Origin of the sequence: Olsenella sp. DNF00959, from assembly GCF_001553055.1 — a bacterium.
GTDB lineage: Bacteria > Actinomycetota > Coriobacteriia > Coriobacteriales > Atopobiaceae > Olsenella_I > Olsenella_I phocaeensis.
This window is the reverse complement of sequence record NZ_KQ960123.1, coordinates 507026-564167: the sequence shown is the minus strand read 5'-3', so window position 1 is coordinate 564167 and position 57142 is coordinate 507026. Positions and strand designations below refer to the sequence as shown.

The 57142-nt window shown below is 68.7% G+C and carries 46 protein-coding genes and 2 tRNA genes (2 of these 48 cut by a window edge); 15 read left to right on the top strand and 33 right to left on the bottom strand.

Going from position 1 to position 57142, the window contains the following annotated elements; translation table 11 throughout:
- The 4 genes from HMPREF1868_RS02410 to HMPREF1868_RS02400 all read right to left on the bottom strand — a co-directional run.
- Nucleotides 1-254: the 5' end (the start) of a radical SAM protein gene (locus tag HMPREF1868_RS02410; protein WP_062530023.1), read on the bottom strand. It extends 685 nt beyond the left edge of the window; the window shows 254 of its 939 coding nt (coding positions 1-254); the start codon lies at nucleotides 252-254; its stop codon lies beyond the left edge, outside the window.
- A 209-nt stretch (nucleotides 255-463) separates the two neighbouring features.
- Complete coding sequence (locus HMPREF1868_RS10115; protein ID WP_255353929.1) at nucleotides 464-592, bottom strand: hypothetical protein; 129 nt, start codon at nucleotides 590-592, stop codon at nucleotides 464-466.
- Between the two features lie 132 nt (nucleotides 593-724).
- A complete protein-coding gene (locus tag HMPREF1868_RS02405) occupies nucleotides 725-1693 on the bottom strand; it encodes a hypothetical protein (protein WP_062530021.1) in 969 nt (322 codons plus the stop codon).
- 408 nt (nucleotides 1694-2101) lie between these two features.
- A tRNA-Ala gene (locus HMPREF1868_RS02400) sits at nucleotides 2102-2177 on the bottom strand.
- 457 nt (nucleotides 2178-2634) lie between these two features.
- Here HMPREF1868_RS02400 and HMPREF1868_RS02395 point away from each other — a divergent pair.
- On the top strand, nucleotides 2635-3834 hold the full coding sequence (locus tag HMPREF1868_RS02395; RefSeq protein WP_062530018.1) for a glycosyltransferase family 4 protein: 1200 nt from the start codon (nucleotides 2635-2637) through the stop codon (nucleotides 3832-3834).
- Nucleotides 3835-4026: 192 nt separating this feature from the next.
- On the opposite strand, the gene rplT is transcribed toward HMPREF1868_RS02395, so the two are convergent.
- The 12 genes from rplT to HMPREF1868_RS02335 all read right to left on the bottom strand — a co-directional run bounded on the left by rplT (nucleotide 4027) and on the right by HMPREF1868_RS02335 (nucleotide 18210).
- Nucleotides 4027-4392 carry a 50S ribosomal protein L20 gene (gene rplT / locus HMPREF1868_RS02390; RefSeq protein ID WP_062530016.1) on the bottom strand — a complete coding sequence of 122 codons (366 nt, stop codon included), beginning with the start codon at nucleotides 4390-4392 and terminating at the stop codon, nucleotides 4027-4029.
- Nucleotides 4393-4439: 47 nt separating this feature from the next.
- On the bottom strand, nucleotides 4440-4640 hold the full coding sequence (rpmI, locus tag HMPREF1868_RS02385) for a 50S ribosomal protein L35 (RefSeq protein ID WP_009279506.1): 201 nt from the start codon (nucleotides 4638-4640) through the stop codon (nucleotides 4440-4442).
- Between the two features lies 1 nt (nucleotide 4641).
- Nucleotides 4642-5211, bottom strand: coding sequence for a translation initiation factor IF-3 (gene infC / locus HMPREF1868_RS02380; RefSeq protein ID WP_072499664.1), 570 nt, complete (start codon nucleotides 5209-5211; stop codon nucleotides 4642-4644).
- Between the two features lie 270 nt (nucleotides 5212-5481).
- Nucleotides 5482-6438, bottom strand: coding sequence for a 2-keto-3-deoxygluconate permease (locus tag HMPREF1868_RS02375; RefSeq protein ID WP_009279508.1), 957 nt, complete (start codon nucleotides 6436-6438; stop codon nucleotides 5482-5484).
- A gap of 141 nt (nucleotides 6439-6579) precedes the next feature.
- Nucleotides 6580-6666 (bottom strand) — tRNA-Leu (locus HMPREF1868_RS02370).
- Nucleotides 6667-6957: 291 nt separating this feature from the next.
- On the bottom strand, nucleotides 6958-7839 hold the full coding sequence (locus tag HMPREF1868_RS02365) for an MBL fold metallo-hydrolase (RefSeq protein ID WP_062530014.1): 882 nt from the start codon (nucleotides 7837-7839) through the stop codon (nucleotides 6958-6960).
- A gap of 1 nt (nucleotide 7840) precedes the next feature.
- Nucleotides 7841-10174 (bottom strand): RelA/SpoT family protein, encoded by a 2334-nt coding sequence (locus HMPREF1868_RS02360; RefSeq protein WP_062530012.1) that lies wholly within the window; start codon nucleotides 10172-10174, stop codon nucleotides 7841-7843.
- 9 nt (nucleotides 10175-10183) lie between these two features.
- Complete coding sequence (gene recJ / locus HMPREF1868_RS02355; protein WP_369817508.1) at nucleotides 10184-13846, bottom strand: single-stranded-DNA-specific exonuclease RecJ; 3663 nt, start codon at nucleotides 13844-13846, stop codon at nucleotides 10184-10186.
- Between the two features lies 1 nt (nucleotide 13847).
- Entirely contained in the window at nucleotides 13848-14804 is a 957-nt protein-coding gene (secF, locus tag HMPREF1868_RS02350; protein WP_062530428.1) for a protein translocase subunit SecF, read from the bottom strand.
- Nucleotides 14797-16299: a protein translocase subunit SecD gene (gene secD, locus HMPREF1868_RS02345; protein ID WP_062530009.1), complete on the bottom strand. Its 1503-nt coding sequence runs from the start codon at nucleotides 16297-16299 to the stop codon at nucleotides 14797-14799. The genes secF and secD overlap by 8 nt, the downstream gene beginning before the upstream one ends.
- Nucleotides 16300-16568: 269 nt before the next feature.
- A complete protein-coding gene (gene tgt / locus HMPREF1868_RS02340) occupies nucleotides 16569-17726 on the bottom strand; it encodes a tRNA guanosine(34) transglycosylase Tgt (protein WP_062530007.1) in 1158 nt (385 codons plus the stop codon).
- Between the two features lie 202 nt (nucleotides 17727-17928).
- Nucleotides 17929-18210: an HPr family phosphocarrier protein gene (locus tag HMPREF1868_RS02335; protein ID WP_009279515.1), complete on the bottom strand. Its 282-nt coding sequence runs from the start codon at nucleotides 18208-18210 to the stop codon at nucleotides 17929-17931.
- 321 nt (nucleotides 18211-18531) lie between these two features.
- Between HMPREF1868_RS02335 and HMPREF1868_RS02330 the strand changes: the two genes are divergently transcribed.
- Entirely contained in the window at nucleotides 18532-19812 is a 1281-nt protein-coding gene (locus tag HMPREF1868_RS02330) for a coiled-coil domain-containing protein (RefSeq protein WP_062530005.1), read from the top strand.
- 255 nt (nucleotides 19813-20067) lie between these two features.
- Here the strand turns inward: HMPREF1868_RS02330 and queA are convergent, their stop codons facing one another.
- The 4 genes from queA to HMPREF1868_RS02310 form a co-directional block, all read right to left on the bottom strand.
- Nucleotides 20068-21231 (bottom strand): tRNA preQ1(34) S-adenosylmethionine ribosyltransferase-isomerase QueA, encoded by a 1164-nt coding sequence (queA, locus tag HMPREF1868_RS02325; RefSeq protein WP_062530426.1) that lies wholly within the window; start codon nucleotides 21229-21231, stop codon nucleotides 20068-20070.
- A 603-nt stretch (nucleotides 21232-21834) separates the two neighbouring features.
- Entirely contained in the window at nucleotides 21835-22482 is a 648-nt protein-coding gene (locus tag HMPREF1868_RS02320) for an epoxyqueuosine reductase QueH (protein ID WP_062530003.1), read from the bottom strand.
- Between the two features lie 7 nt (nucleotides 22483-22489).
- Complete coding sequence (locus HMPREF1868_RS02315; RefSeq protein WP_062530001.1) at nucleotides 22490-23323, bottom strand: histidinol-phosphatase; 834 nt, start codon at nucleotides 23321-23323, stop codon at nucleotides 22490-22492.
- Nucleotides 23324-23392: 69 nt separating this feature from the next.
- Nucleotides 23393-24052 carry a DUF1287 domain-containing protein gene (locus HMPREF1868_RS02310; protein ID WP_062529999.1) on the bottom strand — a complete coding sequence of 220 codons (660 nt, stop codon included), beginning with the start codon at nucleotides 24050-24052 and terminating at the stop codon, nucleotides 23393-23395.
- A gap of 491 nt (nucleotides 24053-24543) precedes the next feature.
- Here HMPREF1868_RS02310 and HMPREF1868_RS02305 point away from each other — a divergent pair, with 491 nt between their 5' ends.
- From HMPREF1868_RS02305 to HMPREF1868_RS02275, 7 genes are all read left to right on the top strand, one after another.
- A complete protein-coding gene (locus HMPREF1868_RS02305; protein ID WP_062529997.1) occupies nucleotides 24544-26577 on the top strand; it encodes a class I tRNA ligase family protein in 2034 nt (677 codons plus the stop codon).
- Nucleotides 26578-26717: 140 nt separating this feature from the next.
- A complete protein-coding gene (locus HMPREF1868_RS02300) occupies nucleotides 26718-27635 on the top strand; it encodes an alpha/beta fold hydrolase (protein ID WP_062529995.1) in 918 nt (305 codons plus the stop codon).
- 462 nt (nucleotides 27636-28097) lie between these two features.
- Nucleotides 28098-28580: a MarR family winged helix-turn-helix transcriptional regulator gene (locus HMPREF1868_RS02295; protein WP_062529993.1), complete on the top strand. Its 483-nt coding sequence runs from the start codon at nucleotides 28098-28100 to the stop codon at nucleotides 28578-28580.
- Entirely contained in the window at nucleotides 28573-30417 is a 1845-nt protein-coding gene (locus HMPREF1868_RS02290; protein WP_197414924.1) for an ABC transporter ATP-binding protein, read from the top strand. Before HMPREF1868_RS02295 ends, HMPREF1868_RS02290 begins: the two co-directional genes overlap by 8 nt.
- Before the next feature lie 112 nt (nucleotides 30418-30529).
- Nucleotides 30530-32401 carry an ABC transporter ATP-binding protein gene (locus tag HMPREF1868_RS02285; protein WP_062530422.1) on the top strand — a complete coding sequence of 624 codons (1872 nt, stop codon included), beginning with the start codon at nucleotides 30530-30532 and terminating at the stop codon, nucleotides 32399-32401.
- A 210-nt stretch (nucleotides 32402-32611) separates the two neighbouring features.
- On the top strand, nucleotides 32612-33352 hold the full coding sequence (locus tag HMPREF1868_RS02280) for a peptidylprolyl isomerase (RefSeq protein WP_062529992.1): 741 nt from the start codon (nucleotides 32612-32614) through the stop codon (nucleotides 33350-33352).
- A gap of 479 nt (nucleotides 33353-33831) precedes the next feature.
- Nucleotides 33832-34893: a septal ring lytic transglycosylase RlpA family protein gene (locus HMPREF1868_RS02275; RefSeq protein ID WP_062529990.1), complete on the top strand. Its 1062-nt coding sequence runs from the start codon at nucleotides 33832-33834 to the stop codon at nucleotides 34891-34893.
- 94 nt (nucleotides 34894-34987) lie between these two features.
- Here HMPREF1868_RS02275 and HMPREF1868_RS02270 read toward each other — a convergent pair whose 3' ends face one another.
- Together HMPREF1868_RS02270 and HMPREF1868_RS02265 are read right to left on the bottom strand one after the other, a co-directional pair.
- Nucleotides 34988-36016, bottom strand: a complete 1029-nt coding sequence (locus tag HMPREF1868_RS02270) for a 3-deoxy-7-phosphoheptulonate synthase (protein ID WP_062529988.1) — start codon at nucleotides 36014-36016, stop codon at nucleotides 34988-34990.
- Nucleotides 36017-36207: 191 nt separating this feature from the next.
- The gene (locus HMPREF1868_RS02265; RefSeq protein ID WP_062529986.1) at nucleotides 36208-38007 is read right to left on the bottom strand and encodes a glycerophosphodiester phosphodiesterase family protein; all 1800 of its coding nucleotides are present in this window, start codon (nucleotides 38005-38007) and stop codon (nucleotides 36208-36210) included.
- A 135-nt stretch (nucleotides 38008-38142) separates the two neighbouring features.
- On the opposite strand from HMPREF1868_RS02265, the gene HMPREF1868_RS02260 reads away from it, so the two are divergent.
- Nucleotides 38143-39651, top strand: a complete 1509-nt coding sequence (locus HMPREF1868_RS02260) for a C69 family dipeptidase (protein WP_062529985.1) — start codon at nucleotides 38143-38145, stop codon at nucleotides 39649-39651.
- 28 nt (nucleotides 39652-39679) lie between these two features.
- Nucleotides 39680-40159: a hypothetical protein gene (locus tag HMPREF1868_RS02255; protein ID WP_156439383.1), complete on the top strand. Its 480-nt coding sequence runs from the start codon at nucleotides 39680-39682 to the stop codon at nucleotides 40157-40159.
- 166 nt (nucleotides 40160-40325) lie between these two features.
- Here HMPREF1868_RS02255 and HMPREF1868_RS02250 read toward each other — a convergent pair whose 3' ends face one another.
- Entirely contained in the window at nucleotides 40326-40901 is a 576-nt protein-coding gene (locus tag HMPREF1868_RS02250; protein ID WP_009279532.1) for a cysteine hydrolase family protein, read from the bottom strand.
- A 211-nt stretch (nucleotides 40902-41112) separates the two neighbouring features.
- On the opposite strand from HMPREF1868_RS02250, the gene HMPREF1868_RS02245 reads away from it, so the two are divergent.
- A complete protein-coding gene (locus tag HMPREF1868_RS02245) occupies nucleotides 41113-42306 on the top strand; it encodes a coiled-coil domain-containing protein (RefSeq protein WP_231782230.1) in 1194 nt (397 codons plus the stop codon).
- Nucleotides 42307-42320: 14 nt separating this feature from the next.
- Here HMPREF1868_RS02245 and HMPREF1868_RS02240 read toward each other — a convergent pair whose 3' ends face one another.
- From HMPREF1868_RS02240 to HMPREF1868_RS02225, 4 genes are all read right to left on the bottom strand, one after another.
- The gene (locus HMPREF1868_RS02240) at nucleotides 42321-43178 is read right to left on the bottom strand and encodes a LysR family transcriptional regulator (protein ID WP_062529979.1); all 858 of its coding nucleotides are present in this window, start codon (nucleotides 43176-43178) and stop codon (nucleotides 42321-42323) included.
- 227 nt (nucleotides 43179-43405) lie between these two features.
- Nucleotides 43406-44653 carry a metal-dependent hydrolase family protein gene (locus HMPREF1868_RS02235; RefSeq protein WP_009279535.1) on the bottom strand — a complete coding sequence of 416 codons (1248 nt, stop codon included), beginning with the start codon at nucleotides 44651-44653 and terminating at the stop codon, nucleotides 43406-43408.
- Nucleotides 44654-44740: 87 nt separating this feature from the next.
- Nucleotides 44741-46219: an APC family permease gene (locus HMPREF1868_RS02230; protein WP_062529977.1), complete on the bottom strand. Its 1479-nt coding sequence runs from the start codon at nucleotides 46217-46219 to the stop codon at nucleotides 44741-44743.
- A gap of 297 nt (nucleotides 46220-46516) precedes the next feature.
- On the bottom strand, nucleotides 46517-47011 hold the full coding sequence (locus HMPREF1868_RS02225) for a prepilin peptidase (RefSeq protein ID WP_062529975.1): 495 nt from the start codon (nucleotides 47009-47011) through the stop codon (nucleotides 46517-46519).
- Between the two features lie 149 nt (nucleotides 47012-47160).
- On the opposite strand from HMPREF1868_RS02225, the gene HMPREF1868_RS02220 reads away from it, so the two are divergent.
- A complete protein-coding gene (locus HMPREF1868_RS02220) occupies nucleotides 47161-47934 on the top strand; it encodes a YaaA family protein (protein ID WP_062529973.1) in 774 nt (257 codons plus the stop codon).
- A gap of 90 nt (nucleotides 47935-48024) precedes the next feature.
- On the opposite strand, the gene HMPREF1868_RS02215 is transcribed toward HMPREF1868_RS02220, so the two are convergent.
- The 4 genes from HMPREF1868_RS02215 to HMPREF1868_RS02200 form a co-directional block, all read right to left on the bottom strand.
- Complete coding sequence (locus HMPREF1868_RS02215) at nucleotides 48025-49125, bottom strand: nucleoid-associated protein (RefSeq protein ID WP_062529971.1); 1101 nt, start codon at nucleotides 49123-49125, stop codon at nucleotides 48025-48027.
- 141 nt (nucleotides 49126-49266) lie between these two features.
- Nucleotides 49267-49830, bottom strand: coding sequence for a PTS sugar transporter subunit IIA (locus tag HMPREF1868_RS02210; RefSeq protein ID WP_062529969.1), 564 nt, complete (start codon nucleotides 49828-49830; stop codon nucleotides 49267-49269).
- Between the two features lie 137 nt (nucleotides 49831-49967).
- Nucleotides 49968-50627, bottom strand: a complete 660-nt coding sequence (locus HMPREF1868_RS02205; RefSeq protein ID WP_062529968.1) for a GNAT family N-acetyltransferase — start codon at nucleotides 50625-50627, stop codon at nucleotides 49968-49970.
- A gap of 262 nt (nucleotides 50628-50889) precedes the next feature.
- On the bottom strand, nucleotides 50890-51981 hold the full coding sequence (locus HMPREF1868_RS02200) for a glycerol dehydrogenase (protein WP_062529966.1): 1092 nt from the start codon (nucleotides 51979-51981) through the stop codon (nucleotides 50890-50892).
- A gap of 208 nt (nucleotides 51982-52189) precedes the next feature.
- Between HMPREF1868_RS02200 and HMPREF1868_RS02195 the strand changes: the two genes are divergently transcribed.
- Nucleotides 52190-53671, top strand: coding sequence for a DUF1846 domain-containing protein (locus HMPREF1868_RS02195; protein ID WP_062529964.1), 1482 nt, complete (start codon nucleotides 52190-52192; stop codon nucleotides 53669-53671).
- A gap of 671 nt (nucleotides 53672-54342) precedes the next feature.
- Nucleotides 54343-55224 (top strand): hypothetical protein, encoded by an 882-nt coding sequence (locus HMPREF1868_RS02190; protein WP_156439382.1) that lies wholly within the window; start codon nucleotides 54343-54345, stop codon nucleotides 55222-55224.
- Nucleotides 55225-55587: 363 nt separating this feature from the next.
- Here the strand turns inward: HMPREF1868_RS02190 and HMPREF1868_RS02185 are convergent, their stop codons facing one another.
- Both HMPREF1868_RS02185 and HMPREF1868_RS02180 read right to left on the bottom strand, forming a co-directional pair.
- Nucleotides 55588-56664: an ABC transporter ATP-binding protein gene (locus tag HMPREF1868_RS02185; RefSeq protein WP_062529958.1), complete on the bottom strand. Its 1077-nt coding sequence runs from the start codon at nucleotides 56662-56664 to the stop codon at nucleotides 55588-55590.
- Between the two features lie 3 nt (nucleotides 56665-56667).
- On the bottom strand, nucleotides 56668-57142 hold the 3' end of the coding sequence (locus tag HMPREF1868_RS02180; RefSeq protein WP_062529956.1) for an ABC transporter permease. 1244 nt of this gene lie beyond the right edge of the window; the window shows 475 of its 1719 coding nt (coding positions 1245-1719); the start codon falls outside the window, past its right edge — the gene reads right to left on this strand; its stop codon occupies nucleotides 56668-56670.

Sequence of the window (57142 nt, the reverse complement as noted above, 5' to 3'; positions counted from 1 at the left end):
TCGAGGCCGAAGCCCTCCTGGGATATCTGGTGGTTCTGGCAGAAGACGCAGCGGAGGGGGCAGCCGGTGAAGAAGATGGCGCCGGAGCCCGCCTCACCTGATATGGGGGGCTCCTCCCAAAAGTGGAGCGCCGAACGGGCGACGCGCAGGGTGGAACTAGCGCCGCAGAAGCCCGGCCTGCCTGCCGCGCGGGAGGCGTGGCAGCGACGGGGGCAGAGCTCGCAGCTCGCATATGCTTCGGACGAGAGTTCCATGGGCGTCCTTCCTGGCGACGCTCCTGTTGGACGGGGCCGTTGCCGGTTGCGGCACGGGAGCGACGACGGCACGGCGACGCCAGAGACTCTATCACTGCCGGACGGACGCCACGGAGCCGCCACGCGCCCATCCGCGCGCTTGTGAGCCTCGCCGGGCGGCCGAGAACGCACGCCACTCTCGCCCGCCACGCGCGAACGCACGACCAGCATCATTCCGCACGTCGTTGATTTCGCACGTCGTTGCGCACAGTGATTTCATCGAGCACGTCGTTGCGCACAGCGATTTCAGCGAGCACGCTGTTGCGCACAGCGATTTCATCGAGCACGTCGTTGCGCACATCCGCCGCCGCGTTTGCCCAGTTGGTGCGACGTCCAGTTGTGCGTTGGAGCGTGGAGGATGCCTGACGTGTGCGAAACGGCGTGGAGGAGGCAGCCGACCGCCGCGCAGACGCCCGGCCGCGCAGACGACGTTACGCCCGCGGCACACCAAAGGAGTCGAGCAGCCGTGCGAAGCGCCCTCGGTCGCAGACGTCCGCGAACGAGAAGCGCACGACCCGGGCCACGCGGGTGAGACGGGACTCCCTGAGGCGCTCGTCGGCGAGCAGGTCGACCGTCGCCCTCCCCCGCGTCATCGTCGGGTCGACGTACTTCTGGCGCCCGTCGAGCTCGCCCGCCACGAGGGTCCCATCGGGAAGGCGCCAGAGAAAGTCCACCCTGCTCACCTGGCCCGACAGGGGGTCGACGAACTCCGCCTGGAGCTCGGGGGCCGCAAAACCGAGCTCGATCATCGCCGCACGGGCGATCGACTCCCCGCCGCTCTCCGCACGCCGGTCGGCACGGGCCGCCGTCGCCAGTGCCCGTCTCACCCCAGGCCGCCGCCTGCCAAGGTCCCGCACGAGGCCCTCGAGCCATCGCGCGTCCCTGCCCGTCCGGGCGAGCGCGGCGTCCGCCACGACGAGCCCGTCGGAGAAGCTCATCATGAGGAGGCAGTCGACCACGCTGCGCTCGAAGGTCGTGACGAGGATGCCGGAGGCATGTGCTCGTTCCAACCCGTCCTCGCGGGCAAGCTGGTGAAACGCCACGAGCCTCGTGCCGTGCCGTCCGCCCGGCCCATGCGCGACGTGTATGCGGGCCAGCTGCCCGAACGAGACGGGAAGGCCATGCGCCACGGCGGCCGTGGGACCGCAGAACGTCCAGTCCGGATGTGCCCTCGACAGTGACCTTGCGAGATGCAGGTGGCGAGAAGGCACGTCGAGCGCCTCCCAGTAGCCCCGGCGGGCAAAGTGCCCGCGCGCCAGGCGGACGAGCTCCCCCGAGCCGACCATGCGTCCCATCGCCATCCCGTCGGCATGGCTGGATGGCGCGACGCATGCCCCGCGCGCCTCTCCCTCGCCCAGCATGCAGCCGATGTGCTCCCGCCTTGAGCCACCTGCGTCCAAGTCCCCTCCCGTCCTCGCCGTCCTACCTGGGCCCGACCATATCGGAGCGGAGGCCAAAGTCGTGGCTGACATCCAAAAATGTCAGCTCAATTTCTGGCGGACCGTTCGCCGAACTTTCTGGCGGACCGTTCGTCGAACACGCAATCGCGCACATCACAGGAGTCTTCCACGCGTGAACGCACATTGGAGCGGCACATCAACTGGGCAAACGTGAAGGTGACCGTGCGTTCGCGCGTGCTTACTGGATGTGTTGTGCGCAACGGCGTGCGGGATGCCGCAGGACGTGCGCAACGGCGTGCGGGACGCCGTAGGACGTGCGTCGGAGCGTGCGCGACGCCACCAGTCGCCGGCGTGCCTTGGCGCGCCACAAAAAAGCCCGGGCCACGACGGCCCGGGCGACGACGCCTATGGTGGAGATGAAGGGATTCGAACCCTCGGCCTCTGCCTTGCGAAGGCAGCGCTCTCCCAGCTGAGCTACATCCCCAAAAAACGTGCAAGGGAGAGTATCGCCATTCCCCGGCCCCCTGTCAAGCCCGAGTCAAGGCAATGTCGCCCCCTGCGGCTGCGAAATGAACCCACCTTTCTAAGGTGGGTGCCCTCGTCGCCTGTTCCAGCTTCCTCAACAACGGAGGATTCCTGTAATGGGGACGATATGCGGGCTCCCTCAAGACGCGTGTCGGTTCACCCAGTTGTGACCGCAGGGGGACGACAGCTCAAATATAGATGAGCCCCCCGCGATTACCAGTCTTGACATGGCGCGGGTTATGGCCAAAAGTGAGAGGAGCTGGCGTCTGCGCCCGCCCCCGCGGCGAGGACGCGTCGTCCCTCTCCCCCGCCAGGCCGATTCGCCCGCTCGATACCTGCGCGTTTTCCGCTTGGCCCTGCTTTTCGCTATGATTGTCCGGTCAGTGTGAGAAGAGGCGACGCAACGGGAGGCGAGCATGCACCAGCCGTGGCTTCCCTACCTGTGCGTCTTCCTCGCCGCCGGGCTCACGACGCTCCTCATGACACCCCTCGCGCGCAAGGTCGCCTGGAAGCTGGGGGCCGTCGACTACCCCAACGCACGCCGCATCAACCGCGAGCCCATCCCCCGCATGGGCGGCATCGCCGTCTTCCTGGGCATCACCGCCGCCTTCGTCGTGCAGTACCTGGGCACGACCTACCTGCGCTGGCCCATGGTGCTCGCCCCCTCGCCCCACCTCAAGAACATCCGGTACTGGTCGCTCGTGGGGGGCTTCGTCTGCATCTTCCTGGTGGGTGCCATCGACGACGTCTTCCAGCTCAAGCCCCTCCACAAGCTGCTGGGCCAGGTCGTCGCCGCCTCCGTCGCCGTGGGCGGCGGGCTGGTCATCGGCGTCATCGTGAACCCCTTCACCGAGGGTCCCCTCTGCATGGGCTGGCTCAGCTACCCCGTCACCGTGACCTACCTGGTCGCCTACGTGAACATCTTCAACCTGATCGACGGCCTGGACGGGCTGGCCTCGGGCCTCACCTGCATCGCCGGCTTCACCATGTTCGTCCTCGCCGTGATGGCGGGGCGGGCCGACGCCGCCACCCTCGCGATCGCGACGGCCGGAGCCTGCCTGGCCTTCCTGCGCTACAACTTCCACCCCGCCTCGGTCTTCCTGGGAGACTCCGGCTCGCTCCTCCTGGGCTTCTCCATGGGCGTGGTCTCGCTGCTCTCCGTCGCGCGCATCGCGGGCCTCACCGCCATCATCGTACCCCTGGTCATCGCGGGCATCCCCATCATCGACACGCTCTCGGCCATCGTGAGGCGCAGCCGCGCGCACGTGAGCATCGGACACGCCGACCGCGGCCACATCCACCACCGCCTCATCGCCGAGGGCTTCGACCAGCGCCAGGCCGTGCTGATCATCTATGCCTGGACAGCCCTGCTCTGCCTGGGCACGCTGGTCATGACCCAGGTCTCGGTCGTGCCGCGCATCGCTATCTTCTTCGCCCTCCTCCTGGCCTCCGGCGCCGTCGCGCGCAAGCTCCACCTCTTCCGTCCCGTCCTGCTGCACCACACCAACCCGAAGACCGGCGACGACGAGCTCGTCTGCCCGCAGGACCCGGAGTTCCCGGACGAGGAGGAGCGCTTCAGGGAGCAGGAGTCCCAGCGCCACCACGGCCTGCGCTAGCCTCCGCCGCCCACGCGCCGGGGGCAGGCGAGAGGACCTTGCCGCCTCGATTGTCACCGCACCCACGTGGGGCTCGAACCACGCCGGCACTGCCTCGAACCACCTCGACACTGCCTCGACCCACACGGCGCAAAGAGACCCACCCCCTTGGAAGGGAGCGGGCCTCGACGGCTGCGAGATGCGCGACGCGAGCTACTCGGCGTCGGCGAGGGCCTTCTTGGCCACGTTGGCCAGGTCGGCGAAGGCGGCCTCGTCCTCGTAGGCGACCTGCGCGAGGACCTTGCGGTCCAGCTCGACGCCGGCGAGCTTCAGGCCGTGCATGAACTTGCTGTAGGAGAGGTCGTTCATGCGGGCGGCGGCGTTGATGCGCTGGATCCACAGGCCGCGGATGTCGCGCTTCTTGTTGCGACGGTCACGATAGGCGTACTGGCCCGAGTGCTGGACCTGCTCCTTCATGCCGCGGAAGGTGCGGGAGCGGACTCCGTAGTAGCCCTTGGAACGCTCGACGAGGGTCTGGCGCTTCTTGCGACCAGCGACTGCGCGCTTGACACGTGCCATATCTAATCAACTCCTAAAGAATGCCATCGAAGGGGCGACGTGCCCGCTTAGTTCTTGGAACCCATGCGCTGGGAGACGACCTTGACGTCACCGGCGGTGAGCTCGGCCTCCTTGCGGAATCCGCGGATGCGCTTCTGGGACTTCTTGGTCAGGATGTGGCTCTTGAAGGCCTTGGCGCGCATGATCTTGCCGGTGCCGGTGCGGCGGAAGCGCTTTGCCGAACCCTTGTGCGTCTTCATCTTGGGCATGCTAGTTCTCCTTCTCCGTCTCTGCGTCGTCCTCGACTGCCTTCTCATCGAAGGCGCCCTTGATCGGGGCGACCAGCATGTGCATGTTGCGGCCCTCCATCTTGGGGGCCGACTCGACCGTGGCGTAGGGCCTGAGCTCGTCAGCCAGACGGTCGAGCACCATCCTCCCCTGCTCGGGGTGGGCCATCTCGCGACCGCGGAACATGATCGTGATCTTGACGCGTGCGCCCTTCTTCAGGAAGCGCATCACATGGTTCTTCTTGGTGGTGAAGTCGCCCACGTCGATCTTGGGGCGGAACTTCATCTCCTTGACCTCGACCTTGGCCTGGTTCTTGCGGGCGGCCTTGGCCTTGCGGTCCTGCTCGTACTTGAACTTGCGGTAGTCCATGACCTTGCAGACGGGAGGCTCCGCGTTGGGAGCAATCTCCACCAGGTCGAGATTCTGCTCGTCGGCGATGCGCTGCGCGTCGCGGACTCCGAACAGGCCGAGCTGTGAACCGTCAACGCCGATTAGGCGGCAGGTGCGCGCCGTGATCTCGCCGTTGATCCGAGGACCCTCGTTCTTCGCTATCTCTTACACCTTCCTTCGCTCGTGCGGCTCGCGCCGCATGAAAAAACTCCCAGAACTATGGCAGCATCCAGGAGACAGAGGACCCACTCGCAATGGGCCGGCTATTTGTCTGACCGGACGGCTGCCCTTGGCGCCGTGCAGGTGGGGACCACGTGCGTCCCTCTTTGCGATAAGCACTTTGTCGATGTTAGCCGCTCGGCGACGAGTTGGCAAGCCCGTTCGCCCGCACATGCCTTTTGCACAAGCGGACGAACGGGCCCGGGACGCCCCCTAGCGCCCCTCGCGCGCGGCGATGCGCTCGTCCAGCCAACCGGTGAGCAGGGGCGCCACGAGGGCGGTGATGATGACCGCGGCCGCGATCTGGGCGGTGGCCACGGGCACCAGCGCCGCGTAGGAGGCATCGGAGGCCGCGACCGCGGGAGGGGTGGTCATGGCCGTGCCCGCGATGGTGGAGCAGGCCATGCCAGCCTTGCCCGTGCCTCCCGTGAGGCGGTCGAAGCCAGCCGTCGCAAAGCCGATGGCAAGGCAGATCACAGCCAGCACGATGCCCGAGATGCCGCCTGCGACCAGGCTCTCGAGGCTCATGCCGCAGCCCAGGGCGAATCCCAGGACGGCGATGCAGGGGTTGACGCCCGGCGCCATGAGCTGCTTCACGAAGGGGAAGAGGTTGCCCAGGACGATGCCCAGGACGATGGGCAGCAGCGAACCCACGAGCTGTCCCACCGAGATGTCCGCGATGCCGGCGGCGCCCAGGGCGATCATGGTGATGGTGGGGCCGGCGGTGAAGCAGAGGATGCCCGCCGCGCCGCGCTCCGCCTCGTCGCCGTACTCGGCCATGATGCCGGTGTAGAGCGCGATGTTGCAGAAGCTCACGCCGCCGATGATGGCCAGCGAGCTCAGCCCCAGCAGGTCGTCGCCCATGAAGAAGGCGACGCAGAGCCCAAGCGCGATGGAGAGCACGAGCTTGGGGATGATGATCATGATGCCGGTCTTCACGGCCTTTGGGGTGGACCTGAAGTTGATGCCCACGCCGATGCCGAAGAGGATCACGAAGACGAGGGCGTTGCCGCCGTGCACCACGGCCGTGGTGAAGCCGCCGATCTCGAGCAGGCCCGGGACGAAGGAGTGCAGGAGCAGCCCCAGGAGCATGGGATAGATCATGATGTCCCCGGGAAGGCGCGGTATCCTGAAACGTCCCTGGGTCTTCTCCGCCTCTGCCTCGGCCATGGGTGCCCCTCGCTCTCGTCGCGAATTTTTGTTGGGCGAATGTACCAGAGGAGAGGGCCACCGCGCCACGCGCGACGGCACGGCGACACGAACGCGTAACGAAAGGGGCCGCCCCGAGGGACGGCCGCCTGCGCATTCGCATGGTGCCCGAGGTGGGACTCGAACCCACACTCTGTTGCCAGAAGCGGATTTTGAGTCCGCCGCGTCTGCCAATTCCGCCACTCGGGCAAAGTCGCAGGACCACTATATCAGAGAGCGGCGGCTACGAATCGGCCATCGCCCACGCCAGAGACATGACCGTGGCCGAAGGTGCGGCGCTGAGTGCGCATTCTATTTTTCAAATGTACACCCCTCTCCGCTGACCTGCGGTTTTGCGGAGAGGCGCGCATTTCACGCCTGGAATGTTCGTCTCGAACCGCGCGCCACGCCCAATCGCCCCCAGGCCGCGCGCTGCGTCCCAATCGCACCTCGAGCTGCGCGCCACGCCTCGATCGCGCCCCAGCCGCTCCCGCGCCGCGTCTAGTGCATGCCGTCCGAGACCGCGTCCGGCTGCAGCCAGGGGTTGCCCTCCAGCTCCTCCATCATGGTGGTGGAGTCGCCATGGCCGCAGAAGAGCGTGGTGCGGGCGGGTATCTCCTCCCGCAGGCGCGCGAGAGTGGCCATGAGGGCGTCGTGGTCGCCGCCGGCGAGGTCGGTGCGTCCGCAGGAGCCCTTGAAGAGGGTGTCGCCCACGAAGGCGACGCCATCGGCCGTCCCCTGGCCCAGGAGCACGATGCCGCCCGGCGTGTGGCCGGGGGCCCCGATGACGCGGAAGCTCGCCGTGCCCAGCTCGATCACGTCGCCGTCGGCGATGGTCTGGTCGGGCTCGGGGGCATCGTCGTCGTAGGAGCGGCCCAGCTCGCTCGCCTCGCCCGCGCGACCTGCAAGCTCGACGTCCGCCTCGTGCATGAGGAAGCGGGCGCCCGTGGCGTCCCTCAGCGCCTTTACGCCGCCCACGTGGTCCCCATGCCCGTGCGTGGCCACGATGGTCGTCACGCGGACGTCCTCGAGGTGACGAGCGATGGCGGCGCCGGAGTTGCCCGGGTCGACCACCAGGCACTCCCCCTCCGAGACGTAGGCGTAGCAGTCGGTCTCGATGGGCCCCACGATGAACATGCGGATCTGGTCGTCGCTGGCGTTGTGGCCGCAGCCTCCCCCGCAGCAGCCGCCTCCATGGTGCCCGCAGCAGCCGCCCTCGTGGGAGTGGCCCCCCTCATGCCCATGGCCACCGCAGCCATCGCCATGGCCCTCGTGGTCGCCGCAGCAGCCGCCCTCGTGGCTGCCGCAGCCGCAGTCCTCGCTGGCGTCATGCTCGTGACCGCCGCAGCAGCAGCCCTCGTCCTCGTCCCTGCCCTGGATCATGCTAGACCCTCCTCTTCATCTGGTTGGCGCCCTCGCCCGGCATGATGCGACGGGCATCATACACGCTGGGCACGCGGTTGACGGCGGCGAGCAGCGGCCCCAGCCGGCTCACGTCGGAGATGGCGATCAGGAAGCGCAGCCGGGCGGCGCCGGAGCTCGAGGTCTGGGTGGCGGCACTCAGGATGTTGCCACCACCATCCCCCAGGGCGATGGTGACGTCCTTGAGCAGGCCCATCCTGTCCGTCGCCTCGACCACGATCTCGACCTGGAACTCGGTGGCACCGGTGGCGTCCCACTCCACCTCGATCATGCGCTCGGGATGTGACATGAGGCTCTTCACGTTGGGGCAGTTCGCGCGGTGCACCGACACGCCGCGCCCACGGGTCACGAAGCCCACGATCTCGTCGCCGGCGACGGGGCTGCAGCAGTGGGCCAGGTGCACCAGGAGGTCCGAGTCGCCCTTTGCCACGACGCCGCAGTTGCTGCGCCGCCTCTTGTCCGAGGCGGCGCGCGCCGCGGCGTTGACCAGCGGCCTGTCCTCCGCCATCGCGCGCTCACGCTCGTCGCGGCGCGCCGCCTGGCGCTCCGCCTCCACCGTCTTGGTGGAGGCCTCGCCCAGCGCCTCCTCGATGCGGTTCGCGATCTGGCGTGGGCTCAGCTTGCCCGTGCCCACGGCGGCGAAGAGGTCGTCGCTGCGCACGAGGTCGAGCTGGCGCACCACCTTGTCGATGGCCCTCTGCACCCGCTGGGTCGAGATGCCGTACCCGCGCTTGCGCAGCTCGTGGGCGAGGTCGCTTCTCCCCTGCTCCGCGTCGTCGGTCTTGGAGAGGGTCGTGAAGTACTTCCTGATCTTGGCCTTGGCGGAGGGCGTCGCCACCAGGTGCAGCCAGTCGCGGCTTGGCTTGGAGTTCTTGTTGGTCAGGATCTCGACCCTGTCGCCGCTCTGGAGGCGGTAGGTGAGAGGAACGACCGAGCCGTTGACCTTGGCCCCCACGCAGTGGTTGCCCACCTCGGTGTGGACGGTGTAGGCGAAGTCGAGGGGGGTGGAATCGCGCCTCAGGCTCATGACCTCGCCCTTGGGGGTGAAGACGAATATCTCGTCCTCGAAGAGGTCGACGCGCAGGTTGTTGAGGAACTCGTGGGCGTCGCCCATGTCGTCGTCCACGGCCCAGTCCAGGCTGCGGCGAATCCAGTTGATCTGGTTGTCTATCTCGCGCTCGCCCTGGGACATCTGGCCGCGCGACCCGCCCGACTTCTTGTAGAGCCAGTGGGCGGCGATGCCGTACTCCGCCTGGTCGTGCATCTCGTAGGTGCGGATCTGTATCTCGATGGGGCGCGCGTCAGAGCCGATGACCGTGGTGTGCAGCGAGCGGTAGCCGTTGGGCTTGGGCATGGCCACGTAGTCCTTGAAGCGACCGGGCAGCGGGTGCCAGAGCGAGTGGACGGCGCCCAGCACGCTGTAGCAGTCCCCCACGGAGGGCGTGAGGACGCGCAGGGCGATGAGGTCGTAGATGTCGCTGAACTCCTTGCCCTTGCGCGTCATCTTCTGGTAGATGGACCAGAGGTGCTTGGGGCGGCCGGTGATCTGGTAGCCCGCGAGCCCCACCCGCGCGAGCTCGCCGTCCAGGATGCGGATGGCCTCGGCGGTGTCCTGCTCGCGCTGGGCGCGGGAGTCCTGCACCATGCGCGCCACGCGCTCGTACTCGGTGGGCTCGAGGTAGAAGAAGGCCAGGTCCTCGAGCTCCCACTTCACCGACGAGATGCCCAGGCGGTCCGCGAGGGGAGCGTAGACGTCCATGGTCTCGCGGGCCTTGAAGGCGCGGCGGTCGGGCTTGAGGGCCGCCAGGGTGCGCATGTTGTGCAGGCGGTCGGCCAGCTTGATGATGACCACGCGGATGTCCTTGGACATGGCGAGGAACATCTTGCGCAGGTTGAGGGCCTGCTTCTCGTCCATGGAGGCGACCTGGATCGAGGTGAGCTTGGTGACGCCGTCGACGAGCTCTGCCACGGTCTCGCCGAAGCGCACCGAGATGTCCGCCAGGGTCGCGGGGGTGTCCTCGACCGTGTCGTGCAAGAGGGCGGCGCAGATGGAGTCGCCGTCCATCCTGAGGTCCTTGGCCAGGATCAGTGCCACCTCGACGGGATGGTTGATGTAGGGCTCGCCCGAGCGCCTGCGCTGGTCGGCGTGAAACTCGGCCGCGAAGGAATAGGCCTCCTTGACGCGGGTGAGCTCGCCGCCGTCGAGGTAGCCGGAGCAGGTGTTGCACAGGACCCGCCAGTTGTCGGCCTGCGGGGTCTCCCTTCGTCGGGCGGGAGCCGAGTCTGCGTTGGCCATCAGGACCTCCTAGCCGTCCACCACGTCACCGAAGCCGGGCGTGATGGGCCTGTTGATGCGATCGAGAAGCTCCTGCGGGCTGCTCGAGAGCGCCCAGTCGCGAAACGCCTGGAACTCGTCGCGAAGGCGTAGCCCCTCAAGATAGCGAATGGAGCGGTCGAGCTGGACGTGCGAGGGGCTCTGGGCCATGGTAATTCGGCGGGCGGAGCCGTAGCCGTCCGTGGAGAGGAAGCCCAGCTCTCGGAAGACCGAGATGCCGCACGACACGGCGCGCTCGTCCAACTGCGAGGCGGGATGGCGCAGGAGCGCCTCCTGGGCGAGGTCGGCGTTGGTGAGCCTCAGGCCCGTGGCCGCCGCCTGCCCGTCCGCGAGCTCGCGGAGCACCCGGTAGAGCGTCACGAGCTCCGAGCGCTCCGGGGCCGAGGCGGCGAGGATCCTCTCGTTGATGCGCGCGTCCCTGCCGCCGAAGAGCAGCCAGACGCAGGCGTCCTGGCCGTCCCTGCCCGCCCGGCCGCTCATCTGGTTGAACTCGATGGAGCCGAAGGGCATGTGGTAGAGCATCACGTTGCGGATGTCGGGCAGGTTGACGCCCTCGCCGAAGGCGCTCGTGGACACGATGCACTTGAGCTCGCCCGCACGGAAGGCGTCCTCGACCCTGCCGCGGTCGGCGCGGGTGAGGCCGGCGTTGTAGAAGGCGATGCGCCGCGCGAGCTCGGGGACGGCCTTGCGCAGCATCCGCGCGAGCGAGACGGACTGCTCGCGCGAGTTGACGTAGACCACGGTCTTCATGCCCGTCGCGACGACCGAGACCAGGGCGCTGTCACGGTCGCGGAGCTCGCGGCAGTCGCGCACACGCAGGTTGTCGCGGACGCTCGCATCCACCACGACGTCGCGCTCGTCGATGGAGAGGAGCCGGCAGAGCTCGCGCGCGACCCCCGCCTGGGCCGTGGCGGTCACAGCCAGCGCGACGGGGTTCCCGAGCCGCTCCAACACCCGTGGGAGCTGGGCGTAGGCGCTGCGCCCGCCCGTCTCGCCCGCATGGTGGGCCTCGTCCACCACCACGAAGCCGACGCGCCCGGAGGAGGCGAAGCGGTCCGCGTGGATGGCCAGGAACTCGGGCGTGGTGAGGAGGACGTCCACCGCGCCGGATGCCAGGCCGCAGAAGACGTCGTCACGCTCGCCGCGGGAGCTCTCGCCCGTGAGGACGCGCACGCTCATGCCGAGCTTGGCGAAGGCGGCGGCGAGGTGGAAGGACTGGTCGCTCACCAGCGCGCGCAGCGGGTACACGAAGACGCTCGCCTTCCCGGCGCGGAGCGCCGAGATCGCGGCGTGCACGTGGAAGACGAGGGACTTGCCGCGGCCCGTCGCCATGACGCAGAGCGTGGAACGGCCGGCGGCGAGCCGGTCGAGAGCCGCGACCTGGGCCGGAAGGAGCTCGTGGTCGCCGATGAGGGAGCGCACCAGGCGCGCCCTCAGCTCGCCCGCGCCCAGCGAGGCGAGCTCGGCGCGCACGGACGAGGGGGCGCAGGCCGCGTCCCCTCCCGTCGGCTCGGTTCCGGCCACGCGCTCGAGGCGCAGGTTGACGCCCAGCGTGGGTCGGAGCTCGTCTCCCCCGGTGACGTCGAGCACGCGCGCCTCGTAGCGTCGTCCCGCGTCCACATGGGGCGCGAGGGCGGCCGCTATCTGGCGGCGCAGGTAGCCGAGGCGCCTGCCCGAGCCGTCGAACACCGCGATCGCGTTGGGGTCGTCGGGGTTCTGGGGCTCGCGCCCGAGCCGGAGGTCGTCGCCTGCGGAGAGGCCGCGCACAAGCTCCTGGCGCCCGGCAAAGCTCACGCCCATGAGCTTGGTCACGAAGCCCTGCGCCTCGGCGATGCCCGCGAACTCGTCGCGCGAGAGTACCTCGGACGCATGCGAGAAGAGCTCCTCGGCCACGCCGGCCTCCCCCTCACGGGCAGGCTCGGGCTCGTCGCGATAGAGGATGTCCTTCACCATGAGCTTGGGCTTCGTGCGGCCCTGCCAGGTCTCTGCCACGGGCTCGAAGACCAGGTCGACCGCGGCGTCGCAGTCGTTCGCGCGCTCGATGTCGGGCGCGCGGAACATGATCGCGGGAACCGAGGACATGCCGTCGGTGGCCACGAAGCGCAGGTGGCTGCCGTCGGAGCCCACGCGGGCGCGGTTGCGCATGCTCACGCCGCGCACGCCCAGGAGCGGCTTCTTGTTGCCCTGGCCGAAGGGCTGCAGCGTCTCGAGCGCCTCGATGTTGGGAACGGTCATCTCGGCCAGGTCCACCAGGGCGCAGACCTCCCCCCTGTCCTCGAACTGGGAGTCGGGGAGCTCCGCCATGACCTCCCCCAGGCGCACCCTGAAGGCGTCCAGGTTGGCGACGTCGCAGGTGACGCCCACGGCACCGGCATGCCCGCCGAAGCGGACGAGGAGGTCGGAGCACTGCTCCACGGCGCGGAAGAGGTCCACGGAGCCCACCGAGCGGCCAGAGCCGCGCGCGATGCCGTCCGAGATGGAGAAGACGATGGCGGGGACGTGGTAGCGGTTGGTCATGCGGCTCGCCACGATGCCCTTCACGCCCTCGTGCCAGCCCTCGCCCGAGACCACGACCACGCGGCCCCCGTCGAAGGAGGAGTCGACCTTGGCCATGGCCTCCTCAGTGAGCTGCGCCTCTATCTCGCGCCGCTCGGAGTTGACCTGCTCGAGGCGGGCGGCGAGCTGCTGGGCGCGCTCCAGGTCGTCGGTGAGCAGGAGCTCGAAGGCCACGTCGGTGGTGCCCATGCGTCCCGCCGCGTTGAGGCGGGGCACAAGGGAGAAGGGCAGCTGGTCGGAGGTGATCGTCGTCACGTCCACGCGGGCGGTGGCCGCCAGGGCGACGATGCCCGGGCGGGCCGCCTCGCGCATGCGGGAGATCCCGTCGGCCACGAGGGCGCGGTTCTCTCCCGAGAGGAGCATCATGTCTGACACCGTGCCCAGGGTCGCGACCTCGGTGTAGGAACGCCAGAGGTCGGGGGCGCCCAGCCGCCGGCCCAGCTCCTGGAGGAGCTTGAGCGCGACGCCGGCCCCCGCAAGCTCGCGGCTCGGGCAGTCGTCGGCGAGCTTGGGGTCAGTCACGGGTACGCCCTCGGGCACAAGCTCGGCGGGCTCGTGGTGGTCCGTCACCACGACGTCGACGCCCTGTCCCACGAGCCAGGCGACCTCCTCGCGGGCGGCGATGCCGTTGTCCACCGTGACCACGAGGTCGGGGTCGCAGCCCTCGATCACGCGGCCCAGGGCCTCGCGGCTGAGCCCGTAGCCCTCGCCGAAGCGATGGGGTATGTAGGGGTGCACCTCCGCCCCAAGCTCGCGCAGGCCCAGGGTGAGGAGGGCCGTGGCGGACATGCCGTCCACGTCGAAGTCGCCGAATATCGCGACGGTCTGGCCCGTGCGGACGGCCCTCTCGATGCGACCCGCGGCGTCGGCCATGCCGGGGACGAGCAGAGGGTCGCACCAGTCGCGCGCGAGGGAGGGAGTGAGGAACGTCCGCGCCTCGTCGACGGAGGCGACGCCGCGCGCGGCCATGACGCGCGCCACCAGGGGCACAAGCCCCAGCTGCGACGAGAGCTCGCGCTCGAGGGCGGGGTTCGGGGCGCAGAGCTCCCAGCGCCGGCTGCCCATGAGCCCGGCCACGCTACTCGGCTTCCTTCGGGGCCGCCTGGGCGGCGGCCTCTCCGTACCTCTCCTCGAGCTTCCTCCACTTGGGCTCGCGCGTCTTCCAGATGGCCAGGAGCGGCGAGGCGACGGCGAAGCTGGAGTAGGTCCCCAAAAGCTCGCCCACCAGCATGGCGAAGGCGAAGTCCTTGAGGGTCGCGCCGCCCAGGGCGAGCATGGCCACGACGGGCACGAGCGAGGTGATAGTGGTGTTGATGGTGCGGACGATGACCTCGTTGATCGAGAAGTTGCAGATCTGGTAGTAGGTGCGGTGGCGCGGGTCGCGCGGGCCCTTGGCGTTCTCGTTCATGCGGTTGAACTCGACCACCGTGTCATAGAGCGAGTAGCCCATGATCGTGAGGAGCGCCGCGACGACGTTGGGCGTGATTGCAATCTGGGTCCAGGCGTAGACGCCCACGATGATGAGCAGGTCGTGGACCAGCGCGACGACGGCCGTGATGGACATCTTGAACTCGTAGCGGATCGACACGAAGGCGATGATGGCCAGGATCGCCAGGCCGAAGGCCAGGGCGGAGGTGCGCGTCACGTCGGCGCCCCAGTCGGGCCCGATGGTGGTGACGGTGTAGTTCTGGTCGGTGAGCCCCAGGGCCTTGGCCGCCTCGGCGGCATGCTGGTTGGCGACGCTTGGGTCAACGGTGTCCGAACGCACCAGGAAGCCCGCGCTGCCGTCGCTCACGGTGGTCTGGACGGTGGGGTCCACCTCGCCCGCGGCGGTGAGGGCGTCCCTCATCTGCTCTATCGTGAGCTCGCCGGTGCCGGTGAAGTCGACCTCGGTGCCCCCGCGGAACTCGATGCCGAAGACGAGGCCGCGCAGGGCGATGCCCAGCACGGCGAGGACGACCAGGGCGCAGGAGAGGCCCAGGAGCTGGCGGCGGTGCTGGATGAAGGGAATCTCGCGCTCGAAGTGGCTACGCACGGGCCACACCCCCCCTCTGGCGCTCCGCGTCCCCCTGGCCGGAGGCTGCCTCCTCGAGGTCCTGGGCTATGCCCCAGAAGCCGGGATGGCGCTGGATGGGGCCGAGGGCGAGGAGCCTGAGCGCCGGCGCCTTGAAGCAGAGCATGGTCACGACGTCGCAGGCGATGCCCAAGGCCAGGGTGAGGCCGAAGCCCTTGACGGGGCCCACGGCCACGAGGAAGAGGGCGAGGGCCGTGACCAGGGTGACGGCGTCGGCGTCGAGCGAGGTCAGGATGCCGTGCCGCGCGCCCGAGACGGCGGCGTTCTTGATGCTGCGGCCCATGCGGACCTCCTCCCTGAAGCGCTCGAGCACCAGTATCGAGGAGTCCGCGGCCGAGCCCGTGGTGAGCACCATGCCGGCAAGGCCGGGAAGCGTGAGCGCGAAGGAGCCGAAGTGCGAGAGCAGTGCGAGGAGCCCCAGGTAGAGCAGGGCGAAGACGGCGAGCGAGCCCATGGTGAGGATGCCCAGGCCGCGGTAGAAGAGGAAGAGGTAGACGACCACCGCGGCCACGCCCACGGCGATGGCCACGACGCCCTTCGAGAGGGAGTCCTGGCCCAGGGTGGGGCCCACCACGCGGCTCTCGGAGTAGGTCAGCGTGACGGGCAGCGAGCCGGAGTCGAGCACGGTCTTGAGCGACTTCGCCTGCTCGAGGGTGAAGTTGCCCGAGATCGAGACCTGGCCGCCCGTGATCTCGGACTGGACGGCGGGGGCGGAGTTCACGACGCCGTCGAGCACGATGGCGATGCGGCCCTTGTGCGGCGCGAGCTCGCGGGTGACGTCGGCGAAGGCGGCCGAGCCCTCGGGGTCGAGGCTCAGGTTGACCACGTAGTCGCCGGTCGCCGAGGAGGAGCTCTGCGCCACGGCGGTGCTCGAGATGTGCGAGCCGTCGAGGAAGGCAGTGTAGCTCCCCTCTTCGAGCCGCACGCCCTCCGAGCCCGCGTTGAGCTTGGCCAGGGCGTCGGCGTCGCCTATCTCGTCCATGCGGACGAACTCGAGCTTGCCCGTCTGCCCGATGGTCTGGATGGCCGCCTGGGCGTCGGTGGCGCCCGGAATCTGGATCAGGATGGAGTTGGTGCCCTGCTGCTGGACGGAGGTCTCGGAGGCGCCGAGGGAGTTGACGCGGCTCTGGACGATGCTCGTGGCGGTGGCCATCTCGTCGGCGGTGGGGGCGGAGCCGTCGGGCTTCGAGGCCGCCATGATCACGGACACGCCCCCGCGGATGTCGAGGCCCTGCGTGATGCGCTCGCCCAGGGGCGTGAAGCCCACGGCGCAGGCGACGAGCAGGACCGCGAGGGCGACGAGGGTCCCCAGGTAGCGGCGGGCATGAGCGGACGCGTGCGGACCGGTGCCCCTTCCCTTGCGGCGGCGGTCGCGGCGGGGCTTCCCGCCCGCGGCCTCCGTGGCCTTCCACCGGTCCACGCCGCTGGCGCGCTCCGGGCTCTTCTCTTCCGACATCGGCACTCCCGTCCCGAGGCGCAGGGCGCCCCTCTCAAAAAGTCAACCCCGTCATTCTAGCCCGACATGGGCGATGACGTGGGACGGGACCCCGGGAGGGCCGGGGAGGGGAGCTGGTCGGCAGCTCTCGCCCGCAAAGCTGCCGACAAATGGAGGGCCAGGAGGTGTCCTTGCCCTCAAAGGGCGAATTGTCAAAGGGCGAATTGTCGGCAGCTCTCGCCTGACGAAGCGCCGACGAGCGTCGAGGCGCGCCCGTCCGAGCCCCTCCCCTACCAGTCCCTGGCGGCGGGAAGCTCGTCCCAGCGGGACACGAAGGAGGCGTACTCTCCCCTAATGATGGCCTCGCGGGCGCGTCGCATGAGGTCCAGCAGGTAGTGGACGTTGTGCATGGAGAGCAGGATGGAGCCCAGCATCTCGTCCTGCTTGACCAGGTGGCGGATGTAGGCGCGGGAGTAGCCGCCCGTGCAGACGGGACAGCCGCAGGCCGGGTCGATGGGGCCGTGGTCGCGGGCGAAGCGGGCGTTCCTGAAGTTGAGGCGCCCCTCGCTGGAGAAGGCCGTCCCGCTGCGCGCGGTGCGGGTGGGCAGCACGCAGTCGAACATGTCGATGCCGCACTCGACGCCGTGGACCAGCGTGGTGGGGTTGCCCACGCCCATGAGGTAGCGGGGCTTGCCCTTGGGCATGTGCTCGCTGGCGAGGGGCGCCAGGGTCTCGAACATGAGCTCGTGGCTCTCGCCCACCGAGTAGCCGCCGATGCCGTAGCCCGGGAAGTCCCCCATGGACTCGAGCCGCTCGAGCGAGCGCAGGCGCAGGTCCATGTGCATGCCGCCCTGGACGATGCCGAAGAGTGCCTGGTCCTCGCGCCGGTGCGCCTTCCAGCAGCGCTCGGCCCACATGCTCGAGAGGTCGACGGCCCGCTCGACGAAGCGGCGCGTCGCGGGATAGCCCGGGCACTGGTCGAGCTGCATCACGATGTCGGCACCCAGCTCCTCGGCCATGCGCATGTTGGACTCGGGCGTCCAGTGCACGTAGGAGCCGTCGTAGTCGACGGTGCGGAAGGTCACGCCCTCGTCGCTCAGCCTCACGTTGGAGCCGTGGCTGAAGACCTGGAAGCCGCCCGAGTCGGTGAGGATGGGGCCGTGCCACTGCATGAACTCGTGCAGGCCGCCCATCTCGGCCACGAGCCCGGTGCCCGGGCGCTGCGAGAGGTGGTAGGTGTTGGCGAGGAGGATCTTGGTGCCCAGCTGCTCGAGGTTCTGGGGGAGGAGCCCCTTCACCGTGGCCTTGGTGCCCACGGGCATGAAGATGGGCGTGGAGACGTCCCCGTGTGGGGTGTGCAGCACGCCTGCCCGGGCGTGCGTCTGGGGGTCCTCGGCCACGACGTCGTAGCTGAACCACTTGTCCTTGGGCACTGCGGCCTCGCTCATCTGCGTTCCTCTCGCCTTGCTCCTCGTGGGCCCTGGCCGTGGCCTGCTCCGCGGACGGCGGCGGCCAGCGCAGGCGCGTCCTGAGCCACGGCGCGCCCGTGCGACCCACCCACCTGCGCCACGGCAACGACCCCGGTGCCCTCACAAAAAAGAGCCCGGCTGGATGCCGGGCTCGCTTGGGTCCGATTCCCTGGGAGCGAGTCTACTCGCCGAAGAGGGTCTCGTCGCCGTCCTTGATGCCGAGGAGGCCGCCCAGGGCGTCCTGCTCGTCGGGGCCGTCGCAGCTGATTTCGACCTTGGTGCCGGTGCCCAGACCAGCGGCCAGAATCATCATGATGGACTTGGCGTTGACGGGAGCGGTGCCCTTGTCGACGTCCTTGATGGTGACGGCGCTCTGGTACTGCTTGGCAACCTGAACGAACTGGGAGGCCGGACGCGCGTGAAGGCCAGTCGCGCTGACGATCGTCACTTGCTTGGAAACCATTGTGCTCTCCTTTGACATCATGCAGGGTTGCCCCGGCGGGACCTGCTTACGGATTCATACTAGCAAAACATTCAGGCTCATGGATAAGCCATGGGTCTGAATTTGGCATGGCGTTGGGACCCCTCCGCGCGGAAATCCTCCCCTGGCGTGCCGGCCGACGCCCATGCGCCCCCCGAGTCCCGCCTCGGGGAAGTTCGCCGCAAAGCGCTGATTGTGGGCAGATGGCCGGGCGCGCGTTGCCAGCGCAGGCCCATGGGGCAGAATGAGGGGATATGAGGAGCTGCCGGGGACACCTATCCCCTGACCGGAAAGGAGCTCGCCATGGCTGACGAGCCCAACACTGAGCGCGATGAGGCCCGAGGGATGCGGGAGGCACCCGGCACCCAGGAGCCCATCGAGACCATCTCCCCCGAGGACGCCCAGGAGGGCGAGGGCGAGAATGGCGCCGGCCTCTCGGTCGCGGCAAGCACCGCGCGCGAGGCCGGCAGGTCGCTGCGCGAGGGGCTCGAGGCGATTCGCAACGTTCGCGCCGCGTCGCGCGAGCACTCCGCCGGCCGCGAGCGCGCCAAGGCGCTCAGGGAGCAGATCGAGGAGGACGGCGCCCGCCTGGGCCACCGCGACGAGGTCGAGGCCGACTACCAGGGCATCGTCCAGCGCCAGGGCGACGCGCTGGCGCAGCTCGACCGCCAGCTCGCCGAGCTCGCGGACGCCTGCCAGGCCGCCTCGGCCCGACGCGACCAGCTCCAGCAGCAGCTCGACGAGCTCAGGCGGGACAACGAGGAGCGCCTCAGGCCCTACCGAGAACTCATGGAGTCGACCAAGGGGCGTTCCGACGACACCGCGCGCTCGCTCTCTGACATCAGGCGCGCCGTCAAGAACGCCGACGCGCAGATGGCCGACGCCGTGAAGAAGCGCGAGCAGCGCATCGCGGCCGCCAACCGGGCGGTTGACAGCGCCAAGGACCGCCTCCAGAAGATCGAGGCGGAGTTCAGTGCCCTGCAGAAGGACGGCAGCGCCGCCCCCGCCGCCCTGGGCAAGCTGCAGGGCGAGGTCGTGGCCGAGCAGGCCCACCTGGGCGCCGCCCGCGACGAGGTCACCCGCGTCACCGCCGAGTGCCAGCAGCTCGTGGACAACGCCCAGACTCACCTCTGGACCCAGAAGCAGTCGCTCGAGACCGTGGAGCGCCAGAACGAGGACGCCCGCAAGGAGGCGGACGCGCGGCGCGAGGAGTTCGAGGGCATGAACAACGAGGCACTCACCGCCGAGAAGGGGCTCGAGGAGCAGATGTCCGCAGCGAAGGCGGAGCTCGACGAGGGAGAGGGGCGCGCCGCCAAGCTCCGCGAGGAGCGCGAGGCGGAGCAGGCCGTCCTCGACGACGCCAACCAGATCCACGCCACGCCGGAGCTCACGGCCCAGCTGCGCGCCGACGTGGCCGAGGCGAAGGGCGAGCTGGAGCGCCAGGAGGCGGAGGTGGCCCGTCTCGCCAGCACGGAGCGCCACCTGCGCGAGACCACCCGCGCCAAGCGCCTGCTCTTCCTGGGCGTGGTGCTCGCGACGCTCGTCGTGCTCGTCGTGCTGCTGGCCGTGCTGCTCCCCCGCTAGGGGCGGCAGGAGGCCCGCTAGGGGCAGGGGCGGTAGGAGGCGGTTCTCGCCCGAGGGTGGAGGCACCAAAAGCTGAGCGCCCGCGCAGGCCATTCCTGGTTTGCGCGGGCGTTCTGTGTTTGGACAGGTGGACGAGGTTTTGCGCGCAGGTCGTGCGTGGATTGCGCGCCGCGACCGCCTTTCGCGCTGCATCCAAACCCGCGGCCAGGGGGGCGTTCCCTCTCGCCCGCCATCCCCCTAGCCCGCGCTTGCCCGCTAGAGGATCAGCATCGCGTCGCCAAAGCTCAGGAAGCGGTAGCGTTCGTCCATGGCGGCCTGGTAGGCAGACATGATCTGCTCGCGGGTGGCGAAGGCCGAGACCAGCATCATGAGCGTCGAGCGGGGCACGTGGAAGTTGGTGATCATGGCGTCGACCACGTGGAAGGTCGAGCCTGGCATGAGATAGAGGTCGGTGGTGGCGTCGCGCCTCTCCACCAGGTCTCCCCTGTCCAGGGCCGCGGCGGAGTCGGCCGCGGCCTCGAAGCGGCGGGCCACCATCGCGGGGCTCGCGGCGGGGACGCTGGGGTCGAAGGCACTCTCGAGCGAGCGGACCGAGGTCGTGCCCACGGCCACCACGCGATGCCCCGCCGCCTTGGCCGCGTGCACCGCGTCGACGACGTCCTGGCCCACGTGATAGCGCTCGGTGTGCATGACGTGCTGGGTGGGGTCGTCCTCTTCCACCAGTCGGAAGGTGTCGATGCCCACCTCGAGCTCGACGTTTGCCCAGTTGACGCCCTTGTCGCGGAGGCGCCCCATGAGCTCGGGGGTGAAGTGCAGGCCCGCCGTGGGCGCCGCGGCCGAGTGCTCCTCCCGCATGGCGTAGACGGTCTGGTACTTCTCGGGGTCGCCCTCGTACTCCGTGATGTAGGGCGGCAGGGGCACGTGGCCCGCCTTGTGGATGGCGGCATCAAGGGTGAGGCCCGCGGCGGGGACGAAGCGCAGGAGGCGCCCGCCGCGGTTCTCGTCCAGGTAGTCGATGACCTCGCCCGTGAGCACGACCGGCCAGTCCTGGGGCGCGTGGATGCCGCCCTCGCGATACTCGACCACGGTCCCCTGCTTCAGGCGCTTGCCCGGCTTGACCAGGCACTCCCAGACGCCGCCCAGCGGGTCCAGGTCCTCGCGGCGTCTGAGCAGGAGGGTCTCGGCCACGCCGCCGGTGCCGCGCTTGTGGCCCATGAGGCGCGCGGGCAGGACGCGGGTCTTGTTGGCGACGAGGAGGTCGCCGGGCTCGAGGTAGTCGAGGACGTCGGTGAAGCGGCGGTGCCCGACGGAACCGTCCTCGCGGTCGAGGACGAGGAGGCGGCAGGAGTCGCGGGGCTCCGCGGGGGCCTGGGCGATGAGCTCGTCGGGAAGGGGGTAGTCGAAGTCGTCGGTGCGCATGGGCATGCTGGTTCCTTGCTGTTGGCGACGGCGCCGGCGGAGGGCCGGCGAGCCGTGTGGGTCGTGGCGGGGAGATTATAGGGTGCCAGCGCGTGCGTTGTGTGTCGGAGGGAGCGGCGCGCCGGGGCTGCTGCGGCACGGACTGCGGAGGCGGGGCTGCGGCGCGAGCTGCGGAGGCGCGGGCTGCGGAGGCGCGGGCGCCCATTTCGCACATGGCGCGTCACTCACATCCTGCTTGCCGCGCGCGGTGGCCGATGTGGGTGGTTCTCGCCTACATGCGAACCGGAGTTCCGCCCACTTCGGCACTCCCGCAGCGCATGGCTACCCACTTCGCTGTTCCCATGACACCGTGGCCACACACTTCTCGCCTCTCGCGCGAGCGGCTCGATGTGGGTGGTTCCGCATGGCAGGCCACCCCGAAAACCACCCACTTCGCAAGTCCCGCAGCATCGCAGCAACCCACTTCGCAAGTCCCGCAGCAACCCACTTCTCGCCTCCCGCGGCGGGCTCGCGCCTCCCGTGGCGGGCTCGCGTCTCCCGCAACAGGTGCCAAGCCCCCACGCGTCGCGCAAAGGCAAAGCCCCAGGTGAGAACGTCCCCGGCCTAGCCCGGGAAGTACTCCGGGGGCGCGACCACCAGCCTGCCCTCGCGCCGGGCGGCGCGGGCGGCCTTCCGGGCGTCGCGGGCGCGCTGCCGCTCCATGGCAGCCTCGGCCGAGGAGAAGCGGCAGCCACAGTAGTTCTGGCGGTACATCCCCAGCTCGCGGGACTCGATCGTCGCCTCGGCGTAGTGCGGGCGGAAGTCTCGCCAGACGGCCGTGAGCCCGTTGGCCCGGGCAAGGCCGAGCAGCATGTCCTCGCAGGCGTCGAAGAGCTGGTAGGGAGAGACCGCCAGCGTGGTCGAGACGTACTCGAAGCCGCGCTCTCGGGCGACACGACAGGACTCCGCCAGGCGCAGGGCATAGCAGGACCTGCAGCGGCGCTCGCGGTCGAAGCCCGCGGGAGCGACGCCCCTCTCCCATGCCCCTCGGTCGTCACCAGCGACGACGACTTCCACGTGGGCGACGTCACGCGCCCAGTCGAGAAGCGTCCTCAGCCTGCGGTCGTGCTCCGCCACCGGCTGGATGTTGGGGTTGGACCAGCAGATCGTGGGCTCGAAGCCCTCCTCGCGCAGGAGCCGCAGCGGCTCCAGCGAGCAGGGCCCACAGCACGCGTGCAGGAGGAGCGGTACGCCTCTGCCGTCCGTCGCCATCGCCCCCCTACCCCGCCAGCGTGTCGAGGGCGAGCTGGCGCCACTCCACGCCGCCCATGGCATCGTGCGCCAGGACGTTCACGTGCGTGAAGCCGCAGTCGATCGCCGAGGCCACCGCCACGTCGAAGCCGCCGTCCAGGAGCTCGGGCTGGTGGGCGTCCGCGCTGATCAAAATCTCCCCGCCGAAGTCGTGCAGGGCCCTCAGAAGCTCGTGTCTCGGATAGAGCTCCGCCTTGCGCCCGCGGTTGACGGCACCGCAGTTGATCTCGAAGGGGACGCCCTGCCCCACCAGGCACTCCATGGCCTCGAGCGCGGGGCCGAGGTAGGCGGAACTCGTCTCGTCCACATAGCGCATGGAGTCGTTGAAGCGCGTCACCAGGTCGAAGTGTCCCACGAAGTCGCAGTTGGTGCGGTCGTGCACCTGCGCCTCGAGCTCGTAGTAGGCGCGGCAGAGCGCGAGCCAGTCCCCGTCGAAACAGCCCTCGCAGAGCTCGCGCAGCTGCTCCTCGCTGCTGTCCACGCTCATGGGGAAGGGCGTCTGCACATCCAGGAAGTGGGTGGAGCCGATGACGTACTCGGCGCCCGGGCAGCAGGCGGGATCGTAGAGGTTGTCCAGCTCGACGCCCATCAGGATGTCGATACGCCCTGCGTACTTCCGCTGCAGACGCCTGACCTCGGCCGTGTAGGCGGGCCAGTCCATGTGGATCTCTGGGTCCATGTGGCCCGAGAACCCCAGTTGCTCGAAGCCCTTGCCCAGGGCCGCCTCGACCACCTGTTCGGCCGAGGCGCTGCCGTCGCAGAAGGTGGTGTGGGTGTGGAAGTTCGCGCGCAGCTTGGACATGGCCGTCCTCTCGGTCGTCGCGGGGTCGGCCCTGCGGCCGCTCCCCCAGTCTATCCCAAGCGGCAGTGGCTATCCCAAGCGGTAGTGGCCGACGATGCGCCCCCAGTCGTCCAGCCGGTCCTCCTCGTAGCGCAGTTGCAGGGGACCCCAGTGGTGAATGACGAAGGGCATGCCGTCCGAGCGCCGCCGGTCAGAGACCACGCCCACATGCCCCTCCCACATCACGATGTCCCCACCCTGCCAGACGGCCACGTCGGAGAGGTCCGTCGTGAGGACCTGCGCGTTCCGCTCGAAGTAGAGGGTGAGCACCTGCGTGCGGCGGAAGTCGATGTCGGGGTCGGGCGCGGCGATGCCGTATGCCTCGGGATGCGCGCCGACGTCCGCCGCCACGAGAGCGCGCAGGTCGATGCCCGCCCCGAGGAGCGCCCGCGCAACCACGTCGGTGCAGACGCCACAGCCGTCGTCCGGCCAACCTCCCGCGTAGTAGCGGCTCTGGTAGCGCGGCCGCGTCGCCACGTATGCGCGCGCGGACTCGAGGATGTCGGTCTGGTCGTCCACGCCGTCCGCGTCCGTGTCGCGGGGGCTTTGGTAGCGCTCGATGCCCAGCTCCTCGCTGGAGTGGCTGGGGTGCGGGACATAGTTGAGCTGCCAGGCAAGGAACAGGGCACAGGCGAGAGTTGCCACGGCCGCCGCGGTGACGACCATCCGCCCGCGTCCGTGCCTACGCATGTCGTCACCCCCCTGATGCGGACGGAGCCCCCTCTCGCCTTGCGCCGTCCCTGTTGTCACCATCCCCTGACGTGCCATTCTCGCCTTGATTCTATATGCAGGCGAGAGAAGCCGCCCCTTCCGTGCCGTCGTGCACGCGGCTACGCACGTCTGTCGCCGTCGTGCACGCGGCTACGCACGCGCCAAAAATCCTTCACGCTCGAACGCACAATGCCGTCCTCCAGCAACTGGGCAAACGCAGCAGGCGACGTGCACAAAAGCGTGCTCGCTGCCGATGGGTGTGCGCAACGGCGTGCTCGTTGCCGGTGGGTGTGCGCAACGGCGTGCTCGACGCCATCGGCACGCATGGACGCGTGCTCCGACGACCGATGCGCCCTGGCACCCCGGTACGCCCTAGCACTCCGGTGCCCACCCGCGACCGCGCCGCCGCCCCGGCACGTTGTGGGATACTGCAGGGGTTACACAGCAGCCACAAGCAAAGGAACTCCCACATGGCAGCAGAGCGCGAGGCCCTTGAGGCCGCCCGTCCCACCTTCCCCCGCCGCGCGGTCATCACCGGCGGCATGCCCTACGGCAACAAGAACCTGCACTTCGGCCACATCGGCGGCGTCTTCGTGCCCGCAGACTTCTTCGCCCGCTTCCTGCGCGACCGCATCGGTGCCCAGAACGTGCTCTTCGTCTCGGGCACCGACTGCTATGGCTCCCCCATCATGGAGGGCTACCGCAAGCGCGTGGCCGAGGGCTACCAGGGGACGATCGTAGACTACGTGGGAGAGAACCACGACGCGCAGAAGTCCGCGCTCGACGCCTACGGCATCAGCCTCGACCTCTTTGCCGGCTCTGGCCTCGAACCCGCCCGCGAGTTCCACGAGCGCCTCACCGCCGAGCTGATCCGCCGCCTGCACGACCGCGGCTACCTGCACAAGATGAGCACCCGCCAGTTCTATGACGTGGAGGCCGGGCAGTTCCTCAACGGCCGTCAGGTCCAGGGCCGCTGCCCCGTCCGCGGCTGCAAGAGCGAGAAGGCCTACGCCGACGAGTGCGACCTGGGCCATCAGTTCGACCCCGAGGAGCTCATCAGCCCCGTGTCCCAGCTCACCGGCACCACGCCCGAGCTGCGCCCCGTCGACAACTGGTACTTCGACCTGCCCGCCTTCGAGGGCGAGCTCAAGGCCCTCATGGACGAGTGGGACCTCGATGAGCAGGTCAGGCCCATCGTCACCAAGACCGTGCGCGAGTCGCTCGTGGCCCCCGTGATCTACGTGCAGGACAAGTTCCGCGCCGCCTTCGACGCCGCGCGCGACCAGCTCCCCGACCACACCCTGCGCGAGGCCGAGAAGGGCCAGCAGTCCTTCTCCGTCGAGTTCTCGCGCTGGCAGGACCGCGACGAGGCGCGCGGCATCCTGGAGGCCGCCGGCGTGCGCTTCCGCACGGGCAAGTGCCTGCTGCCCTTCCGCATCACCGGCAACATCGAGTGGGGCGTGCCCGCGCCGGAGCTCGAGGGCGTGGGCGGCCTCACCGTCTGGTGCTGGCCCGAGAGCCTCTGGGCCCCCATCAGCTTCACCCAGGCCGCCCTGGCCACGAGCGACGAGGGCCGCTACTCCAGCCGCGACTGGCGCGACTGGTGGTGCGACGACGACGCCCGCGTCTACCAGTTCATCGGCCAGGACAACATCTACTTCTACTGCGTGGCACAGCCGGCGCTCTGGAAGGCGCTCGACTGGGGGCTCTTCCAGGACACGCCCGTGGCCAACTACCACATCCTGTTCATGAACAAGAAGGCCTCCAGCTCGGGCAAGGTCAAGCCGCCCATGGCCGCCGAGCTGCTCGACAACTACACCCCCGAGCAGCTGAGGTGCCACTGGCTGAGCCTGGGCCTGGACCAGAAGGCCGTGAGCTTCTCTCCCAAGCCCTATGACACCAGCGTGAGCCACAAGGACAAGAGGACCGGCGAGGACGTCCTGGTCAAGGACGACCCGCGCGTGGTGGACCCCGCCCTCAAGGAGAGCGCCTTCCTCACCAACATCTTCAACCGCCTGGCGCGCAGCTGCCTCTACGGCGCGCAGAACGTCTGCGGCGGTAGGCTGCCCTCCGTCGAGGCGGACGCCGAGGTCGTGGCCGCCTGTCGCGAGGCGACGCTGGCCTTCGAGCGCTGCGCCCACGGCTTCGATGCCCACGGGGCGCTGGGCGTGGCCGAGGAGTTCGCCCGCACGGCCAACAAGCGCTGGGGTGACGAGTCCAAGGCCGCCAAGGGTGACGACGCCGCCTACGAGCACGCGCTCGCCAACGCCTTCGCGACGCTGCGCACGACGACCCTGCTCATGCACCCCGCGGCGCCCTTCGGCTGCGAGCGCATCTGCAAGCGCCTGGGCTTCGCCGCGGCGGACTTCTTCAGCTGGGAGAACGCCTTCCTGACGCCGGCCCAGCTCGCCGAGGCACTGGGCGAGAGGCCCTCCGAGCACGAGCTCGTGCCGCTGCCTCCCCGCTTCGACTTCTTCGAGAGGCACGAGAGCCAGGGCAGGTAGGCCACGCCGAGCGGAAGGCCACCGAAAGCCGTCACCCCCTGCACGGGGCGCTTCGGAGCGCGACCGTCACCTTGCGGAAGGCGGCGGTCGCGCTCTTCTCACCTAGAATCTGGGCAGCCACGCAGCCAGGAGGAGCTTCCATGAGCAACGACGCACCCGCCCTGCCCGAACGTCACGTCCCCCGCCCCTACGCGCGCCCCACGGCGCCGCTGGATAGACGTCTGCAGGTCAAGACCCCCGACGGCGCGCGGATATCCGCCTTCTGCTACGCGCCAGCCGCCGACGCCGCCGTCACCGCGAACGCCGCCACGCCGGGTGTCTTGCCGGTCCTCATGCTCCATGGCAACGGAGAGGAGCACGGCATCTTCGGCGTCCTCGTCGACGCCCTCGTGGCCTGCGGACGCCCCGTGGTCGCCGTCGACTCGCGCGCCCAGGGCACGAGCACGCGCGGGACGGCGCGGCTCACCTACGAGCTCATGGCGGACGACGCGCTCGCCGTCCTCGATACCGCCGGACTCGCGCGCGTCCACGTGCTGGGCTTCTCGGACGGCGCGATCGAGGGGCTGCTGCTCGCACGCGACCACGCGGAGCGCATCGCGTCCCTCATGTCGGTGGGCGCCAACCTCTCTCCCGAGGGAATCCCCGGCAACGACGAGCTGGCGGAGGCCGCGGGCGAGTGGGAGGCCTGGACGACGGCAGGTGACGAGTCCGCCCTCTACGAGGACGGAACGCCCGCCCCCAGCCGCAGGCAGGCGGCCCAGATGGCGGAACTCCTCCGGCTCATGCTGGTCGAGCCGCACATCGAGGCAGAGAGCCTGGGACGGATCTCCTGCCCCTGCTGCGTGATGGCAGGCGAGCTCGACCAGATTCCCGCGGACGAGACCCGCCTCATCGCGCGCTCGATACCCGGCTCGCGTCTGGCCTTCGTCGCGGACGCCGACCACACCCTTCCCAAGGTCGCCCCCGAGGCTGTCCTGCGCGAGCTCCTGGTGACGATTGCCGAGGCCGAGCAGGGCGTCGATTGGTCGCAATTTCCCCGCAGCGTCCAACGCGTCTGAGCGGTTCCAGCGACCTGGGACGTTGCGAGCGCCCCAGACGCGTTTGACGCTTTCGGATGGGATTCGTGCGTGTTGGACGCCATCGGGCACGACGTGTGCGCAGAGCTGCCGTTCTCTATGCCACTTCCTGAACCTCAGCTCCTTCTCTATGCAAATTCCTGAACCTGGATCTCTCCCAACTGGGGTTTTACACGATCGATTTCAGAGAATGGCATAGAGAACGCAGGGGGAGGTCGATGGCGGGAGCGGACGGGCGCCACGACGCCGGCGCCACAGCGCCAGAGCCACGACGCCTGAGCCACGACGACGCCACGGCACCTGGGCCACGACGACGGGGGCCACGACGCCGAGGCTGCAATGTGAAGATTGCAAGGTACCTCTCAAATGATTCCTAGGTACCTTGACATCGATTTGCTAGGTACCTATCATCCCTCAGGTCAAACAACGCGAGGAAGGAATCTGGTGACCACGGAAGACGAGATGAACAGGGAGCTGGAGGAGGCATCGAAGTCCGTCGAGCAACGCATCCTGCGCCGCCTCGGCTACTTCGGCCACTTCCTGCACGTGCACGCGGGAGGGCGGGGCGGCAAGCAGTTCGTCCTCGTGCGCCTGCTGCACTGCGGGGGCCAGCTCACCCAGCGCGAGCTGCAGGAGAGCGTGGGCATAAGCTCCGCCGCCCTCTCGGAGGTGCTCGCGAAGCTCGAGGGAGAGGGACTGGTCGTCCGCACCCGCTCGGAGCAGGACAAGCGCCAGCTCGACATAGCCCTCACCGAGGCGGGCCGCGAGCTCGCCTGCGAGGTCGCGCGCAAGAAGATCGACTTCGAGCGCGAGGCCTTCGAGCCGCTCGACCAGGCGCGGCGCCTCGAGCTCGCGGACGACCTCGACCGGCTCATGGAGCACTGGAAGCTCATCGAGCAGAAGGAGAGGGAGGCAGGGAATGAGTAACGAGGAGAAGGCGATGCCGGGCCTGAGCTACGGCCAGATCCTCTCTACCCTGGGCGGCAGCGTCAGGGAGTTCAAGTCCACCTCCGTGTGGACGCCCATACTCGTCGTGGGCGAGGTGGTCATCGAGTGCATCATCCCCTTCATGACCGCCCAGCTCATCGACCAGCTCAACCTCGGCGCGGGCATGGACGTCATCGTCCGCTACGCGCTCATCCTGGTGGGGCTCGCCCTGGCGTCCCTCGCCTTCGGCGCGGGTGCGGGCTACACCTGCTCCGTCGCGGCGACCGGCTTCGCGCGCAACCTCCGCCACGACATGTTCCAGAGCATCCAGGACTTCGCGTTCTCGAACATCGACCGCTTCTCCACGAGCTCGCTCGTGACGCGCCTCACCACCGACACGACCAACGTGCAGCAGGCCTACATGATGCTCATCCGCACGGCCATCCGCAGCCCGCTGATGCTGACCTTCGCCATCGTGATGGCCTTCGTCACGGGCGGCAGCATGGCCGTCATCTACGTCGTCGTGGCCATCGTCCTCGGCTTCTTCCTCTTTGGGATCGCAGCCAAGGTCATGCCCATGTTCAGGCGCATCTTCCGTGAGTACGACCGCCTCAACGACTCCGTCGAGGAGAACGTCTCGGGCATCCGCGTGGTCAAGTCCTTCGTCCGCGAGGACTTCGAGAAGCAGAAGTTCAAGCAGGCCTCCGGCAACCTCTACCACGACTTCGTGCACGTCGAACGCCTGCTGGCCTTCAACGCCCCCATCATGACCCTGGCCATCGACGTCATCTACACCGTGGTCATCTTCTTCGGCTCGCGCGCCATCATCCAGAGCCAGGGTGCCCTCATGAACGTGGGGCAGCTCTCGGCCCTCATCACCTACGGCTTCTCGATGCTCATGAGCCTCATGATGTTCTCGATGGTCTTCGTGATGATCACCATGTCCGAGGAGAGCGCGCGGCGAATCTGTGAGGTCCTGCTCGAGAAGAGCGACCTCACCAGCCCCGAGGGCGGCCTCACCGAGGTGCCCGACGGCTCCGTCGACTTCGACCACGTGGACTTCGAGTACTCCCGGAAGGCCGAGCGCATGGCCCTCTCTGACATCGACCTCCACATCAAGAGCGGGGAGGTGATCGGCGTCATCGGCGGCACGGGCTCGTCCAAGTCCACGCTGATCCAGCTCATCAGCCGACTCTACGACGTCACCAACGGCAGCGTGCGCGTGGGTGGCCACGACGTGCGCGAGTACGACCTTGACACCCTGCGCGACCAGGTCGCCGTGGTGCTGCAGCGCAACGTGCTCTTCTCGGGCACCATCAAGGACAATCTGCGCTGGGGCAACGCCGACGCCACCGACGAGGAACTCGTCGAGGCGTGCAGGCTCGCGCAGGCGGACGAGTTCATCCAGCTCATGCCCGACAAGTACGACACCTACATCGAGCAGGGCGGCACCAACGTCTCGGGCGGCCAGAAGCAGCGCCTCTGCATCGCCCGCGCGCTGCTCAAGAGGCCCAAGATCCTGATTCTGGACGACTCCACCAGCGCCGTCGACACCAAGACCGACAAGCTCATCCGCGCCGGGTTCAAGAGCTTCATCCCCTCCACCACCAAGATCATCATCGCCCAGCGAACCTCCTCCGTGGAAGACGCCGACCGCATCGTGGTCCTGGACAGGGGCCGCATCTCGGCCGTCGGCACCCACGAGGAGCTGCTGCGCACCAACGCCATCTACCGCGAGACCTACACCAGCCAGAACAAGCAGTCGCACGACCAGAAGATGGGCGCCCTCGCCTCGGACGGCTCGGCTGAGGGAAGGGGGGCGAAGTCCCATGAGTAGCAAGGACACCAAGGACCTGCAGGCAAAGGCAGGCGCGGGCGGAGAAGCAACGTCCAAGGCGGACGAGGCCACGCAGCCCGAGGGCGGCCGCGGGCACGGTCCCGCCAACCCCATGAAGGTGCTGGGACGCACGCTGAGGCTCGTCTTCGGCTTCTATCCCGTGCAGACCGTCGCCATGGTCGTGTGCATCGTCGCGGCAGCGGTCATCGCGTCCCTCCCCTCCATCTTCCTGCAGCAGGCGCTGCAGGTCGTGACCGAGCACTGGCAGAGCGGCGACTGGGCGGGCGCGTCCGGCCCGATCCTGCAGATCGTGGCGTCGCTCGTCGTGCTCTACCTCACCGGGCTCGCCTTCGTCACCGCGCAGGGGCAGCTCACCGCCGTCGTGACCCAGGGCACCCTCATGAAGGTCCGCAACACCATGTTCGACCACATGGAGGACCTGCCCATCCGCTACTTCGACAGCACGCAGCACGGCGACATCATGAGCCACTACACCAACGACGTCGACGTGCTCAGGCAGCTCATCAGCCAGGCGCTGCCCAACATCCTCTCGACCCTCATGGCCATGGCGTCGGTGCTCGCCATCATGCTGTGGTACTCCCTGCCCATGACCGTGGTCGTGCTGGTCATGGTCGCCGTCATGGCGCAGTCCGTGAAGGTGCTGGGCGGCAGGAGCGCCCACTTCTTCCTGGCCCAGCAGCGCTCTCTCGCCAAGGCGGAGGGCTTTGCCGAGGAGGCGATGACGGGCGAGAAGGTCGTCAAGGTCTTCACCCACGAGCGCCAGATGGTACGGGACTTCGACGTCGTCAACGACGAGCTCTTCGAGGCTTCCAAGAGCGCCAACATCTACGGCAACACGATGATGCCCATCCTCATGAACCTCGGCAACCTCGCCTACGTCGCGGTCGCCCTCATGGGCGGCGTATTCCTGGCGCTCAACGTGCCCAACCCCTCTATCTCGGGACTGGCGCTCACCATCGACATCGTGGTGCCCTTCCTCAACCTGACCAAGCGCTTCGCCGGCTCCATCGGCCAGGTGTCGCAGCAGATCAACTTCGTGGTCATGGGACTTGCCGGCGCGGAGCGCATCTTCGGCCTGCTCGACCGCGAGGCCGAGGTGGACGAGGGCTACGTGACCCTGGTCAACACCGAGCGTGACGCCTCCGGAGAGCTCGTCGAGTGCGACCGGCGCAGCGAGACCTGGGCCTGGAAGCACCCCCATGGGGACGGCAGCGTGGAGTACGTGCCCCTGGCGGGCGACGTGCGCCTCTCCCACGTCGACTTCGGCTACACGCCCGACCACACCGTCCTGCACGACGTGACCCTCTTCGCCAAGCCCGGCCAGAAGGTCGCCTTCGTCGGCGCCACGGGCGCGGGCAAGACCACGATCACCAACCTGATCAACCGCTTCTACGACATCGCCGACGGCAAGATCCGCTACGACGGCATCAACATCAACAAGATCCGCAAGGGCGACCTGCGCCGCTCCCTGGGCATCGTCCTGCAGGACGTGAACCTCTTCACCGGCACCGTCATGGACAACATCCGCTACGGCAGGCTCGACGCCACCGACGAGGAGTGCATCGGCGCCGCCAAGCTCGCGGGCGCGCACAGCTTCATCGAGCGCCTGCCCCAGGGCTACGACACCATGCTCACCGACAACGCCGCCTCGCTCTCGCAGGGGCAGCGGCAGCTCCTCTCCATCGCCCGAGCCGCCGTGGCCGACCCACCCGTCATGATCCTGGACGAGGCCACCTCCTCCATCGACACGCGCACCGAGCAGATCGTCCAGAAGGGCATGGACGCCCTGATGTACGGCCGCACCACCTTCGTCATCGCCCACCGACTCTCGACCGTGCGCAACTCGGACGCGATCATCGTCCTGGACCACGGCCACATCATCGAGCGCGGCACCCACGACGAGCTGATCGCCCAGAAGGGCACCTACTACCAGCTCTACACCGGGGCCTTCGAGCTCGAGTAGGCAGGCTGGCGCCGCGCCGTCTCGACGTCGCGGCAGGGACGAGGCGCGCCTCGCGGGCCCGTGCGGAGAGATCCGTGCGGGCCCGTCGTCGTTTGGTGCGGCAGCATCTCCTGCGCGCCTCCCCGCCGTTTGGCGCGACCCCCACTGTTTGGCGCTTCCGTCCCGCTCGCGCTACCATGGTCGCCACGCCACGAGCCAAGGGAGAGAGACATGCGGAGCCAGGACCGGATTTCCAACCAGGGTGGGGAGCTTCTTCCCATGAGCCGCCGCACGCTCCTCTCGCTTGCCCTGGGCATGGGCGGGATACTCGCGCTCTCTGCCTGCGGTGGGGCCTCGGGTACGGCCACGAGGTCAGGCGAGAGTGGCACAGGGGACTCCGGCGCAGGCTCCCCCGGCGACGGGGCCGCCAGCGGATCCGGCGTCCTCACGGCGCCGCTGGACAACGGCTACGGAAGTGGCACCCACCACGCAAAGATCGAGGTCGAGGGCTTCGGCAGCATCGAACTCGAGCTCAACGCCAACGCCGCCCCCGTCACCGTGAGCAACTTCGCGGACCTTGCGGGCGCGGGCTTCTATGACGGGCTGACCTTCCACCGCGTAATCAGCGGCTTCATGATCCAGGGCGGAGACCCCAAGGGAGACGGCACCGGCGGCTCCGACCGCCGCATCAAGGGGGAGTTCAGCGCCAACGGGGTGGTGAACCCCATCATGCACAAGCGGGGCGTCATCAGCATGGCGCGCAGCAGCGACTACGACTCCGCCAGCTCCCAGTTCTTTATCGTGCACGAGGACGCGGGCTCGCTCGACGGCCAGTACGCCGCCTTTGGCAAGGTGACGGACGGCATGGACGTGGTGGACGCCATCGCCCAGAAGACGCCCGTCCAGGACTCCAACGGCAGCGTCGCCGCAGCGGACCAACCCCGCATCACGCGGATTTCGATGGTCGACTAGGGGCGCTTCCCGCACGCGGCCGGCCCATCGCGCTTCTCTCGCACAGCAAATCCATCGTGCTTCTTCCGTCGGCCAGGCCCATCGCCCCTCTCCCACGCGTCTAGACCTATCGCGCACGATGTAGTTGTATGCTGTTTTTCGCTTAGAACTTTGATTTATTCTTTCAGCTGTTTGCGTTTTCGCAGGTAGATGCGTTACATCATTTCGGAGTTGTATGCGGAATCCGCAGACAACTCTGGGAAGGCGGCTCCAGGGGGAGCGCTTCGTCATCATGGGAGGCGGCACGCAGGCAGCACGCGCACGCCAGGCGGCAACACGCCCACGGCCGCAAACCCTCAAGTACAGATTCATGTTTTTTCTGCCAGGGGTCCCGTGGGGTCATATCATGTCAAAGATGCCCATTCGCCAACGAGGGTCGGGCAAGCTTCCAAGCTGCGGCCAACCCGGCCCCAGCGCGCCGCCCTCGCCCGAGGAGGACCATGTTTGACCTAAAGCCCATCAGCAGCAGGGTCGCGCGCGTGGCCGGAGCCGCCGCCGTCGCCGGTCTCCTCTGCCTCGCGAGCCCCCACGTCGCACTGGCCGACCAGAGCCTCGAGTCCCTCGAGCAGGCCGCCATCCAGGCAGCCGACAGCTACCAGGCCGCGACGGAGAAGGTCAGCCAGATCCAGGGGCAGATCGAGGACAACGCCGCCCACAAGGCAGAGCTCGAGGCCGAGCTCCCCGCCCAGCGCGAGCGTGCCGCGTCGGCCATCAGGGCGCACTACAGGCTCCAGCAGGACCAGGCCAACCTGGTCTCGATGCTGCTCTCGGCCGAGGACTTCAACCAGTTCCTCTCCCAGGCGCAGTACCTGACCGCCATCACCACCAGCAAGCTCAACGAGATGGTCCAGCTCACCCAGATGGAGCAGGACCTGGACCGGACCAGCCAGGCGCTGGAATCCGCCAAGGCGGCGGCAGAGGTCCAGGCGAGCGAGGCCCAGGGCGCCTACGAGCAGGCGGAGGCGGCGAAGCAGGCCGCCATCCAGGCCGCCACCGCCAACGCTGCCGCCCAGCAGGCGGCCTACGAGCAGCAGCTCGCCGCAGGCACGCCGGACCAGTCGACCAACCAGGCCATCGAGGCTGCCACGGCCAAGCAGGGTGCCGACGCGGCCGATGCCTCCGCCCCCAAGGGCGGGCAGGGCCAGGACGAGACGACCCCCACCGCCAAGGCCGAGGAGCCCCAGCGGGAGGCGACGCCAGCCCAGCCCGCCAAGCCCAGCTACAACTACGTGGGAGCCTCCACCTACGGCGAGGGCGACGGGCTCATGTACAGCGCCACGGCCTCCGGTGACGTCGTGACCCCCACCTCCATGGGCGTCGCCATGAAGAGCGTGCCCCTGGGCACCGTGGTGGAGATCAGCTACGGCGGCAACACCGTCACCGCCGTGGTCAACGACCGCGGCCCCTTCGTCGCCGGGCGAGAGATCGACCTCCAGCCCGCCGTCGCCCACGCCCTAGGCTTCGACGGCGTCGGCACGGTGGGCTATCGCATCGTAGGCTAGCCACGAGCGAGGCCCAACGCTCCCAGCGCACAACGGCGCCCCCGCGGTCCTCGGGCCGCGGGGGCGCTCGTCCCTCTCCCCCGGACGTCCGCCCCTAGAGGCGCTCCGCCATGTCGCGCACCAGGCGCTCGCTCGCGTCCCACCCCAGGCAGGCATCCGTGATGGACTGGCCGAACACTCCCCCGCCCACAGGCTGGCTGCCGTCCACCAGGTAGGACTCCACCATGAAGCCCCGGAAGAGCCCCGCGACGTCGGTACTCCGGCTCACACTATCCAGCACCTCGTCCACGATGCGCGCCTGCTCGAGGGGCCGCTTGCCCGAGTTGTCGTGGTTGCAGTCGATGACCACGGCGGGGTTCTGGTACCTCTCGCCCTGGTACTTCTGGGCCAGCCGCTCGAGGTACTCGTAGTGGTAGTTGGGGTAGTTGATGCCGTCGAGGCCCTGGTAGCCGCGAAGCAGCGCGTGCGCCAGGGGGTTGCCCGTGGTCTGGACCTCCCAGTTGCGGTAGATGAAGGTCTGCGGCGCCTGGGCGGCATAGATGGAGTTGAGCATCACGTCTGTGGAGCCGCCCGTGGGGTTCTTCATGCCCACGGGAGCGGCGATGCCACCCGCGACCAGCCGGTGCTCCTGGTTCTCGACCGAGCGGGCCCCCACCGCGACGTAGCTCAGCAGGTCCACGAGGTACTGGTAGTTGTCCGGGTACAACATCTCGTCGGCAGTGAACATGCCGCACTCACGCACCACGCGCAGGTGCATGCGGCGGATGGCGCGGATGCCCCCAAGGAGGTCGGAGCCCCCTTCGGGATCGGGGTTGTGCAGCAGCCCCTTGTAGCCCGTGCCCCTGGTGCGCGGCTTGTTGGTGTAGACCCGGGGTATCACCAGGACCTTGTCCCTGACCTCCTCGGCAAGGCGAGAGAGGCGGCCCATGTACTCGAGCACGGAGTCCTCGCGGTCGGCCGAGCAGGGGCCCATGATGAGGAGGCGCCGCGGACTCCTGCCGCAGATGACGTCGGCGACCTCGGCATCAAAGGCCCGCTTGCGCGCGACCTCCTCGGCGCTGAGGGGCATCTCGTCGCGAATCTCCCTGGGTATGGGAAGGCGACGCTTGAAGTTCATGGGCATGCTGGGGGACCTCCGGACGTTAGTCTCGCAACCATGGTCGGGCGGCTCGGGCTCGGCCGTGGGCCCGCAGGCTGGCGCCTCGGGCTCTGGGAATTATGGCATGCCCGACGTCACATGCGCGGGCGGCACGACGGCGTTCTCGCACGCGACACATACGCCTGCCTCACACCCGGCCGAGGCGGCCCGCACGACTAGGCCAGGAGTCCCGCCAGCCAATCCAGGGCGATTCCCACCGGTGTCCGCCCGTCTCGGTCCTGGAGCGCCTCCCGAACTCGCGGCACGTCGTCGGTTATCACGCCGTCCACGCCGTTCTCCACGACGCGCAGCACGTTGGACTCGTCGTTGACCGTCCAGGCCAGGACCTCGCGACCCTGCGCGTGCAGGTAGCCCACGAGCTGCGCCGTGCAGCTCGTCTCCTCCACCGAGAACAGGTCCGCCGCGTCCAGCTGGCAGAGGTCGCCGTACGCCAGGGTCATCACGTAGGCGCGCCTGACCTCGGGCGCCGCCTCGCGCAGGCGCAGCAGGCAGTCGTAGCTCATCGAGGTGAAGACGCACTGGGAGCCCATGCCCGCCTCCCTCACCTGGCGCGCGACCTCACCCTCGAGGTCGCGCTCGTGGCCTGTGGGCTTGAGCTCGATGTTCAGCCTCATGCCGGTCTCCTTGGCCCAGGCGAGGACCTCCCCCAGGGTGGGGTAGCGCTCCTCGGCGAACTCGGGCGAGAAGTGCGAGCCCGCGTCGAGCGCGCGAACCTCTTCCAGCGTGAGCTCCCAGGCGGCCTTGTCCACGCCCGAGACGCGCTTGAGCCGCGCGTCATGGCTCACGAAGATGCCCCCGTCCGCGCTCTGCTGCAGGTCGAGCTCGACCCAGTCCGCGCCTTGCTCCTGGGCCTGGCGGAAGGCGGCCATGGTGTTCTCGGGGGCCTCCAGGCACGCGCCGCGGTGGGCGGTCAGCTGCACGGCGGCTCCCCCCTGGCCGAAGGGCTCGAGCAGCGCCGGTCCGAAGGCGAGGAGCAGGGCCGCGCACGCACAGACGCCCAGGCCTGCCAGCCCCGCCACCAGGGCGACCCTTTCCCTGTCCCACGCACGTTGCGTCCGCGCCACGGCATGGCGCCCCTCTCGCGCCAGGTAGAGCGCGCTCACGCTCGCGTATCCCAGGGCGGGAGAGAGCGCCAGGCACACCACCGCGAAGAAGGCGAGAGGCGCCAGCACGAGGGACGAGGCGACGGCCGCGGCGACGGGCCGCTCGGAGAGCGCCTGTGCCAGGACGCCCGCCGCGCCACCACCTGCGAGCAGCACGAGGCCGGCGACAAGCGCGGCCAGCGCCTGGATGCCCACGAGCCAGAGGAGGTCGCGCAGGCGCCGACGCCGGCCTAGCTCGACCGAGCGGGCGAGGCTCTGGCGAAAGTCGAGCCCCTCCCACACGAAGGCGTTGAGCGCGTAGGACCAGCGCACGAGCAGGACCACGACGAGGACGAGCGCGAGCGCGTGGGCGACCGTGAGCGCGCCGCTCTGGTAGATGAACTCCTCCACGAACTCAGGCACGGCGAGCGAGCGCACCACGCCGGTCGAGACCCCCAGGTTCACGAGGGGGACGAGCACCAGGACGTAGGCGGCGAGGCCGAGGTTGCGCGGGGCGAGGGCCCGCAGGGAATGCCGCGCGGCCAGGGGCAGCAGCTCCCGGAGGCCCATCGCCTCTCCCCTGCTCCCACGCTCGAGGGTGACGAGGACACCTGCGAGCTCGAACACCGAGAGGAGCATGAGCAGCGTCCCCACGACGACGACCAGGGCCACGCTGAGCGGACGCAGCAGGAAAGATCCCACGTTCTCCCAGGTCAGGTACGCATAGCCCTGGGCGGCCATGGCGGCGTCGAGCAGCAGGCGGAGGAGCGGCGCCAGCCCCAGCGCCGTGCCGGCCCTGAACAAGAGCTCGAAGAGGGCCAAGGTGCGCCAGTTGGCGCACAGGAGTCGCAGGACGTCGCGAAGCGTCTTCATGGGGCCCTCTCTCCACGGGATTCGCCAAGACAGACTAGCAGAAGCCCCGGCGGACCCGATGCGGCTCCCTGCCGCGCGACGACTTCCCACGGACCTATCATGAGAGGGCACACGAGACGAGAAGCGGAGGTACCCATGCCCTGCACCACCCTACTGGTCGGCAAGAAGGCCAGCTACGACGGCTCCACCATCATCGCGCGCAACGAGGACTCCCCCTCTGGCGTCTTCACTCCCAAGCGCATGGAGGTCGTCCTCCCCCAGGACCAGCCCCGCCACTACCGCTCGGTCGTGAGCCACGTCCAGATCGAGCTCCCCGACGACCCCCAGCGCTACAGCTCCGTGCCCGACGCCGTCAACAGGGACGGCATCTGGGCGGAGGCCGGCGTCAACGAGTCCGATGTCGCCATGAGCGCGACCGAGACCCTCACCACCAATCCCCGCGTGCTGGGCGCGGACCCCTACGTGGAGCTCGTCCCCGCCAAGGGCACGCCCGGCGAGGAGGGCTACGTGCCCGAGGTCCCCGGGGGTATCGGCGAGGAGGACATGGTCACCATCGTCCTGCCCTACGTGAGGACCGCCCGCGAGGGCGTGCTGCGCCTGGGCTCCCTGCTCGAGGAGTTTGGCACCTACGAGCCCAACGGCGTCGCCTTCTCGGACCTGGACGAGGTCTGGTGGCTCGAGACCGTGGGCGGCCACCACTGGATCGCCCGCCGCGTCCCTGACGACTGCTACGTGACCATGCCCAACCAGCTGGGCATCGACTCCTTCGACCTCTCCGACGCCTTCGGGGCGCAGAGGGAGCACCTCTGCTCGGCCGACCTGCGCGAGTTCATGGCCAAGAACCACCTCGACCTGAGCCTGGAGCCCGGCGACGCGTTCAACCCCCGCGAGGCCTTCGGCAGCCACTCCGACGCCGACCACGTCTACAACACGCCGCGGGCCTGGTCCATGCAGCGCCTGCTCAACCCCCACACCGGCAACTGGGACGACGGCTCGGGCGACCTCTCCCCCGAGTCGGACTCCCTCCCCTGGAGTCGCGTGCCCGAGCGCAGGCTCACCGTCGAGGACGTGAAGGACGCGCTCTCGCTCCACTACCAGGGGACGCCCTTCGACCCCTACGGACGCGGCGACGACGCCCAGCGCGGCAGGTACCGCCCCGTCGGCATCAACCGCAACGGCGAGCTTGCGGCACTGCAGCTCAGGCCCTACGCGCCCGAGGGCTGCCGCGCCGTCCAGTGGACGGCCTTCGGCTGCAACGCCTTCAACGCGCTCGTGCCGCTCTACGCGAACGTGCGCTCCATGCCCGAGTACCTCTCCAACACCACCGACGAGGTCACGACCCAGAGCTTCTACTGGTCGAACCGCCTGGTGGCGGCACTGGCGGACGCCCACTTCAACGCGACGGCGGCGGCCGTCGAGAGCTACCAGGAGGCGGTGGCGGCGCGCGGCCACGAGGAGCTGGCCCGCACGGACGCGTCTCTCCTCGCGCAGGGCTCGAGCCGCGAGGATGCCCGCGACGAGCTGGAGGAGGCCAACGGGCGCATCGCGAGGATGCTCCGCGACAAGACCGGCGAGCTCCTCTCCAAGGTCCTCCTCCAAGCCTCCCTCGACATGAGGAACGGCTTCGCCCGGAGCGACCGCTAGGGGGACGATGGGACGCGAGGCGAGAGGGGTGTGGGCTGACATGCGTGCGGGGGCGACGAACGCGAGGGAACGGTCCGGGGGCGCCGAGGGTCAGGGCCCCATTCCGCCCGAGGGCTTCACCTTGGGGCTCGCCCTCTTCGACGGCGTGCCGGTGGCGCTCTTCTGCCTCTCCACCCTCGTCCTGGGCGGCAGGCTGGGGAGCCCGGCCTTCGTGGCAGGAGCCGTCCTGGCCTTCGCGGCGGGCCTCGGCAAGGTGTGCTGGAAGCTCCTCCTCGCCCTGAGCAGGGGCGACCATCCCCTCCTCAGCCGACAGCTCCGCTACCTCATGCCCCTGGGCTTCGCCCTCATGGCGGCGGGGATCGCGACCAAGACGGCCGTGCTCGCCCTGGTCGCAGGCAGGCTCCTGAGCCTCCCCTCCTGCCCGCTCCTCGCCCTCTGGCTCGCCTGCATGCTGGCCATGGTCCGCTTCGCGCGGCACCGCGACCAGCTGGACGCCCGCTCCAACTAGGTCGAGCAGGCGACCAACTCCCTGGGACAGGCCGCCCTCCTCGCGGCACTGCTCCTGGCCTAGCGCCACGGCGAGTGACGCCGCCGCTCCGGGCGGACTCACGGTGCGGCGGCGTCACCTCTCGCCTGGCGTATAGCCGGACGACAACGAGAGCGACGCGGACCCGCTAGGCCAGCGCCGCCACCAACTCGTCGGTGCTCGCGACCACGGAGCCGAAGCACTTCCGGCAGTGCTCGACGGCACCCTCCTGGCTGCCGCAGAGGAAGGTCCTCGTGGCATCCTCGACCAGCACGCTGTCGTAGCCCCTGAAGTAGGCGTCCGCGAGGGTGTGGAGCACGCAGACGTTGGTGTCGCAGCCCACGGCCACGACCGTCCTCACCCCAAGCTCCCTTAGGAGCAGGTCGAGGTCGGTCTGGAAGAAGCCGCTGTAGCGGCGCTTGGGCACCATGAAGTCACGCTCCCCCGAGCCCGCCCCGAGCGCCGCCGCGGGCGCCGTCCTCCCCTTGATGCCGTGCGGCCCCCAGAGCTCGAGCTCGCGGTCCACGCCCTCGAGGTGCTCGTCGTCGCAGAACACGACGGGGAGCCCCGCCGCGCGCGCCGCGTCCACCACGCGCGCGCAGTTGGCGACCATGGCCCCCTCCTCCGGCGAGGGCGCGTACACCGCGTCCTCGCCCACCGCCTCGAGCACGTCGATCACGAGCAGTGCCGTCGTCTTGCGGTCGATGTCCAGCGCGTTCCCCATGCTTTGCCTCCCTCTGCCGATATGGTGCCTTCCATGCTAGCCCAGTCTCCGCGTCCCCCTGCCCCCAGGGCGCGAGGACACGGGAGCCGCCCCCGCCCCAAGGCATGTGGAGCTTGCGCAAATGAGGGCGCCCGCCTGCGTCTGGGTAGTATCCTTTCATGTCAGCACACGCCGATCTGCCAAACGCAGCCCAAACGAACAAGGGGACAACGTGGGACTCAACGACATGACGCGCCGGAGCGCCCTCAAGCTCCTCCTCGGCGCGGGAGCGAGCGCCACCGTGGCCGGCCTCCTCAACGTGACGAGCGCCTTCGCCGACACGACGAGCGACCTCGAGCAGACCAAGCAGGACCTCAGCGCCGCGCAGGAGAGGTACGACCAGGTGCAGGCGCAGCTCGACCAAATCGCCTCCGAGTACGAGGCGCTCTCGCGCGAGCAGTCCAAGACCCTCGACCAGATCGAGGGCATCAACGACCAGATCGATAAGACCCAGGAGCAGATTGACAAGACCCAGGCCGACCTGGACAAGAAGAAGGAGCGCCTGGGCGAGAGGATCAACAGCGCCTACAAGTCGGGCAACACCGACTTCCTGAGCATCATCATGAACTCCGCCTCCTTCGGCGAGCTCACCTCGAACCTCTACTACATGGGCAAGATCACCGAGGCCGACGAGCGCATGATCCAGGAGGTCAAGGACGCCAAGGCAGCCCTCGACCAGCAGAAGGCCGAACTCGAGGGCCAGAAGGCCGAGCTCGAGGCCCTGAACGAGACCCAGAGGCAGCAGCTCGCGCAGATGCAGTCCAAGCAGGAGGAGGTCCAGGGCGTCCTCGCGGGGCTCGACCAGGACGTGAAGGACCTCATCGCCAAGCGCGACGCCGAGATCCAGGAGATGGCCGAGGAGAAGGCCCGCCAGGAGGCCGCCGCCGAGGCGGCCCGCAAGGCGGCTGCCGCTGCGGCCTCGTCCTCCGTGGGCGGGGGTGCCTCGTCCAACGTCTCCGGGAGCCTGGGAGCGGACGGCACGACCACCGGCTCGCAGGCCCGCGTCCTCGCCGCCTGCCAGTCGACCCCCTCGCCGGGCGCCGGCCTCTGCGCCATGTGGGTCAGCCAGGTCTTCAGCAACGCCGGCTACGCCTATGCCGGCGGCAACGCCAACGACATGTACAACTCCTGGTGCACGAGCTCCAACCTCAGCCAGATCAAGCCCGGCATGATCGTGGCCGTGTCGACCCACCCGCACACCAGCGCTGGCCGCATCTACGGACACATCGGCATCTACGTGGGCAACGGCACCATCATGGACAACGTGGGCTACGTGCGCACGGGCAGCCTCAGCGACTGGATCAGCTACTACGGCGGGACCGTCACCCCGCGCTGGGGCTGGCTGATGGGCATCGTGCTGGCCTAGGCGCGGCAGGCCTCCTAGCAGGCACTCGAGTCGAGCAGGGCAAAGAGCGCGGCGGCAGGGGGAGAGAGCGGCGCGTCACGCCTGCAGACGACGTAGGTCGTACGGAAGGCGGGATTGTCGAGGTGCCGCACGATCACGTCGAAGGGGCAGCGCTCGAGCGCGAGCGAGGGCAGGAGCGACACGCCCAGCCCGCTCTCGACCATAGAGATGATGGCCGTGACGTCCGCCGTCTCGAAGCGCACCCTGAGGTGGCGCAGGTCGGCCTGGAGCAGGGGCGCCGTCTCGGCGTCCGCCACGAACTCCTCGTCCGCCAGCTCCTCGATGTCCACGCGCGCCCGCGACGCAAGCCGATGGCGTTCGGGGAGCACGGCCACGATCTCGTCCCTGTCGAAGGGCCGTGCCAGCAGGTCCTCCCTTCCCGCCACGTTGGGAAGGAAGCCCAGGTCGACCTCGTCCTCCAGGATGAGCCGCTCGACCTCGGCGTAGGTTCCCAAAAGGAGGTCCACCCGGATTCGCGGGTTCTCGGCCACGAAGAGCCCGAGCGGGCGGGGCAGCCGGTAGGCGGCGATGCTCGAGGTCGCGGCGACCCTCACGGAGGGCAGGTCCTCGTCCGCCTCGTCGAGCTTTAGCTGGAGGCGGTCGTAGCTGCGGCAGAGCTCCTCGACCAGGGGGAGGAGCTCCTCTCCCCTGCGCGTGAGCACCACGGGGCCGCCACCACGCCCGAAGAGCCTCACGCTCCAGAGCCGTTCGAGGTCAGAGATCATGTGGCTCACGCCCGACTGCGAGTAGCCGAGGGCGCCCGCCGCCTTGGTGAAGCTCCCCCTGCGCGCCGCCTCGAGGAAGGCGCGGTACTTGTTGATATTGGCGCTCATGTCCCCTCCCCAGAACGCCCCGAGTCTAGGACGCGGACGCGGCGAAGAGAAGCCCCCATCCACCGGACGGGGTCGAGGACGGGGGAGGCGGTCCCGGCACGGGCTGGGACCGCCTCCCGGGCAAGGGACCCCGCGGCCCGCAGCGCAGGACGGGCCGAGAGAGGGCGGGGGGTGGGCGCCCCGCCCAGGGAGTGGGAGCGGGGCGCCTCGGGGGGTCGGTGGCAGGGCTACAGGGCGTCCTTGATGATGATGTCGCCCTCCTTCATGATCACGTCCATGTTGTCGGGCGTGAGGTCGTGGATGTCGGCCAGGACGTCACCCCTGACCATGAGGAGGTCGGCGAGCTTGCCCTTCTCGATGGAACCGAACTCGTCCTCCTTGTGGACCATCTTGGCGCCGTTGAGCGTAGCGGCCGTGATGGTGTCCATGGCCGGGATCTCGCAGTGGTCGACCCAGGCGTACATCTCGTCGATGGTGGTGTAGCCATAGGGCGTGCTGAAGCTGAAGGAGTCGGAGCCCACGGTGAGGGTGACGCCCAGCTCGTAGGCGCGCTTGAGGTTGGCCCAGGTGCGCGCGATGCCCTTCTCGGCGTTGTCCTTGCCGGGGAACTTGTCCAGCTCGGGCGTCCACTCGGGTGGGTAGGTGCCGTACCAGCTGGGCAGGAAGCCCACGGTGGGCGTGAAGAAGGTGCCCTGCTCGGCCATGAGGCTCATGGTCACGTCATCCAGTTCGAAGCCATGGATCAGCTGCTCGCAGCCGAAGCGGACGGAGTCGTACGCGGCCGAGATGCTGTTGTAGGAGTGCGACCAGACGGGGATGCCCACCATCGCGGCCTCGTCGCAGACGGCCTTGATCTCTTCCGTGCTCATGAGCTGGGCACGGCCGGAGTCCCAGCGCCAGATGCCGCCGCCGGTCGCCCAGATCTTGATGGCGTCGGGGTTCTCGCGCAGGCGCATGCGGATGGCGTGACGCAGCTCCCAGGGACCGTCCACCTGATCGCCCCAGGGGTGCCCGTTCTTGGACATCTCGAAGGGCAGGTGGTGGGAATCGCCGTGGCCCGCGGTGCGGCAGAAGCCCAGGCCGGTGGCGAAGATGCGCGGCCCCTTCATGACGCCCATGTTGACCAGGTCGCGGATGGCTATGCCGTTGCGACCGATCTCGCAGCAGGTGGTGAGGCCGTGGGTCACGGCGTCGTAGGCCTGCTTGACGGCGCAGGCCTGCTTCTGCGCCACGGTCTCGATGACCCAGTCGTTGTCGTTGTCGGTCAGGTTGCCCGAGAAGTGGATGTGCGTGTCCACGATGCCCGGCATGAGGGTGTGACCGGCCGCGTCGATGACCTTGTATCCCTCGGGCACCTCGGTCGCCGTGCCGGCATAGGCGATGGTCTTGCCGTCCACCAGGACGAGGCTGTCCCCGACTGCGGCCGCTCCGGTTCCGTCTACGAGCTTGCCGCCCACGAATGCGTACTTGCCCATGATCCTGCCTCCACTTTCCTAGCTTGACTTCCTGCCTTGCGTGCGGTCGCCCGGCATGCGCGAGCCGGATCCCGGGCGATGGTTGCCTTACTGGCGCCCTTGGGCCACGCCCGCGGACGCACGCCCCTCTCCCCTTCTGCCGAAGGCCAGGAGCAGGGCGAAGCCTAGGACCACCCAGGCGATGGTGATGGCCCACTCCACGCCGTTGAGGGCGGCGGGGCTCGCGGGGACCACCATGAGGGCGATGATCAGGAGCCCGGCCACTATGGCGCAGCAGATGCCAAACCTGCCGCCGTTCACCTTGTAGGGACGCTTGAGCTCGGGCTCGGTCCTGCGCAGGCGCAGACAGGCGAAGCCGGCCATGGTGCAGGCGAAGATGAAGCCCAGGGAGGCCACGTTGGTGAGGGGGACGAGCATGTTGCGGCCCAGGAAGGGCCCGACGAGCGTCAGGACGGCCAGCACGACGTTGGCCTTCTTGGGAGCGCCGGACGCAGGGTCGATCTGGGCGAAGGACGCGGGGAGCATCTCCTTGCGTCCCATGGCGAGCATGAGGCGGGTCGAGGCGCCGAAGAAGGAGTTCATGGGACCCAGGGGGCCTAGGGTCGCGATGACCAGCATCGCGACATAGAAGAAGAGGTTGATGCGCTCGAGCACTGCCAGGGCGGGCACGGAGGCGCGCACGAACTCATGCCAGTCGATGATGGAGCCGAAGGAGTAGATGCAGACCAGGTAGAAGACCCCGGAGGCCAAAAGGGCGATGGCCGGGACCAGGCCGAACTTCTTCCAGTCGAGGTTGGCGGAGGCCTCCTCGGCCTGCTGCGGGATGGTGTCGAAGCCGGCATAGAAGAAGGGGGTCATGACCAGGACCGCGACCACGCCGCCCAGAAGGCTCGTGGCACCGGTCGACCTACCGCCCGCCGCCTCGCTCACCTGGGAGAAGACGGGCAGCGCGTTGGAGGGGGATCCCGTGGCGATGGAGATGGCCATGGCGAGGACCATGCCGGCGAGGAGCGCCTTGGTGAGGAAGGACGAGAGCTTGGCCGCGGCGCCGGCACCCTTGAAGTTGAGGTAGATCACCAGGACGGCGAAGCACAGGGCGATGACCGTGGGCCAGAGGTAGACGTCGGCGCCGAGGATGGTGTAGAGGCGCACGGAGCGCAGCCATGCGAGGGCGGGGAACTCGGCGAAGCGGTCGGTGAGCAAGGTCGAGATGGCGATGGCCTCCCAGGGACAGAGCGGGGCGTTGCCCAGGAGCAGCATCCAGCCGGTGAGGAAGCCGAGCTTGCGCCCGAAGGTGCGGTCGACGTACTCGATGATCCCGCCCGAGATGGGGATGGCGGCGGTGAGCTCGCCGAAGCACATGCCTATGGGAACGAGGAAGACGGCGCCCAGGGCGAAGGCGATCATGGCGGGCACGGGGCCTCCGCCCAGGACCATCCAGTCGCCCACCAGCAGAACCCAGCCCGTGCCGATGATCGCTCCGAAGCCGATGGTGAAGAAGTTGAAGAGCGTGAGCTCCTTCTTCATGCCACCGGAGGCGACGGGCTGCCCAGCCTTGTCAGACATGCGTCCCTCCCCCTCTTGCGCGGGGCGTGCCCGCGTCGGAATCGGTTCGCATCCCCCGACGGGGTGCGCCTTCTCACATAGCCTTCTCACATAGGAAAAGTTAGTAAGTGGGGTCCGGGGCCGACCCCGCCCGAAATGCGGGCGGATGCTCTGGCGGCGCGAACGGCAGGGGCGCACGAGGAGGTCATGACGCTTCCTAATGGACACATGAGCGCGACTCATCTGGGTGCCTCGCAGAGGCAATGGGGCGAGCGCCACGGGCCCCTCCCCGTGGTCGACGGCCCTTCTTGGCGGCCCCTAGCGAAGGGCGACCAGCAGGAGGGCGGCCACGGAGATGGCTGGTGCCCAGGCGAAGTCCTGCCGGAGGAGGGAGCTGCCAGGTCCACCGCGACCCGCGCGCGCGAGGTGCGAGACGAACGCGGGAGGCAGAGCCAGGAAGCAGGAGAGGGCGACCAGGACGAGGCCCCCCTCGAGCCCCAGGTGGCAGGAGAGGGCGGCGAGGAGCTTCAGGTCTCCCCCGCCCATGCCGGGCGCATGCAGCAGCCGCGCGGTCGCGAGGGAGAAGGCGAGGAGAAAGGTGCCCACGGCAAGGCCCGGCACGAGGGCGCCCGCGAGCTCGAGCGCGAGCGCGACCGGCCCGCGGGAGGGGTCGTGCGCCCAGACGACGCGCGCCATCCCCAGCACAAGGACGGCGACGACGCACCCGTTGGGGATCCTGCGCTCCCTGAGGTCGACGGCCGAGGCCACGACGAGGACGAGCGCGAGGCCAGCGAGGGCAGGCAGGGGTGGCATGTCTCCTCCAAATCGTGTCTTGCGTGTGGCTCGCGACGCCGTCATTGTCCCATCACCGGGCCGCCACTCCCTCGTCCTTGCCTAGAATGTCAGCTGAGTTTGCCCAGACGGGGCACCCCCGACGCCACACACAGGAAGGCCACGTTCCCATGCTCATGATCGTCTCACCCGCCAAGAGGATGGTCCGTCAGGAGGGCGAGCCCCCCGCCGACGCAACACCGCGCTTCTTGGACGACGCCCACGAGCTCGCACACGCCCTGCGCGCCCTCGGGCCCGAGGGCGCGCGCGAGGTATGGCGCTGCTCGGAGGGGCTCGCCGCCTCCTGTTGGGAGCAGCTCCGCACCCTCCCGGAGGACCTGCTGGCCCCCACGACGTCCCTCTCCCCCGCCGTCATGTCCTACGTGGGAATCCAGTACCAGCACCTGTCACCGCAGGTCATGGAGGCGCGCGAGCTGGAGTGGCTGGCCCGCCACCTGCGCATCGTGTCGGGGCTGTACGGGCTGCTCAGGCCCTTCGACGGCATCTGTCCCCACCGGCTCGAGATGCGGTCGCGGCTCGCCGTCGACGGCGCGGGCAACCTCTATGGCTTCTGGGGCTCGCGCATCGCAGACGCGCTCGCGGAAGGCCCGGAAGCGGACGTGGTGGTCAACCTCGCGTCGCAGGAGTACGCCCGTGCCGTGCTCCCCTGGCTCCGGCCAGGAGACCCCAGGCAGCTGACCTGCTCCTTCCTCGTGCCGCGCGGGCGGGACGGTAAGCTGGTCCAGCAGGCGACCGAGGCCAAGGCGGCGCGTGGCAGCCTCGTGCGCTGGGCCGCGGAGCGCGGCGTCGAGGACGTGGATGGCCTGCGCGGCTTCCGCGAGCGCGGCTACCAGCTCGACGAGGCTCTCTGCGACGAGGGGACGCTCGCCTTCGTGCGGCGCTAGGGCCGGCGCGGGAGGCCGGGAGCCTCCGAGGGCGCGGTGCCTCTCGCCTCGTCCCGGACGAGGACCGAGGCGGGTGCGGGTGCCGCCTCCCTACTTGTTCTGGATGCTTCCCACGTTCTTGATGAGGATGGACACGCGCCCCTCGACGTCGCGCGAGAACTCGATGTAGTCGTCGTTCGAGGCGTACTCGGAGGGGAAGCTGATCTCAATCCCCGTGTCGGTGCGTATCTTGTGGCTCTTCGCCATGCGGTTGGCCACGCCGCGGCGCACGCTGACCTCCTCGGGCAGGCGCTCCTCGCGGGCCGCCTGCTCGTAGCGCTCCTGGACGTCGGGCCTGCCCTCGAAGACCTCGCGGCCCACCTCCTCGGGAGAGAACGCCTCCTCGCGCTCGGCGCTGCTCGCCACGTAGGCCTTGGCCTGGGCCACGGCCTCGACGGGGCTGATGCCGCACTCCTCCGCCACGTCCTCCACGATGCGCTCGACTGCCTCCATCGCCTCGCGGCTCGAGGCCTCGGCGCTGCACTGCAGGAGGCCGTCGGGAATGATCAGGCACTCCTGGCTGCCCTGGGTGCGCGGCTTGTCCCTGAAGTCGATGCTCAGGTCCTGGAGGTCCACCAGGAGGTAGGAGTCCACCTTGGCGGTGGGGTTGGGCAGGGTGGAGTCCTGGCGCAGTATCTCGTTGGCGGCCATGCCGGACGCGTCGTTGCCCAGGTCGTGCACGAAGGCCTGCTTGCGGGGAAGGAGCACCGCGGCGAAGCAGCGCCGGCTCAGGTCCGGCGCCTCGTCCTCGTCCAGGCTGGTGGCCGCGTCCTCGAACGCCTGCGTCACCTGGGTCTTCTCCGCCGCCTTGGAGCCCATATCCTGCGTCTCGCTGAAGTCGGCCACCAGGAGGTCACACTCCTCGAGCTCCTCGCAGCGCCTCAGCTCCTCCCAGAGGTACCGTCCCAGCTGGTCGGATATCTCGACGAAGCCCACCTGCCCCCGGCGGTACTCGTCGAGGGTCTGCGCGAAGGCGCTCTGCTCGCTGAAGCTGCCATGCCGGTTGTCGGGGCTCGACGACACGCTCCTGAGCCGCCGCTGCACGTAGGACCTCACCGGGCGCTGCGAGAGGTCCAGCTCGCGCTCCGAGAGGTAGCTGCTCCCGGTCTCGAACTCGAAGGCGTGCAGTATGGCGTGGGTCACTCTGAGCATGGTCTCTCCCTGCCTGTCGTTCGCGGGCGGCCGGGGTCGGCCGCGGGCACCTAGGATAGCCCAGCCGAAGCCCAGGCAGGCATCGACAAGCAAGGTGGCCCCTCTCCCCTTTCGTGGCGAGAGGGGCGGACTGCCTCGCCCCTAGCGCTCCACCTGGAGCAGGGGGTCTCCGACCTTCACGAGGGGACGGCCCCCGATGAGCGTGCCGCTGCTCGACACGTTCTTGACCGACCTCAGGCTGTCGCTGTTGGTGATGGCGACCGTGACGACGTCCTCGTACCCCGCGGCGGCGATCCTGTCGCGGTCGAAGACGATCAGCGGGGTGCCCGCAGCCACCTCGTCGTTGGCCTCGACGAAGCGCGTGAAGCCCTTGCCCTCCATCCTCACCGTGTCGATGCCCACGTGGATGAGGACCTCGACGCCGCCGGGCAGGGTCATGCCGATGACGTGGTTGGTGACGGCCGTCACGCTGATGCGGCCGGTGGCCGGAGCGTAGACGATGCCCACGGAGGGCAGGATGCCGCAGCCCTCGCCGAAGAAGCCCGACGAGATCGCCTCGTCGTGGACCTCGCCCAGGCTCACGACGGCGCCCGTGACCGGGGCATAGACCATGTCGTCGTCCACGTGGAAGACGGCGGGCTTGGGCGCGCCCGCCTCGTCCCCGGAGGAGAAGAGGCTTCGCTTGATGGTGTCGATGAGTCCCATTGCGTTTCCTTTCGCGCGGGAGGTGGCTGCCGCTCAGACAGGTCCGACGATACCCGATTGCGGGGATGGGACGGGCCTGGCGGCGGCCGTCGGCGCCAAACGGCCCGCCTGGGGCTATAGCCCCAGGCGAGGTGGGGCTACGACCCCAGGCGCAGGCCGTAGAGGTAGACGGATTCCTCGCCACCGTCCGCGGCCCGCCTGCGCTCCTGGACGAGCGAGAAGCCGCGCGACTCCATGAAGTCGACGTCACAGTCGTCGCCCATCACCAGGAAGCAGCCACGCTGCCCACCCTCGTCGAAGCGTGCCACCATGTCGCCCAGAAGGCGGCTCCCTATGCCCCTGCCCTGGGCGTCGGGGCGCACGACGAGGAGGTTGACCTCGGCGTCGGAGCTCGCGTACTCGCGCGAGATGAAGACGTCCGCCATGGTGTAGCGACGCAGGCGGCCGAAGAGCTTGTCCTCGACCTCGATGCCGCCGAGCTTGGCACGCTTGCGGGCCTTGACCATGACGTCGGCGAAGCGCTGGCCCCAGTCGGGGTCGACCTGGGCCAGGCCGCCACGTGAGACGCCGCCGAAGCAGGCCCCCACGACGCGCTGGCCGCGCACGGCGACGTGCGCGTGCTGGGAGCGCTGGAGGGCGCCGAGCGTCATCACGCGGCCGAACACTATGCGGTCATAGACGCCCTCGACGCTCGAGCACCAGATGCGCGAGCAGATGTCGGTCACGTCGTCGAAGTCGCCCTCGCGGAAGGGGCGGTAGCTGATCTGCGGCTGGTCGGAGCCTGGTGCTGGGGTCATGCGCTGGTTTCTCTTTCGAATCGCTTCTCTGGGCCCTGATTATGAGACAAAGCGAGAGGGGCTGCCTGCGGCATGCGCGGCGAGCGGAGCGCGAGGCAGGGGCTCGTCCGGACGCCACGACGCCCGGCGGGCGGGGCGGAGCGCAGGTGTGGCGACCGACGGTCATAGCGTGCGCCACGGGCCCGCGTCACGGGTCGGCCGCCGCCCGCGCCCAAGGTGCCGGCGGCAGCCGAGGCCCTCGGCCACTCTCGCCTGGCCGTGGCTAATCCTCCAGGGCCGCCCTGCCGTAGGCGTCGGCCGCGAGCATGGCGTTCGCGACCTTCTGGGGCGTGACCTCGAAGGGCATGTTGTGGAGGGTGTCGTTCTCCGCGCAGGCGAGCTTCGCCACCTCGAGCACGCGCTCCCAGCTCGCGTCCTCCACGCCCAGCTGCGCGAAGGTCACGGGCAGGCCGACCTCGACGCAGAAGTCGAGCACGTCGTAGAGCTCGTCGGCGTCCTCGAGCACGAGCTGGGTCAGGGTGCCGAAGGCCACCTTCTCGCCGTGGTAGCAGGAGTGGGTCTCGGGCATCGCGGTGAGGCCGTTGTGGATGGCGTGCGCGCCCGCCAGGCCAGCGGACTCGAAGCCCAGGCCCGAGAGCAGGGTGTTGGCCTCGATCACGTTCTCCACGCTCTGGGTGCAGGCGCCTGCCTCGAGGGCGAGCTTGGCCTTCATGCCATCCGTCATCAGGGTGTCGTAGCAGAGCTTGGCGAGCGCCATGGCGGCGGCGGTCACCTTGTCGCCGGCGCAGGTGGTGGCGTCGGAGCGCCTGCAGGCGCGGGCCTCGAAGAAGGTCGCGAGCGCGTCGCCCATGCCGCTCACCGTGAGGCGCACGGGGCTCTTCGAGATGACGTCGGTGTCCATGAGCACCAGGTTGGGGTTGGCCTTGAAGAACTGGTACTCCTTGAACTGCCCCTCGGAGGTGTAGATGACCGAGAGCGCCGAGCAGGGGGCGTCGGTCGCGGCGATGGTGGGGACGATGACCACGGGCGCGTCTACCCCCGAGGCCACGGCCTTGGCGGTGTCGAAGATCTTGCCTCCGCCCACGCCCACCACGACGTCGGCCTGAGTCTCGCGGTACGCGGCGACCAGGCGGTCGATCTCGTCCTGGGAGCACTCGCCGTTGAAGCTGTCGTACGCGAGCTCGATGCCGGCGTCGGCGAAGCTCTTCGAGACGAGGTCGCCGAAGCGCCTGATGCCACCGGCAGAGATGACGACGAGCGCCTTCTTGCCAAAGGCCGAGACGTAGCCGCCCAGGCGGGACAGCTCGCCGGGTCCCTGGACATACTTGGACGGAGAGATGAAGATGCGTGCCATGGTGCTTCCCCTTTCGCCGTATGCGTGCGGCCGGGCATGTGCCACGGGCCACGTCCCCCAGTGTAGGGCAGCGGGCAGGGGCCGCCCCAGCGTCGTTGCGTGTAATTTCTCGCCCGATGGGCTTGGCGGGACAGCACGACGGATGCTGGCGTACCATCTTGTCGGCCACTGCCCCAGAGGGGTACCAGGAGGAACGGAGCGACCCAGGATGCACGCAGGCTTTGACAACGACAAGTACATCGAGATGCAGGCGGCGCGGATCCGCGAGCGTATCGACCAGTTTGGCGGCAAGCTCTACCTCGAGTTTGGCGGCAAGCTCTTCGACGACTACCACGCAAGCCGCGTCCTGCCCGGATTCGAGCCCGACTCCAAGGCGCGCATGCTCCGCCAGCTCGCGGACGACGCCGAGGTCGTCTTCGCCGTCAGCGCCATCGACATCGAGCAGGGCAAGCGCCGTGGAGACCTGGGCATCACCTACGACGAGGACGTCCTGCGCCTGATGGACGTCTTCCGCAGCATGGGGCTCTCCATCGGCGGCGTGGTGATCACCCGCTTCTCGGGCCAGCCCAAGGCCGAGGCCTACCAGGCGCGCCTCGAGCAGATGGGCATCGAGGTCTACCGCCACTATCCCATCGCCGACTACCCCTCCAGCATCGACCTCATCGTGTCCGACGAGGGCTTCGGCAAAAACGAGTACGTCAAGACCACCAAGCCGCTCGTCGTCGTCACGGCACCGGGCCCCGGCTCGGGCAAGCTGGCCGTCTGCCTCTCGCAGCTCTACAACGAGCATGTGCGCGGCATCGAGGCCGGCTACGCCAAGTTCGAGACCTTCCCCGTCTGGAACCTGCCCCTCAAGCACCCCGTGAACGTCGCCTACGAGGCCGCGACCGCCGACCTCGACGACAACAACATCATCGACCCCTACCACCTTGAGGCCCACGGAGAGGTCACGGTCAACTACAACCGCGACGTCGAGACCTTCCCCGTGCTCCGCGCCATGATGGAGAAGATCGCGGGCCACAGCCCCTACCAGTCCCCCACCGACATGGGCGTCAACATGGTGGGCTACTGCATCAGCGACGACGACGTCTGCCGCAAGGCCGCCCTGCACGAGATCGTCCGGCGCCACTACTGGTGCGCGGAGAAGATCGCCCGCACCGGCATCGGCGAGTCCGAGCTGAGGAAGATCGGCCTCCTCATGAAGGAGGTGGGCGTGGACAAGAACCTCAACCCCGCCCACGCCGCCGCGCTGCTCAAGGAGGAGGTCACCGGCAAGCCCGCCGGCGCCATGGTGCTGCCCGACGGCAGCGTGGTGACGGGCAAGACCTCCGAGCTTCTGGGCGCCGCCTCGTCGCTCCTGCTCAACGCCCTCAAGCGCGTGGCCGGGGTGGAGAAGGACCACTGGGTGGTCTCGGACGAGGCGCTCGCGCCCATCAGCCGGCTCAAGACCACGCACCTCAAGAGCAAGAACCCGCGCCTGCACTCGGACGAGACCCTGATCGCCCTCTCCATAAGCAGCGCGTCGAACCCCGAGGCCAAGCGCGTGATCGAGGCCAGCAACCAGCTGCACGGCTGCACGGCGTACTTCTCGGTGATCATCAGCTCCACCGACGAGCGCGTCTACCGCAAGCTGGGCATCAACGTCTGCTGCGAGCCCAAGTTCGAGCGAGGCACCTTCTATCACCGCTAGGGTCCTGGGGGTAGTACGCTCCCCCAGGGGCGTCGACCGAGGGCGATTCTCGGTGCCTTATGCTTCCCGCGCAAACCATTCCTGGCGTGCGCGGGACATTCTTCTGACCTGCGGCGCTGCGATTAGTCGCGCAAGTTGGCGGCAGTTTGCGCGCGAGTCGAACGTCTTCACGCGCAACGCAGGCGCGGTTTGCACACGAGTTCTTGCTCACCAGGCAAAACGCAAAACCACGCGCAAGTTGGCGGCAGTTTGCGCGCGAGAACTCCTATCCCCACACCTGACGCCGCCCCTCGCGTAGTCGTAAATGACCAGCTCAGAGCAGGGTTACGAGCAGCTGCCCGTTAGCTATGTGCCAGCTGCGTGCAAGCTGGATTTATCTTCTCGCCAAAAACTGTCCCGGAGCGGGCTAGCGTTGATGCATGGAGATCACGTTCTCGCATACCACGGCACTGGCGCTTCTCAGGGCGCAACGGCGGGGAGAACTATGCACAAAGGACGCCCGGCGCATGGATTGCCCGACCACGCGGATACGCCTTGGACGACACGACAAAGCAGAACTTCTCGAGGCGTTCCTGGAGCCCCTGGGCAACGTCGCCTCCGAACTTGCCACGGAAGCGACACCCTTGGAACACCTTGTCAGGTCTGCGGGGGAGAGGAGCCATTCTCCTCTATTGAGGGGCCACCTAAGCGGAGCGACGCTGCCGCCCGACTCGTTCCTCCGGCTCGCTCCCGGCATTGCCATCTCGTCGCCCGAGCTCGCCTTCGCGCAGATGGCAGAGACCCTGACGGACGCGCAGCTCCTCGCCCTGGGCATGGAGCTCTGCGGCAGCTTCGCCTGTGACCCGCTCGGCCCGGCGCACGGCCCCGCCCGTTACGGCCTGCCACCCCTGACGAGCCAGGGCAGGATGCTCTGGTTCCTCTCGCACGCAAGGGTGCTCCGCGGCAGAGAGCGCGCCAGGAGGGTGGCGGAGCTCGTCGCCCCCAACGCCTGGTCTCCCCGCGAGGCGATGCTGGCCGCGCTCCTCCTGCCGCCCGCACAAGAGGGCGGGTTTCCCCTGGCACCGCTCACGCTCAACGTTCGCGTCTTCCAGGCTGGCGCGCCTATGACCAGGCCCTCACGCGTCCCGGACATCCTGCTCGAGGGCACGGGCGTGGGCCTCAACTACGACGGCCACGACCACCTCGCGCTCGCGTCCCTCGAGTCCGCCGCGATGGCTGTGGCATGCGACCCAGGCAGCGCCGAACGTCAACACGTGGTCCAACGGCTGCGGACCCAGATACGCAAGAGGTACGTCGACGACCGTCGCCGGGACCGGGACCTCACGAGCCAGGGCCTCGCCATCCTCCCCGTGACCGCCGAGGACCTGAGGGGGCCCGCCGGCCTTGAGTTCCTCCTATGCCAGCTCGTCTCCTGCGCTGAACGAGGGACGGGGAGGCGAGACGGGTGGGCCCGCGCAATGCTGGAGGACCCGACGCTCCAAGCGGCTCGTGCCAGGGTCCTCAAGGAGCTGCAGCTCTGGTATTCCAGGTCTCCGCGCGCAGCTAACACGTAGTTAGCACGCGTTTCGCAGATGAGCTGCGCAAACGGCGCACAATTTGCGCGCGTCTCTCAAATGACCTGCGAAAACGACCAAAGGCGCGCAAACTGCCCGTGGGCTGCGCGCCGCATCACCCCCGCCTCGCGCAAACTGCCCGTGGGCTGCGCGCCGCATCACCCCCGCCTCGCGCAAACTGCCCGTGGACTGCGCGCCGCATCACCCCCGCCGCCGCAAACTGCCCGTGGGCTGCGCGCAAGATTCTCGTGACCTGCTTAAACGAAAAATCCCGCGCAAGCCAGAAATGACCTGCGCGGGACCCAAACCTCCCCGCGACCCGAGCCACCCGCCCGAGTCGCCTGTCTACGCGACCAGTAAACCTTACAGCACGTGGACGTCACTCGCGTGGAAGTCGAGGAAGGCCTTCTCGCCCACCTCGTAGATCCTCTTGTTCTTGGGGTTGAACTCGGTGATCTTGACCAGGTGCTCGCCGCAGCGCACGTGGTAGTTCTGGTAGTGCCCCATGAAGCGCGAGAGCACGACCTCGCAGGGCAGCGCGCCATCGTCGGCCACGTGGGCGGACTCCGGCCTCAGCACCAGCGTCACGTCGTCACCCACGGCCTTGCCGTTGCGCTCGGCGACCTCGATGGCACGGCCCTCGACCATGACCTGGCCGGACTCGCCGTCGATGGACGTCAGCTTGCCGCGCAGGAAGTTGGACTCGCCGATGAAGTCGGCCACGAACTCGTCCACCGGACGGTAGTACACGGTGTGTGGGTCGCCAATCTGGTCGACGACGCCCTTCTTCATGACGATGATCTTGTCCGAGAGGGCCATGGCCTCGGACTGGTCGTGCGTGACGTAGACGGCCGTGATGCCCGCCTCCTGCTGGATGCGGCGGATCTCGGTGCGCATGTCCACGCGGAGCTTGGCGTCGAGGTTCGAGAGCGGCTCGTCGAAGAGCAGCACGCCCGGCTCGATGACCAGCGCGCGGGCCAGGGCGACGCGCTGCTGCTGGCCGCCCGAGAGCTGGTTGGTCATGCGGTCTTCCATGCCCTCGAGGCCCACGAGCCCCAGGATGTTGGTGACCTTCTCGCGGATGGTGTCCTTGTCCATCTTGCGCAGCTTGAGGCCGTAGGCCACGTTGTCGAAGATGTTGTAGTGCGGGAGCAGCGCGTAGCTCTGGAAGACCATGGCCGTGTCGCGCTTGTTGGGCGTGAGCTCGTTGATGGCTTCCTCTCCCAGGTAGATCTCTCCCTCGTTGGGGCTCTCGAATCCGGCGATCATGCGCAGGATGGTGGTCTTGCCGCAGCCGGAGGGTCCCAGCAGCGTCACGAACTCGCCGGGTTCGATGTTGATGTTGGCGTCATGGACGGCATAGAAGTCCTTGCCGGTCTTGGGGTCCTGGTAGATCTTGGAGATGTGCTCCAGGCGCACGCCCTTCTTCTCCTTGGCCATGGCTTAGTCCTCCTCGGTGGTCTTGATCTTGGCGCTGGTGCCGAAGTGCTTGATGGCGACATTCATCAGGAGCACGGCGCCGTAGGTGATGGCAATGAGGATCGTGGCGAACGCGCAGGCGACGCCGTAGGCGCCCTTCTCGGCGTACTCGTTGATCTGCACCGTGATGAGCAGGAACTGCGGCGTCACGAGCAGGATGATGGCCGAGATGGCGGTGATCGAGCGCACGAAGGCGGTCACGAGGCCCGAGAGGAACGAGTCCTTGATCAGGGGCAGCGTAACGGTCATGAAGACCTGCAGCGAGTTGGCGCCCATGTCGTAGGCAGACTCCTCGATCGACTTGTCAATCTGCCTCAGGGCCGAGATGCCCGAGCGCGTGCCGGTGGGCAGCGAGCGCACGATGAAGACGATGATCAGGATGGCACCCGTTCCATAGAGCCCCTGCATGAGGCCGGTGTGGAAGATGCCGCCCGAGAAG

What these genes read in the sequence shown, in the direction of transcription:
- HMPREF1868_RS02395 (WP_062530018.1), top strand. Translation starts at nt 2,635, where the DNA reads ATGCACCAGCCGTGGCTTCCCTACCTGTGCGTCTTCCTCGCCGCCGGG.
- rplT (WP_062530016.1), bottom strand. Translation starts at nt 4,392, where the DNA reads ATGGCACGTGTCAAGCGCGCAGTCGCTGGTCGCAAGAAGCGCCAGACC.
- rpmI (WP_009279506.1), bottom strand. Translation starts at nt 4,640, where the DNA reads ATGCCCAAGATGAAGACGCACAAGGGTTCGGCAAAGCGCTTCCGCCGC.
- HMPREF1868_RS02375 (WP_009279508.1), bottom strand. Translation starts at nt 6,438, where the DNA reads ATGGCCGAGGCAGAGGCGGAGAAGACCCAGGGACGTTTCAGGATACCG.
- HMPREF1868_RS02365 (WP_062530014.1), bottom strand. Translation starts at nt 7,839, where the DNA reads ATGATCCAGGGCAGGGACGAGGACGAGGGCTGCTGCTGCGGCGGTCAC.
- HMPREF1868_RS02360 (WP_062530012.1), bottom strand. Translation starts at nt 10,174, where the DNA reads ATGGCCAACGCAGACTCGGCTCCCGCCCGACGAAGGGAGACCCCGCAG.
- secD (WP_062530009.1), bottom strand. Translation starts at nt 16,299, where the DNA reads ATGTCGGAAGAGAAGAGCCCGGAGCGCGCCAGCGGCGTGGACCGGTGG.
- tgt (WP_062530007.1), bottom strand. Translation starts at nt 17,726, where the DNA reads ATGAGCGAGGCCGCAGTGCCCAAGGACAAGTGGTTCAGCTACGACGTC.
- HMPREF1868_RS02335 (WP_009279515.1), bottom strand. Translation starts at nt 18,210, where the DNA reads ATGGTTTCCAAGCAAGTGACGATCGTCAGCGCGACTGGCCTTCACGCG.
- HMPREF1868_RS02330 (WP_062530005.1), top strand. Translation starts at nt 18,532, where the DNA reads ATGGCTGACGAGCCCAACACTGAGCGCGATGAGGCCCGAGGGATGCGG.
- queA (WP_062530426.1), bottom strand. Translation starts at nt 21,231, where the DNA reads ATGCGCACCGACGACTTCGACTACCCCCTTCCCGACGAGCTCATCGCC.
- HMPREF1868_RS02320 (WP_062530003.1), bottom strand. Translation starts at nt 22,482, where the DNA reads ATGGCGACGGACGGCAGAGGCGTACCGCTCCTCCTGCACGCGTGCTGT.
- HMPREF1868_RS02315 (WP_062530001.1), bottom strand. Translation starts at nt 23,323, where the DNA reads ATGTCCAAGCTGCGCGCGAACTTCCACACCCACACCACCTTCTGCGAC.
- HMPREF1868_RS02310 (WP_062529999.1), bottom strand. Translation starts at nt 24,052, where the DNA reads ATGCGTAGGCACGGACGCGGGCGGATGGTCGTCACCGCGGCGGCCGTG.
- HMPREF1868_RS02305 (WP_062529997.1), top strand. Translation starts at nt 24,544, where the DNA reads ATGGCAGCAGAGCGCGAGGCCCTTGAGGCCGCCCGTCCCACCTTCCCC.
- HMPREF1868_RS02300 (WP_062529995.1), top strand. Translation starts at nt 26,718, where the DNA reads ATGAGCAACGACGCACCCGCCCTGCCCGAACGTCACGTCCCCCGCCCC.
- HMPREF1868_RS02290 (WP_197414924.1), top strand. Translation starts at nt 28,573, where the DNA reads ATGAGTAACGAGGAGAAGGCGATGCCGGGCCTGAGCTACGGCCAGATC.
- HMPREF1868_RS02285 (WP_062530422.1), top strand. Translation starts at nt 30,530, where the DNA reads ATGAAGGTGCTGGGACGCACGCTGAGGCTCGTCTTCGGCTTCTATCCC.
- HMPREF1868_RS02280 (WP_062529992.1), top strand. Translation starts at nt 32,612, where the DNA reads ATGCGGAGCCAGGACCGGATTTCCAACCAGGGTGGGGAGCTTCTTCCC.
- HMPREF1868_RS02275 (WP_062529990.1), top strand. Translation starts at nt 33,832, where the DNA reads ATGTTTGACCTAAAGCCCATCAGCAGCAGGGTCGCGCGCGTGGCCGGA.
- HMPREF1868_RS02270 (WP_062529988.1), bottom strand. Translation starts at nt 36,016, where the DNA reads ATGCCCATGAACTTCAAGCGTCGCCTTCCCATACCCAGGGAGATTCGC.
- HMPREF1868_RS02265 (WP_062529986.1), bottom strand. Translation starts at nt 38,007, where the DNA reads ATGAAGACGCTTCGCGACGTCCTGCGACTCCTGTGCGCCAACTGGCGC.
- HMPREF1868_RS02260 (WP_062529985.1), top strand. Translation starts at nt 38,143, where the DNA reads ATGCCCTGCACCACCCTACTGGTCGGCAAGAAGGCCAGCTACGACGGC.
- HMPREF1868_RS02250 (WP_009279532.1), bottom strand. Translation starts at nt 40,901, where the DNA reads ATGGGGAACGCGCTGGACATCGACCGCAAGACGACGGCACTGCTCGTG.
- HMPREF1868_RS02240 (WP_062529979.1), bottom strand. Translation starts at nt 43,178, where the DNA reads ATGAGCGCCAATATCAACAAGTACCGCGCCTTCCTCGAGGCGGCGCGC.
- HMPREF1868_RS02235 (WP_009279535.1), bottom strand. Translation starts at nt 44,653, where the DNA reads ATGGGCAAGTACGCATTCGTGGGCGGCAAGCTCGTAGACGGAACCGGA.
- HMPREF1868_RS02230 (WP_062529977.1), bottom strand. Translation starts at nt 46,219, where the DNA reads ATGTCTGACAAGGCTGGGCAGCCCGTCGCCTCCGGTGGCATGAAGAAG.
- HMPREF1868_RS02225 (WP_062529975.1), bottom strand. Translation starts at nt 47,011, where the DNA reads ATGCCACCCCTGCCTGCCCTCGCTGGCCTCGCGCTCGTCCTCGTCGTG.
- HMPREF1868_RS02220 (WP_062529973.1), top strand. Translation starts at nt 47,161, where the DNA reads ATGCTCATGATCGTCTCACCCGCCAAGAGGATGGTCCGTCAGGAGGGC.
- HMPREF1868_RS02215 (WP_062529971.1), bottom strand. Translation starts at nt 49,125, where the DNA reads ATGCTCAGAGTGACCCACGCCATACTGCACGCCTTCGAGTTCGAGACC.
- HMPREF1868_RS02210 (WP_062529969.1), bottom strand. Translation starts at nt 49,830, where the DNA reads ATGGGACTCATCGACACCATCAAGCGAAGCCTCTTCTCCTCCGGGGAC.
- HMPREF1868_RS02205 (WP_062529968.1), bottom strand. Translation starts at nt 50,627, where the DNA reads ATGACCCCAGCACCAGGCTCCGACCAGCCGCAGATCAGCTACCGCCCC.
- HMPREF1868_RS02200 (WP_062529966.1), bottom strand. Translation starts at nt 51,981, where the DNA reads ATGGCACGCATCTTCATCTCTCCGTCCAAGTATGTCCAGGGACCCGGC.
- HMPREF1868_RS02195 (WP_062529964.1), top strand. Translation starts at nt 52,190, where the DNA reads ATGCACGCAGGCTTTGACAACGACAAGTACATCGAGATGCAGGCGGCG.
- HMPREF1868_RS02185 (WP_062529958.1), bottom strand. Translation starts at nt 56,664, where the DNA reads ATGGCCAAGGAGAAGAAGGGCGTGCGCCTGGAGCACATCTCCAAGATC.